Consider the following 57,671-nt stretch of genomic DNA (forward strand, 5'->3'; position numbering starts at 1 on the left):
AGCGCATGAACAACCTGCTGCTGCGCCTGCGGGACAAGGGCAACACGGTGCTCGTCGTGGAGCACAAGCCGGAGACGATCGTGATCGCCGACCACGTCGTCGACCTCGGGCCGGGTGCCGGTACGGCGGGCGGTTCGGTCTGTTTCGAGGGCACCGTGGAGGGGCTGCGGACCAGCGACACCGTCACCGGACGCCACTTCGACGACCGGGCAGGGTTCAAGGACACGGTCCGCAAGGCGACCGGCGCGCTGGAGATCCGCGGTGCCTCCACGCACAACCTCCAGGGCGTCGACGTCGACATCCCGCTGGGCGTGCTGACCGTGATCACCGGCGTCGCGGGATCCGGCAAGAGCTCGCTCGTGCACGGGTCGATCCCGGCCGGGGAAGGGGTCGTGTCCGTCGACCAGGGCGCCATCCGCGGCTCCAGGCGCAGCAACCCGGCGACGTACACCGGACTGCTCGAACCGATCCGCAAGGCGTTCGCGAAGGCCAACGGCGTGAAGCCGGCGCTGTTCAGCGCCAACTCCGAGGGCGCCTGTCCCACCTGCAACGGTGCCGGGGTCGTGTACACCGACCTGGCGATGATGGCCGGGGTCGCCACGACCTGCGAGGAGTGCGAGGGGAAGCGGTTCCAGGCCTCGGTGCTGGAGTACCACCTCGGCGGGCGGGACATCAGCGAGGTGCTCGCGATGCCGGTGACGGAGGCCTTGGAGTTCTTCGCCGCGGGTGAGGCGGCCACGCCCGCCGCGCACCGGATCCTGGAACGCCTCTCGGACGTCGGGCTCGGCTATCTCACCCTCGGCCAGCCGCTCACCACGCTGTCCGGCGGTGAGCGGCAGCGGCTGAAACTGGCGACCCACATGGGGGACAAGGGCGGCGTGTACGTCCTCGACGAACCGACCACGGGCCTCCACCTCGCCGATGTCGAGCAACTGCTGGGACTGCTGGACCGGTTGGTGGACTCCGGCAAGTCGGTCATCGTCGTCGAGCACCACCAGGCGGTCATGTCGCACGCGGACTGGATCATCGACCTCGGCCCGGGCGCGGGCCACGACGGCGGACGGATCGTCTTCGAGGGCACGCCCGCGGAACTCGTCGCCGCCGGGTCGACGATCACGGCGGAGCATCTGGCGGCGTACGTGGGCGTGTGACACCGCGTTTCCGCTGCGCAGGGAGGGCAGGGCCCCGATCGAGGAGGCCCTGCCCTCCTTCCCTTGCCCCGCCACCCATCCCTGCGCAGCACCGGCCGGAACCGGCCTCTTGACCGCGGGCGCCACCTCCCCGATGCTCGGTTGCGCATGGTGATGCGTGTATCGAATGAAGCAACCCGCAGGTTCATCGGAGGAGTACCCATGGCTCATGAGGTTCGTGCTGTCGTCGCCCTGGCGAAGGGCGCCCCGGTCTCCGTCGAGACGATCGTGGTCCCCGACCCGGGACCCGGCGAGGCGCTGGTGAAGGTCGAGGCGTGCGGTGTCTGCCACACCGATCTCCACTACCGCGAGGGCGGCATCAACGACGACTTCCCCTTCCTGCTGGGGCACGAGGCGGCGGGCCGTGTCGAAGCGGTCGGGGAAGGGGTCACCGGACTCGAGCCGGGTGACTTCGTCATCCTCAACTGGCGCGCGGTCTGCGGCACGTGCCGGGCGTGCGCGAAGGGCAGGCCCTGGTACTGCTTCGCCACCCGCAACGCGACCCAGCGGATGACCCTGCTCGACGGCACCCCGCTCGCGCCCGCCCTCGGTATCGGTGCCTTCGCGGAGAAGACCCTGGTGGCCGCGGGGCAGTGCACCAAGGTGGACCCGGCCGCCCCGGCGACCGCCGCCGGGCTGCTCGGCTGCGGCGTCATGGCGGGCTTCGGCGCGGCCGTGAACACCGGCGCCGTCGGCCGCGGGGACTCCGTCGCCGTCATCGGCTGCGGCGGGGTCGGCATGGCCGCCGTCGCGGGGGCGGGGCTCGCCGGCGCGACCAAGGTCATCGCCGTCGACGTGGACCCGCGCAAGCTGGAGCGGGCCACCGGGATGGGTGCCACGCACACCGTCGACTCGCGCGAGGCCGATCCGGTCGAGGCGATCCGCGAACTGACCGGCGGCTTCGGCGCCGATGTCGTCATCGAGGCGGTGGGCCGCCCCGAGACGTACAAGCAGGCCTTCTACGCCCGCGACCTGGCCGGCACCGTCGTCCTGGTGGGGGTGCCGACCCCGGAGATGAAACTGGAGCTGCCGCTGCTGGACGTCTTCGGGCGCGGTGGCGCGCTGAAATCCAGCTGGTACGGCGACTGTCTGCCCTCGCGCGACTTTCCGGCCCTCGTCGAGCTGTACCTGAGCGGACGCTTCGATCTGGACGCCTTCGTCTCCGAGACCATCGGCCTCGGGGACGTGGAGAAGGCGTTCGAGAAGATGCACCGCGGTGAGGTCCTGCGTTCCGTCGTGGTGCTGTGACAGCGGACGCAGTCTGTTGATCCCTGCGCATTCAGTTGCGTCACCGGCAACGCTGACCATGAGATGTGTCCGTCCTCTGGACGCCTTGACAAGCGTTTATGGGCGCCCTCAAACTGGCGTTGCGTTCACCGCAATCCGTTTCGCTATACGCACCGAGGTGTCATGATGATTCCCGCGTGCCGTCTCGTGGATCTCCCCCGAGGCGAGGCCTACCGGCTCGACATCGACCCGCCGGTCTCGGTGTTCCACACCGACGACGGCGAGGTCTTCGCCATCGACGACACCTGCACCCATCAGGACGCCTCGCTCGCCGACGGCTGGCTGGAGGGCTGTGAGGTGGAATGCCCGCTGCACGCCTCGAAGTTCGACCTACGGACGGGCACCGTAGACGCCCCGCCGGCCAAGCGCCCGGTCCGCACGCACGCGGTCCAGGTCGAGGACGGCATGATCTACGTCCAGTTGTCCACGGACGCGCCCAACCTGCCGCCCTGCGTGGCGGCCCGGCTCGCCGGGGAACCCGCGTGAGGACGGTGGCCGTGGTCGGCGCCTCGCTGGCCGGTCTCTCGGCGGCGCGCTCGCTGCGCAGACAGGGCTACGACGGACGGCTCGTCGTCATCGGCGACGAGCTCCACCGCCCGTACGACAGGCCCCCGTTGTCCAAGGAGTTCCTGGCCGGCTCCCTGGGCGAGACCGACCTCGCCCTGGAGTCGGACGAGGAGGATCTGCGGGTCGAGTGGCTGCTCGGCGTCCGCGCCGTCGGCCTCGACGGCCCACAGCGCGCCGTACGGCTCGCCGACGGCAGCGAGGTCCGGGCGGACGGCGTCGTCATCGCGACCGGCGCCGCCGCCCGGACTCTGCCCGGCACCGACGGCCTCGCCGGGGTGCACACCCTGCGCACCCTGGACGACGCCCGCGCCCTGCGTGACGAACTGGCCCTGGGGGGACGGCTGGTGGTGATCGGCGGCGGCTTCGTCGGCGCCGAGGTCGCCTCCACGGCGTACGCCCTCGGGCTCGACGTGACCGTCGTCGAGGCGGCCCCGACCCCCCTGGCCGGACCGCTCGGCGAGACCATGGGCCAGATCGTCTCGGCGCTCCACGCGGACCACGGCGTACGGCTGTTGTGCGGTGTCGGAGTCAAGGGACTGAGCGGTGAGAGCCGCGTCGACGCCGTCCTCCTGGAGGACGGCCGCAGCATCCCCGCCGACATCGTGGTCGTCGGCGTCGGCGCCCGCCCGTGCGTCGAGTGGCTCGCGGGATCGGGCATCGGGCTCGCCGACGGAGTCACCTGCGGCGTCGACGGCCGGACCAGCCTGGCCGGGGTCGTCGCGGTCGGCGACTGCGCCTCCTGGTACGACCCGCGCGCGGGCCTGCACCGCCGTGTCGAGCACTGGACCGGCGCACGGGAGCGGCCCGACGCGGCCGTGACCGCGCTGCTGGCGGGCGGCGCGGTGGAACCGGGTGTGCCGAGGCCGCCGTACTTCTGGTCGGACCAGTACGGCGTGAAGATCCAGTTCGTCGGTCACGCGGCCGGTGCCGACAGCGTGACGATCGAGGAGGGCGCCCGGGACGACCGCAACGTCCTGGCCGTCTACCGGCGTTCCGGGCATCCGGTCGCCGTGCTCGGGATGAACCAGCCGCGCCTGTTCATGCGCTGGCGCAAGCAGCTCGCCGCCGCGGCCTGACACCGCTGCCGCTCCGCCCAGAACGCCGACCGTTCTTCCCGGCGTGCATCACCGGTACACGACGGCGTGCTTCACCGGTTCCCGACGTTCCCCGAGGAGTGCCCTGTGACCTCGACCAGCCTGCCGGACAGCCTGATCGCCACCCTTCCCGGCGCTTCCTATACGGATGCCGGGGTGTTCGCCCTGGAGCAGGAGCGCATCTTCGAGGCGATGTGGTTCTGTGCTGTGCGGGCTTCGGATCTGCCCAAGCCCGGTTCCTTCAGGACGGTGGAGGTGGGGCGGGAGAGCATTCTGATCGCGCGTGCGCGGGACAACTCGGTCCGGGCGTACTTCAATGTGTGCCGGCATCGCGGGGCGAAGTTGTGCACCGAGGAGTCCGGTGAGGTGAAGCGGGCGTTCCAGTGTCCGTATCACGCGTGGACGTACGACCTGACGGGCAAGCTGGTCGCGGCTCCGAACCTGACGAAGATGCCGGACGTGGGCCGTACCGAGTACGGGCTGGCGAGCGTGGCCGTGCGTGAATGGCTGGGCTATGTCTGGGTGTGCCTCGCGGAGAACCCGCCGCCCTTCGACGAGGTCGTCCAGGACGTGATCACGCGTCTGGGGGACACCGAGTCGATCGAGCACTACGACCTCGACAACCTCCAGGTCGGTCGGCGGATCGTCTATGACGTGAAGGCGAACTGGAAGCTGATCGTCGAGAACTTCATGGAGTGCTATCACTGCGCGACGATCCATCCCGAACTGACGGAGGTGCTGCCGGAGTTCGCGGACGGGTATGCGGCGCAGTACTACGTGGGGCATGGTGCCGAGTTCGGTGAGGACGTCCGGGGTTTCACGGTCGACGGTTCGGAGGGTCTGGACCGTATCCCTGGGGTTTCCGACGACCAGGACCGCCGTTATTACGCGATCACGGTGCGGCCGCAGGTGTTCGTGAACCTGGTGCCCGACCATGTGATCTTCCACCGGATGTTTCCGGTCGCGGCGGACCGTACGGTCGTGGAGTGCGACTGGCTGTATCTCCCGCAGGTCGTGGAGAGCGGGAAGGATGTCAGCCGGTCGGTGGAGCTGTTCGACCGGGTCAACCGGCAGGACTTCGACGCGTGCGAGCGCACCCAGCCCGGGATGAGCTCACGCCTGTATGCCAAGGGCGGGGTGCTGGTCCCCAGCGAGCACCACATCGGCGAGTTCCACCACTGGGTCCAGACCCGGCTGGGGGCTCAGCCCAGGTAACCCATGCGGTGGCTGATCTCGGCGGCGCCCTTGACCAGCACCGGCGCGAGCTCGTGCAGGCGCTCCTCGGACAGCCGGTACGCGGGCCCTGAGGCGCTGAGCGCCGCGATGACCTCCCCGTCCCGGTCGCGCACCGGCGCGGCCATGGCGTGCAGGCCCAACTCCAGCTCCTCCAGCGCCCAGGCGTAGCCACGCTCGCGGGCCTCCGCGAGGTTCTTCTCGAGCTTCGTCTTCGCGGTGATGGTGCGCGAGGTGACCTTCTTCAGGCCGGTCTCGGTCAGCAGCGCGGTGCGGTCCTTGACGGGCATGTGCGCCAGCAGGATCTTGCCGCTGGAAGTGGCGTGCAACGGGGTCAGCTGGCCGACCCAGTTCTGCGCGGTGACGGCGCCTGGGCCCCGCACCTGGTAGAGGTTGACCGCGTAGCGTTCCTGCATCACGGCGAGGTTCACGGTCTCGCCGAGCTCGTCGGCCAGGTCCTCGCAGACCGGGCGGCTCTGCTGGGTGATGTCGATGCGCCCGGTGACCGCGCCGGCCAGGCGCACGATGCCGAAACCGAGACGGTACTTGCCGCGCTCGCCCGCCTGTTCCACCAGACCGCGTGCCTCCAGCGCTCCGAGCAGCCGGAACGCCGTGGACTTGTGAACGTCGATCTCGGCGGCCACCTCACTGACCCCTGCCTCGCCGCGCCGGGCGAGGATCTCCAGTACGTGAATGGCCCGGTCGACGGACTGCACCCCGCCGCTCGACGACCCTGTCGTTTCGTTATCCGGGTTGTAGTTGCTCACAACGCAACTATACGCACGGTAAACAACAGGGGCGCGAAAGTGTTTCGGAGACCCGGTGCATGTGTCGTGCAAGTTGCGTGGCTCGCAACCTGGTGCGTATGGCGCTACTCGTACTAGCATGCGCGCATATCTACGGCGCGAGCGAGACGAGGCACCATGGCTCCTCAGCAGCAGTACGACTTCGTCGTCGTCGGTGGTGGATCGGCCGGCAGCGCACTGGCCAACCGGCTCTCCGCCGACCCGGGCAACCGGGTGCTGGTCCTGGAGGCCGGCCGGCCCGACTACCCGTGGGACGTCTTCATCCACATGCCCGCGGCGCTGACCTACCCGATCGGCAGCCGCTTCTACGACTGGAAGTACGAGTCCGAGCCCGAGCCCCACATGGGCGGCCGACGCGTCTACCACGCCCGCGGCAAGGTACTGGGCGGCTCCAGCAGCATCAACGGCATGATCTTCCAGCGCGGCAACCCCCTGGACTACGAGCGCTGGGCCGCCGATCCCGGCATGGAGAGCTGGGACTACGCGCACTGTCTGCCGTACTTCAAGCGCATGGAGAACTGTCTCGCCGCCGACCCCGACGACGAGTTCCGCGGCCACGACGGCCCCCTCGTCCTGGAACGCGGCCCGGCCACCAACCCGCTCTTCACCGCCTTCCAGAAGGCCACCGAGGAAGCCGGGTACGCGCCCACCGACGACGTCAACGGCTACCGGCAGGAGGGCTTCGCCAAATTCGACCGCAACGTCCACCGCGGTCGCCGGCTCTCGGCCTCCAAGGCCTATCTGAAGCCCGCCCGCAAGCGGCCCAACCTCACGGTCAGGACCCGCGCCCTCGTCACCCGCGTTCTGTTCGAGGGCAAGCGGGCCGTCGGTGTCGAGTACCGGCGCGGCAAGGGCGCGCTCCAGCAGGTCCGCGCCAAGGAGGTCATCCTCTGCGGCGGCGCCATCAACTCCCCGCAGTTGCTGCAGCTTTCCGGCGTCGGCAACGCCGAGGAACTGCGCGCGCTCGGCATCGACGTCGTGCACGACCTGCCGGGCGTCGGCGAGAACATGCAGGACCACCTGGAGGTGTACATCCAGTACGCCTGCAAGCAACCCGTCTCCATGCAGCCGTATCTCGCCAAGTGGCGGGCCCCCTTCATCGGCCTGCAGTGGCTCTTCCGCAAGGGTCCCGCCGCCACCAACCACTTCGAGGCGGGCGGCTTCGCCCGCAGCAACGACGACGTGGACTACCCCAACCTGATGTTCCACTTCCTGCCCATCGCGGTCCGCTACGACGGCTCGGTGCCCGCCGGCGGACACGGCTACCAGGTGCACGTGGGGCCCATGTACTCCGACGCCATCGGCTCGGTGAAGATCAGGAGCAAGGATCCGCAGGAGCATCCGGCGCTGCGCTTCAACTACCTCTCCACCGAGCAGGACCGGCGTGAGTGGGTCGAGGCGGTCCGGGTCGCGCGCAGGCTCCTCAACCAGCCCGCCCTGGCCCCCTACAACGACGGGGAGGTCTCACCGGGCCCCTCCGTCGAGACCGACGAGGAGATCCTCGCCTGGGTCGCCAAGGACGGCGAGACCGCCCTGCACCCGTCCTGCACCTGCAAGATGGGCACCGACGAGATGGCCGTCGTCGACCCTGCCAGCATGCGCGTGCACGGCGTGGAGGGGCTCCGGGTCGTCGACGCGTCGGTGATGCCTTACGTCACCAACGGCAACATCTACGCGCCGGTGATGATGATCGCGGAGAAGGCGGCCGACCTGATCCTCGGCAAGGAGCCGCTCGCGCCCTCCAAGGCCGCGTACTACCGGCACCGTGACGCCCACACGCAGGCGGGATAGGCCTTTGGGCGCCGAAGGTCTGCGCGCGCTGCTGGGCAGCGTCCGATACGAGGTGCTGCCGGCGAAGGCCACCGAGGACAAGGTCCTCGCCCATGTCCCGCGCGACGTCGTCGTCACCGTGACGGCGTCGCCCGTCAAGGGCCTGGAACCGACGCTCGACCTGGCCGGCCGGCTCGCGGGGCACGGCTACCGGGTCGTCCCGCACGTGCCCGCGCGGCTGCTGCGGGACGACGTGCACCTCAAGGACGTCGTCGACCGGCTCCGGGAGGCGGGCGTCGACGACGTCTTCGTGCCCGCGGGAGACGCCGATCCGCCGGCCGGGGTCTACGACGGCGCTCTGCCGGTGCTGCGCAGGCTCGGTGAACTGGGCGACCCCTTCGCCCGCGTCGGCATCACCGGCTACCCCGAGAGCCATCCGCTCATCCACGACGACCTCACCGTGCAGGCGATGTGGGACAAGCGGGCGCACGCCACGTACATCGTCAGCAACCTCTGCTTCGATCCGCGGGTGCTCGCCGACTGGGTCGTCAGGATCCGTGGCCGGGGCGTCGCGCTGCCCCTTCACCTGGGTGTCGCGGGGCCCGTGCAGCGGGCGAAGCTGCTCTCCATGGCGACGAAGATCGGGGTGGGGGAGTCGACCCGTTTCCTGACCCGGCATCCCGCCTGGTTCCTACGCTTCGCGGCCCCCGGCGGCTACGCACCCGAGCGGCTGCTCGACCGCACTGCCCGGCAACTCACCGTGCCCGCGGCGGGAGTTGCCGGACTGCATCTGTTCACCTTCAACCAGATCGCCGAGACCGAGCGGTGGCGCCGTGCCCTGCTCGACCGATTGAATCGGTAACGCAGAGTTTTCACCCGCCGAACCTCAACCCCTTGACGTGGGTTCCTGCATTCTCCAGAGTGTTCCACCACAAGCAATGCGATGCGCGATGCGCAACGAAAACGCTCGAAGGGCTCCCGAAGTGGCTGACCTGTACGTGGACGGTGAATGGCGGGAGCCGCTGGCCGGAGGCCGTCGGGAGATCCGATGTCCCGCCGACGGCACGCTCTCCGCGACCGTGTCCGAAGGGACCCGCCCCGACACCGAGGCGGCCGTCGCAGCCGCCCGCCGGGCCTTCGACGAGGGACCCTGGCCCCGCACCCCCGAGCGTGAGCGCGGCGCACTGCTGCTGCGCACCGCCGACCTGATCGAGCGCGACGCCAAGGAGTTCGCCCGCGCCGAATCGCTGGACACCGGCAAGCGGCTGGTGGAGAGCGAGTACGACATCGCCGACATCGTCTCCTGCTTCCGCTACTACGGCGGGCTCGGCGGCACCGACGCAGGACGGGTGATCGACACCGGCCGGGACGACGCCGTGAGCCGCGTCGTCCACGAGCCGATCGGCGTCTGCGGACTGATCACCCCGTGGAACTACCCACTGCTCCAGGCGAGTTGGAAGGTCGCTCCGGCCCTTCTCGCCGGCAACACGATCGTCCTCAAGCCCAGTGAGCTCACCCCCTCCACCTCGATCCTGCTGATGAGGGCTCTGGCGGAGGCCGGACTGCCGGCCGGCGTCGCCAACCTCGTCCTCGGGGCCGGCCCCGAGGTGGGCGCGCCGCTCTCCGAGGATCCCCGCGTCGACATGGTCTCCTTCACCGGCGGCCTGGAGACCGGCAAGCGGATCATGGCGACGGCCGCCGCGACCGTGAAGAAGGTCGCGCTGGAACTCGGCGGCAAGAACCCCAACGTCGTCTTCGCCGACGCCGACTTCGAGACGGCCGTGGACTTCGCGCTCACGGCCGTCTTCCTGCACTCCGGGCAGGTCTGCTCGGCCGGCGCCCGGCTGATCGTCGAGGACTCCCTGCACGACCGGCTCGTCGACGAGATCGTCCGGCGGGCCCGGCAGATCCGCCTCGGCGGCCCCTTCGACCCCGAGGCCGAGACGGGGGCCCTGATCTCCGCGCAGCACCTCGCGAAGGTCGAGGCGTACGTCGCGGTCGGGGTGGCGGAGGGCGCCGTACTGCGCTGCGGCGGCGAGCGGCCCACCGATCCGGCCCTCGCGAGCGGCCACTACTACCCGCCCACCGTGCTCGACGAGTGCCGCCAGGACATGCGGGTGGTGCACGAGGAGTCCTTCGGGCCCGTGCTCACCGTGGAGCGGTTCACCGACGAGGACGACGCCGTCCGTATCGCCAACGACACCGAGTACGGACTCGCGGGCGCCGTGTGGACGCAGGACGCCGGGAAGGCCCAGCGGGTCGCCCGCCGGCTGCGGCACGGCACGGTGTGGATCAACGACTACCACCCCTATGTGCCGCAGGCCGAGTGGGGTGGCTTCGGGCACTCCGGTGTGGGCCGGGAACTGGGACCGACCGGCCTCGACGAGTATCGCGAGGCCAAGCACATCTGGCAGAACATCCAACCCCGGCCGCAACACTGGTTCCGCGGCTGAACGCCGAGAAGAGGTCGACCATGACCCCCACCAAGACCGAGGTGCCGCCGCGCAGCGGCGCACCCGAGGACGCGGCGCCCACGCCGGTCATATCCGTGCGCGGGCTGTGGAAGGTGTTCGGACCGAAGGCGGAGCAGGTACCGGACTCCGAGGAACTGTGCGGGCTCACCCGCCGCGAGCTCATGGACCGCACCGGCTGCACCGCCGCCGTACGCGACGTGAGCTTCGAGGTCGCGCCCGGCGAGGTCTTCGTCGTCATGGGACTGTCCGGCTCCGGCAAGTCCACCCTGGTGCGCTGTCTGACCCGGCTGATCGAACCCACCGCCGGTGAGATCGTCTTCGAGGGCGAGGACATCCGCGACGCCGACGAGAAGCGGCTGCGCGAACTGCGGCGCAACAAGTTCTCCATGGTCTTCCAGCACTTCGGACTGCTGCCCCATCGCCGCGTCGTCGACAACGTGGCGTTCGGGCTCGAGATCCGCGGCATGGGCCGGGCCGAGCGCACCAGGCGGGCGCTGGAGGTCGTCGAACTCGTCGGGCTCTCGGGGTACGAGAACTCCTACCCCGACCAGCTCTCCGGCGGCATGCAGCAACGCGTGGGCCTGGCAAGGGCGTTGGCCGGTGACCCGGAGGTCCTCCTCTTCGACGAACCGTTCTCCGCGCTCGACCCGCTGATCCGACGCGACATGCAGAACGAGGTCATCCGGCTGCACCACGAGGTCGGCAAGACGATGGTGTTCATCACCCACGACCTCTCCGAGGCACTCAAGCTCGGCGACCGCATCCTCATCATGCGCGACGGCAAGATGGTCCAGTGCGGCACCGGCGACGAACTCGTCGGCGCCCCCGCCGACGACTACGTACGCGACTTCGTCAAGGACGTGCCGCGCGGCGACGTCCTGACCCTGCGCTGGATCATGCGCCCGGCCACCCCCGAAGACCACCTGGACGGACCCGAGTTGGGCCCCGACGTCGTGGTGAAGGAGGCCACCCGGGCGGTGCTCGCAGCCGAGAAGCCCGTCAAGGTCGTCGAGAACGGCGAGCTGCTCGGCATCGTCGGCGACGAGGAGATCCTCGCGGTCGTCGCCGGGCAGGAGGGCGACGCGTGATGACCGTCGCCGTGGAGAAACCCGAGGAGACAAAGGCCGTAGAACCGCCGTTGCCCGCCAAGGGTGCGCGCAAGGTCAGCCGGACCATGGTGATCGGCGCGATCCTGGTCGTCTGGCTGGTGCTGTTCGCCGTGCTGCGCGGAAAGCAGACCCTGTCCCTGGCGGCCGCCGACCTCACCGATCTGCACCGGTGGATCAACGACTTCAACGACTCCGTCGGCGCCAACCGGAACTCCAACCCGCTCTTCCTGTACTTCTTCAACGAGATCCGGCTGGTCATCGACAACCTGGTGACCTTCGTGCAGGACCTGATCTCCCAGCCGTCCGGGACCCGCCCGGTCCCGCAGATCGGCTGGCTCGGCGTCGTCGGCCTCGCCGGCTACGTCGCCTGGGCCGTGGGCAACTGGCGGGTCGCGCTGCTGGCTGTGGCCGGGTTCACCTTCTTCGGGCTGCAGGGGCTGTGGCAGGAGAGCATGGACACCCTCTCCCTCACCCTCTCCGCGGTGTTCGTGGCCATGCTGTTCGCGATCCCGCTCGGGGTGTGGGCCGGACTGTCGGACCGCTTCAACCGGATCATGACGCCCTTCCTGGACTTCATGCAGACGATGCCGACCTTCGTCTACCTGGCACCGCTGACCCTGTTCTTCGAGATCGGCGGGGCCTCCGCCACGATCGCCACCGTGATCTACGCGGCCCCGCCGACGATCCGCATCACCGCGCACGGCATCCGCAACGTGTCGAAGACGACCGTCGAGGCGGCCGACTCACTGGGCGCCACCCGCCGCCAGTCGCTGCTGAAGGTCCTGCTGCCCATGTCCAAGCGGACCGTGGTGATGGGCGTCAACCAGACCATCATGGCCGCCCTGGCCATGGTGACCATCGCGGCGCTGATCAACGCGCCCGGCCTCGGCGCGACCGTCATCCAGGCGCTGCAGACGCTCGACGTCGGCACGGCCTTCAACGCCGGTCTCGCCATCGTGGTCATGGCGATCGTCCTGGACCGGGTCACGACCGCGGCCAGCGTCCGAGAGGAGAACGCACGACGCTCCAAGAACCGCTTCGCGACCTGGCGGCGGCCACTGCTGGGAGCGGGCGCCGCGGTGACCGCGGTCCTGATCTACCTGTCGCGCACCTACCTGTGGGCGGCCGACTTCCCCGGCGACGGCACCATCGGCAGCCACATAGCCAGGGCCGCGGACACCGTGACCAACTGGGCGCAGGACAACCTCTCGGGCCTGACCAACGGCTTCCGTGACGTCATCACCAACGGCCTGCTCAACCCGTTCCAGACCCTGGTCACCGACTCCCCGTGGTGGCTCATCGGAGTGGTGCTGGTCGCGCTGACCGTGGTGCTGGGGGGCTGGAGGTCCGGGGTCACCACGGCCGTGTGCGTGGGCCTGCTGGTCGGTACCGGTATGTGGTCGGACGCCATGACGACGCTGGCGTCGACGTTGGTCGCGACCGTGCTGGTGATGATCCTCGGCGTCGTCTTCGGCACGTGGATGGGCCGCAGCATGCTCGTGGACCGGCTGATCCGGCCCACCCTGGACGCGGCCCAGGTCATGCCGCCCTTCGTCTACCTCGTGCCGTTCCTCGCGCTGTTCGGCCCCACACGCTTCACGGCCATCGTCGCCGCGATCGTCTACGGGGCTCCCGTCGCCATGAAGATCATCGCGGACGGGATCCGGGCCGTGCCCGAGACCACAGTGGAGGCGGCCACCGCTGCCGGGTGCAACACCTGGCAGATCATCACCAAGGTTCAGCTGCCGATGTCACGCAGTGCTCTGACGCTCGCGACCAACCAGGGCCTGATCTACGTGCTGTCGATGGTTGTTGTGGGCGGCTTGGTTGGCGCGGGCGCCCTCGGCTACGACGTCGTGGCCGGATTCTCGCAGAGCCAGCTGTACGGGAAGGGCCTGGCCGCGGGTCTGGCCATCGTCCTTCTCGGAGTCATGTTCGACCGGATCACTCAGGCGGCGGCGCGACGCGCGAGCGCATAAGGAGCACTACATCATGGCAAGACACTGGCGAGCCGGCGCGGCCGGCCTGGCCGTCCTCGGCCTCACCCTCACCGCTTGCGGTGGGGCGAAGGTCGGCGACACCTCCTCGGGCTCCGACAGCTCGGGAAGCTCCGGCAAGTGCGGCACGTTCAACCTCGCGGTCAACCCGTGGGTGGGCTACGAGGCGGACGCGGCGGTCGTCGCGTACGTCGCCGAGCACGACCTCAAATGCAAGGTCACCAAGAAGAACCTCAAGGAAGAGATCGCCTGGCAGGGCTTCGGTACCGGCGAGGTCGACGCCGTCCTGGAGAACTGGGGTCACGACGATCTGAAGAAGAAGTACATCACCCAGCAGAAGACGGCGGTGGAGGCCGGCTCGACCGGCAACAAGGGCATCATCGGCTGGTACGTGCCGCCGTGGCTGGCCAAGGCGCACCCGGACATCACCAACTGGAAGAACCTCAACAAGTACGCCGCGAAGTTCAAGACCTCCGAGTCCGGCGGCAAGGGCCAGCTCCTGGACGGCGATCCCTCGTACGTCACCAACGACGAGGCGCTGGTGAAGAACCTGAAGCTGGACTTCAAGGTGGTGTACGCGGGCAGTGAGACCGCGCTGATCCAGGCGTACCGCAACGCGGAGAAGAACAAGCAGTGGGTGATCGGCTACTTCTACGAGCCGCAGTGGTTCCTGTCCGAGGTCCCGCTGAAGAAGGTCTCCCTGCCCGCGTACAAGACGGGCTGCGACGCCGACGCGGCCAAGATCGCCTGCGACTACCCCGTCTACGACCTCGACAAGATAGTCAGCGCGAAGTTCGCCAAGTCGGGCAGCCCGGCCTACGACCTGGTGAAGAAGTTCAACTGGACCAACGACGACCAGAACGTCGTGGCCAAGTACATCGCGGTGGACAAGATGACCCCCGACGCGGCCGCCAAGAAGTGGGTCGAGGCCAACCGCGCCAAGGTTGACGCCTGGATCAAGTAACCCGCTCGTTCACGCCCGGTGGGCGGTGCGCACTTCCGCGCACCGCCCACCGGGCGTTGCCGTTTTCCGGGCCGTTCCACGACGTCACCCGGCCTCTTGACACCCATCCGGGCGACAGGCACATTGAGTTGCGCAACCTGAATCACGTTGCGTAGAAAGCAACTGAGCCGGAGGTGTGGCGATGGCGGGACCCCGGGTGGTCATCATCGGAGCGGGCGTGGTGGGGGCCGCGCTCGCCGACGAGATCTCCGCACGCGGCTGGACCGAGGTGACCGTGGTCGACCAGGGGCCGCTGCCCGCCACCGGGGGCTCGTCCTCGCACGCCCCCGGACTGGTCTTCCAGGCCAACGCCTCCAAGACCATGACCGAGCTGGCCCGCTACACCGTCGAGAAGCTGAGCTCACTCGACGTCGACGGACAGCCCTGCTTCCTCCAGGTCGGCGGCCTGGAGGTGGCGACCACCCCGGAGCGCGTCACGGAACTCCACCGCCGCCAGGGCTGGCTCACCTCCTGGGGCGTCGAGAGCCGTCTGCTGACCGCCGAGGAGTGCGTCGCACAGCACCCGCTCGTCAACCCGGACCGGGTCCTCGCCGGCCTCCTCATCCCCACTGACGGCCTCGCCAAGGCCGTCCTCGCCGTCGAGGCGCAGATCCGCCGGGCCACCGAGCGCGGTGTGACGTTCCTGGCCCGCCACGAGGTCCTGGACGTGCTCCGGGCCGACGGCGAGGTGACGGGCGTCCGCACCGACCACGGCGACCTGGAAGCCGACATCGTGGTGTGCTGCGCCGGCATCTGGGGCCCGAAGATCGCCCGCATGGTCGGCATGAACCTCCCGCTCACCCCGCTCGCCCACCAGCTCGCCTGGACCGGACCGGTCCCCGCGCTCGCGGGCCAGACGGAGGAGGCGGTGCGCCCGATCCTGCGCCACCAGGACGCCGACCTCTACTACCGCGACCGCCACGACACCCTCGGCATCGGCTACTACGGCCACCGCCCCATGCCCGTCACCGCCGACGAGATCCTCTCCGTCGACGAGGCCGACACGATGCCCTCCGTCCTGAAGTTCACCGAGGACGACTTCGCGGACGCCTGGACCGAGACGCAGTCACTGCTCCCCGCCACCCGCGAGGCCAAGATCGAGGAGGGCATCAACGGCCTCTTCTCCTTCACCACCGACGGCCTGCCCCTCCTCGGCGAGTCCCCGGACGTCAAGGGCTTCTGGGTCGCCGAGGCCGTCTGGGTCACCCACTCCGCCGGCGTCGGACGCGCCGTCGCCGAATGGCTGGTCGACGGCCACTGCTCCTCCTTCGACCTGCACGAGTGCGACGTCAACCGTTTCGAGCCGCACCAGCTCGCCCCGGAGTACGTACTGGCCCGCGACTGCCAGAACTTCGTCGAGGTCTACGACATCCTCCACCCGCTCCAGCCCTCCGGTGACCCGCGCCCGATCCGCACCAGCCCCTTCCACACCCGCCAGCAGGAGCTGGGCGCCTTCTTCCTGGAGGCGAACGGCTGGGAGCGTCCGCAGTGGTACGAGTCCAACGCGGGCCTGGTGGAAGGCCGTTCGATCGTCACCCCCAACGACTGGGCCGCGCGGTACTGGTCGCCGATCGTCGGCGCGGAGGCCCAGACCACCCGCGAGACCGTCGCGATGTACGACATGACGGCCCTCAAGCGCCTGGAGGTGAGCGGGCGAGGCGCCGCCGACCTCCTGGAGCGGCTGTGCACCGGCAAGGTCGCCAAGTCCGTCGGCTCGGTGACGTACACGCTGCTCCTCGACCACGACGGCGGCATCCGCAGCGACATCACCGTCGCCCGGCTGGCCCCCGACCTCTTCCAGGTCGGCGCCAACGGCAACCTCGACCTGGACTGGTTCACCCGCCACCTGCCCGCCGACGGCACCGTCCAGGTCCGGGACATCACCCCCGGCACCTGCTGCATCGGCCTGTGGGGACCGCTCGCGCGCGATGTCCTCCAGCCGCTCACCGACGAGGACTTCTCGGCCACGGGCCTGAAGTACTTCCGCGCCAAGCGCGCTTATGTCGGATCCGTCCCGGTCACCGCGATGCGGCTGTCGTACGTCGGCGAACTCGGCTGGGAGCTGTACACCACGGCCGACCAGGGCCTCAAACTCTGGGACACCCTGTGGCGCGCGGCGAAGCCGCTCGGCGGCATCGCGGCCGGACGCGGCGCCTTCAACAGCCTCCGCCTGGAGAAGGGTTACCGCTCCTTCGGCACCGACATGACCTACGAGCACGATCCGTACGAGGCCGGGGTCGGGTTCGCCGTCAAGGCGGACAAGGAGGACTTCGTCGGCAAGGCGGCGCTGGAGCGGCGCAGGGCCGACGTACGGCGGAAGCTGACCTGCCTGACCATCGACGACCCGCGGGCCGTCGTCATGGGCAAGGAGCCGGTCTACGACGGTGACCGCGCCGTCGGCTACGTCACCAGCGCCGCCTTCGGCCACACGATCGGCAAGGGCATCGCGTACGCCTGGCTCCCGGCGGAACTCGCGACGACCGGCCGTGCGCTGCACATCGGCTACTTCGACCAGCGCGTCGAGGCGACCGTCGCCGAAGAGCCCCTGTTCGACCCGACGATGTCCCGCCTCCGCGGCTGAACAGGGAGAGCGAACACCCATGAACGCGCTGAACACCCCCCTCGCGGAACTGGACCCCGAGGTCCACGCGGCCCTCGCCGCCGAACTCCACCGCCAGCAGTCCACCCTGGAGATGATCGCCTCCGAGAACTTCGCGCCCACCGCCGTGATGGAGGCGCAGGGCTCGGTCGCGACCAACAAGTACGCCGAGGGCTACCCCGGCCGCCGCTACTACGGCGGCTGCGAACACGTCGACGTCACCGAGCGGTTGGCCATCGAACGCGTCAAGTCCCTCTTCGGCGCGGGCTTCGCCAACGTCCAGCCGCACTCCGGCGCCCAGGCCAACACGGCGGTCTTCTTCGCCCTGCTGCAGCCCGGCGACACCATCCTCGGCCTGGACCTCGCGCACGGCGGCCACCTCACCCACGGGATGCGCCTCAACTACAGCGGCAAGATGCTGAACGTGGTGCCGTACCACGTGTCGGAGGGCGACAACCTGGTCGATCTGGACGAGGTCGAGCGGCTCGCCAAGGAACACCGCCCCAAGATGATCATCGCGGGCTGGTCGGCCTACCCCAGGCAGCTGGACTTCGCGGCCTTCCGCCGGATCGCCGACGAGGTGGGCGCCCTGCTGATGGTCGACATGGCGCACTTCGCCGGCCTGGTCGCCGCGGGACTGCACCCGAACCCCGTCCCGCACGCCCACGTGGTGACCACCACGACCCACAAGACGCTCGGCGGCCCGCGCGGCGGAGTCGTCCTCACCAACGAGGCCGACCTCGCCAAGAAGATCAACTCGGCGGTGTTCCCCGGCATGCAGGGAGGCCCGCTGGAGCACGTCATCGCGGCGAAGGCGGTGTCCTTCAAGGTCGCCGCGTCCCCCGAGTTCGCCGAGCGCCAGGCCCGTACGCTGGCCGGCGCCCGCATCCTCGCCGAGCGGCTGACCCGCGAGGACGCTTCCGCCGCGGGCGTGAAGGTCCTCACCGGAGGCACGGACGTCCACCTGGTCCTCGTCGACCTGCGGGAGTCCCCGCTCGACGGCCGCCAGGCCGAGGACCTCCTCCACTCGGGCGGCATCACCGTCAACCGCAACGCCGTCCCCTTCGACCCCCGCCCACCGATGGTCACCTCGGGCCTGCGCATCGGCACCCCGGCACTGGCCACGCGCGGCTTCACCGAGGAGGACTTCGCCGAGGTCGCCGACGTGATCGCCCTCGCGCTCCAGCCGGAGCCCGACCTCGCCGCCCTGAGCGCCCGCACGAAGGCCCTGGCGGCGCAGCACCCGCTCTACCCGCACCTCACCGGCGAGGGAGACGCCCGATGAGCAGCCCCCGCACCCCCGGCGCCGAGCTCCCCGAACACCCCGACTGGCTGTGGCGCACCCCCGAGCCGAAGCGCTCGTACGACGTCATCGTCGTGGGCGGCGGCGGACACGGCCTGGCCACCGCCCACTACCTGGCGAAGAACCACGGCATCACCAACGTGGCCGTACTGGAGAAGGGCTGGCTCGCGGGCGGCAACATGGCCCGCAACACCACGATCATCCGCTCCAACTACCTGTGGGACGAGAGCGCCAGTATCTACGAGCACGCCCTCAAGTTGTGGGAGGGCCTGGAGGAGGAGCTGGACTACCCGATCCTCTTCTCCCAGCGGGGCGTCCTGAACCTCGCGCACAGCCTCCAGGACGTCCGCGACAGCGTGCGCCGGGTGGAGGCGAACCGCCTGAACGGCGTGGACGCGGAGTGGCTTGACGCCGAGCAGGTCAGGGAGATCTGCCCGATCGTCAACATCTCACCCGACGTGCGCTATCCGGTCCTCGGCGGCACCTACCAGCCGCGCGCCGGGATCGCCAAGCACGACCACGTGGCCTGGGGCCTGGCCCGCTCGGCGGACGCGGCCGGCGTCGACATCATCCAGAACTGCGAGGTCACGGGCCTCGACGTGGTCGGCGGGCGGGTGGTCGGAGTCCAGACCACCCTCGGTCCCATCGCGGCGGGCAAGGTGGCTCTGTGCTCGGCCGGCCACACCTCGGTCCTCGCCGCCATGGCGGGCATCGAACTCCCGCTCCAGAGCCACCCGTTGCAGGCACTCGTGTCGGAACTCCTGGAGCCGGTCCACCCCACGGTGGTCATGTCCAACGCCGTCCACGTGTACGTCAGCCAGGCGCACAAGGGCGAGCTGGTGATGGGCGCGGGCATCGACTCGTACAACTCCTACACCCAGCGCGGCGCGTTCCACATCATCGAGGAACAGATGGCGGCGGCCCTGGAACTCTTCCCGGTGTTCGCCCGCGCCCACGTCCTGCGCACCTGGGGTGGCATCGTCGATGTCAGCCCCGACGCCTCACCGATCGTCGGCCTCTCCCCGGTCGACAACCTGTACCTCAACTGCGGCTGGGGCACGGGCGGTTTCAAGGCGACCCCGGGCGTCGGCTGGGTCTACGCCCACACGATCGCCCACGACACGCCCCACCCGCTCAACGCCCCCTTCTCGCTCGACCGTTTCACCACCGGCGCGCTCGTCGACGAGCACGGCGCCGCCGCGGTGGCCCACTAGGGATCCTCAAGGGAGCCGAACGACATGCTGCTGATCCCCTGCCCCTGGTGCGGGCCCCGTGACGAGTCCGAGTTCCGCTACGGCGGCCAGGCCCATGTGCCCTACCCGGAGAGCCCCGCGGACCTGAGCGACGAGGAATGGGCCCAATACCTCTTCTTCCGCGCCAACCCGAGGGGCCCGTTCGCCGAACGCTGGAGCCACGCGGCGGGCTGCCGACGCTGGTTCAACGCGGTCCGTGACACGTCGACCAACGAGATCCTGACTGTGTACAGGGCGGGGGAGGGCCGTCCGGAGACGACGGAGGCGCTTCCGGTCACTTCTCAGCCCAGGCCGGCGTATCCAGCCCGTCCGGCGTTTGAGGACGAGGCCCCTTCAGGGCCGATCGGGGGTGCGGGGGCGAAGCCCCCGGAACGGCGCGACATCCGCAAAATCACCTTCACCTTCGACGGCACCGAATACCAGGGCGTACAAGGAGACACCCTCGCCTCCGCCCTCCTCGCCAACGGCATCATCCAGACCGGCACCAGCATCAAACTCGGCCGCCCCCGAGGCATCTTCTCGGCAGGCGTCGAAGAGCCCAACGCCGTCGTCCAGATCGAGGAACCCTTCCCCGAGCCGATGCTCCCGGCCACGACCGTCGAGCTGTACGACGGCCTGGTGGCGAGCAGCCTCCCCGGCCAGGGCCGTCTCGCCACCGAGCCCGACCCCGCCCGCTACGACGCCGTGCACCACCACTGCGACCTGCTGATCGTCGGTGCCGGCCCGGCAGGTCTCGCGGCGGCGGCCGCGGCGGCGGGCAGCGGCGCCCGCGTGATCCTCGCCGACGACCGGCCCGAACTCGGCGGCAGCCTGCGCGGTACCGGCGAACTCCTCGACTGGGCCGACGAGTTGGGAACGCGTCTCGACGCCACCCCCGACGTCCGGGTCCTGCGCCGCACCACCGTCTTCGGCTACTACGACGACAACCACCTCCTCGCCGTCGAGCGCCGCACCAACCACCTCGGCGCCGCGGCCCCGGCCGACGTCTCCCGCGAACGCGTCCACCGCATCCGGGCCCGACGTGTCGTCCTCGCCACCGGCGCCCACGAGCGCTCGCTGGCCTTCGCGGACAACGACCGCCCCGGCGTGATGCTGGCGGCCTCGGCCCGCACCTACCTCCACCGCCACGGAGTCGTGCCCGGCCGGCACGCGGTCGTGCTCACCACCAACGACAGCGCCTACCCGGCCGCGCTGGACCTCGCCGCGGCGGGCGTCCACATCGCGGCCGTCGTCGACACCCGCCCGGAGCCGGGGGAGTGGGCCGATCGGGCCCGGGCAACCGGCATCGAGGTGCTCGCCGGGCACGCCGTCACCGGTACGCAGGGCGAGGCCCGCCTGACCGCCGTGAGCGTCGCCCCGTACGGAGAGACCGTGAGGGAGCGGGAGTTCACCGCCGACCTGCTCCTGGTCTCCGGCGGCTGGAACCCGGTCGCGCACCTGTTCAGCCAGGCGGGCGGCAAGCTGCGGTACGACGACACACTCGGCACCTTCGTCCCCGGCGCCTGCCGTCAGGCCGTCGAGGTCGCGGGCAGCGCCAACGGAGAGTTCGACCAGGCCGCCGTCCTCGCGCAGGGCGCCGCCGCCGGAACCCGCGCGATCGAGGCCGAGGGCTACACCGCCGTGGCACCCCGACTCCCGCAGCCCCCCGCGTCACCGCGCCCCACGCCGCCGATGCAGGTCTTCACCCTCCCCGGCCGCGACGGTGCCCCCCGTTTCGTCGACCTCCAACGCGACGTCACCGTCGACGACCTGACCCGCGCCACCGGCGCCGGAATGCGGTCCGTGGAGCACACCAAGCGCTACACCACCGCCGGTACGGCCAACGACCAGGGCAAGACCTCCGGAGTCCTGGCCAGCGGGGTCGTCGCCGAACTCCTCGGCGTGGACGTCTCGGCGCTCGGCACGACCACCTTCCGGCCCCCCTACACCCCGGTGTCCTTCGCGACCCTCGCCGGCCGTGACCGGGGCGCACTGCACGACCCGATCCGTACAACCGCCCTGCACGAATGGCATGTCGCGCACGGCGCCCGCTTCGAGAACGTCGGCCAGTGGAAGCGCCCCTGGTACTACCCGCGGCCCGGCGAGGACATGGAGGCGGCCGTCCTGCGCGAGTGCGCCGCCGCCCGCGACGGCGTCGCCTTCATGGACGCCTCCACCCTCGGCAAGATCGACGTCCAGGGCCCGGACGCCGCCGTCCTCCTCGACCGGCTCTACACGAACATGATGTCCACCCTGAAGGTCGGCATGATCCGCTACGGCGTGATGAGCCGCCTGGACGGCATGATCTTCGACGACGGCACCGTCATCCGCCTCGCTCAGGACCGCTTCCTGCTCACGACGACCACGGGCAACGCCGCGGCCGTCCTGGACTGGATGGAGGAGTGGCTGCAGACGGAGTGGCCGGACCTCAAGGTCCACTGCACGTCGGTCACCGAGCAGTGGGCGACCGTGGCACTGGTCGGCCCGCAGTCCCGGGCGCTCCTCGGCTCGCTCGCGCCCCGACTGGCCGTGTCCAACGACGACTTCCCGTTCATGGCCTGGCGGGACACGACCGTCGCGGGCATCGACGCCAGGGTCTGCCGGATCAGCTTCTCCGGCGAACTCGCCTACGAGATCAACGTGTCACCGTGGCAGGCCCTCGCCCTCTGGGAGGCGCTGGCCGAGGCGGGCGCCCCGTACGGCATCACCCCGTACGGCACCGAGACCATGCACGTCCTGCGCGCCGAGAAGGGCTACCCGATCATCGGCCAGGACACCGACGGCACCGTCACCCCGCACGACCTCGGCATGAGCTGGGCGGTGTCCAAGAAGAAGCCCGACTTCATCGGCAAACGCTCCTACGCCCGCGCCGACGCCGTCCGCCCCGACCGCAAGCACCTGGTCGGCCTGCTCCCCGAGGACCCGGGCGCCTTCCTCCCCGAGGGCACACAGCTGGTCGCCGACAGCGTGCTGCCCGCGCCGCCCGTCCCGATGCTCGGACACGTCACCTCCAGCTACCGCAGCGCCGCCCTCGGCCGCACCTTCGCGCTGGCCCTGATCAAGGGCGGCCGGGAGCGCATCGGCGAGCGACTGTACGCCCCCGTCGGCGACCGGCTGGTCCCGGTGACCGTCGCAAGCCCCGTCCTCTACGACCCCGAGGGAGCCCGCCGCGATGGCTGACACCGCCCTTACCGCCCCGCTCCGCAGCCCCCTGGCGCACACCGCCGGCCGCCTCGCCGCCGCCACCCGTGCCTCCGGCGGAGCGGTCCGGCTGGCGGAACTCCCCTTCCTGACGCAGATCGACGTGCGCCTGGACCCCAAGGGCGCGGCGGCCGACGCCGTCGGGCTCGCTCTGGGGCTCCAGCTGCCCGTCGAGCCCGACACCGTCGTACGCGCCGGGGAGCTCACCGCCCTGTGGCTAGGTCCCGACGAGTGGCTCGTGGTGGGGCCGCCGGACCGGCGCGACGTGGAGGGCCGTATCCGCGAGGCCTCCGGCGACGAGCCCGTGTCGGTCGTCGACGTGTCGGCGCAGCGCACCACGCTCCTCGTCGCGGGACCCCGCGCCCGCGACCTGCTGGCCCACGGCTGCTCGCTCGATCTGCACCCGCGTGCCTTCGGCGCCGGACGCTGCGCCCAGACCACCCTCGGGCGGACCCAGGTCGTGCTGGTCGCCCGGGACGAACCGGGCGCCGGCTTCTGGGTACTGGTCCGCTCGTCCTTCGCCGGCTACCTCACGGACTGGCTGCTGGACGCGGCCGTGGAGTGGACGTCCTGAAAGGTGGAGTGGACGTCCTGAAAGTTCAGGACGTCCTGAAAGCCCCGGGCGTCAGCCCAGGTGGCCGAGTCGCCTGCTGAGTTCGTCGGCGCCCTCGACCAGCACCGGAGCCAGCTCGTGCATCCGCTCCTCGGTGAGACGGAAGGCGGGCCCCGAGGCGGTCAGGGCGGCGACGACCTCGCCGCTCTGTGAACGCACCGGCGCGGCCATGGCGTTGAGGCCCTCCTCGTACTCCTCCACCGTCATGGCGTAGCCCTGCTCGCGGACCTGGACCAGCTCCGCCTCCAGCTCCTGCCGGGAGGTCACCGTGCGCGCCGTCATCCGGTCGAGCCCTGCCAGGGCGACGAGTTCGTCCCGGCGCTTCTCCGTCAGATGGGCGAGCAGGACCTTGCCGCTCGACGTGCAGTGCATCGGCGTCAGCCGGCCGACCCAGTTCTGTGCCGTGATGGCGGACCGGCCGCGTACCTGGTCGAGGTTGATCACGTGCTGGGACTCCAGCACCGCGATGTTCATCGTCTCGCCCAGGGCGTCGGCGAGGCGCTCGCAGATCCCGCGGCCGTGCTTGGTGACGTCGATGCGCCCCGTGACCGCTCCGGCCAGCCGCACGATGCCGAAGCCGAGACGGTACTTCCCCCGCTCGCCCTCCTGCTCGACCATGCCGTGCGCTTCCAGCGCGCCGAGCAGGCGGAACGCCGTGGACTTGTGGACGTCGATGGCCGCGGCCACCTCGCTGACGCCCGCCTCGCCGCGCTGCGCGAGGATCTCCAGCACGGTGACAGCCCGGTCGACGGACTGCACACCGCCACCGGAGGTACCCGCGGACTCGGTGCCGTTGTTGCTCATGGCGGAACCTTATGCGAAGGGGGCCATACCGGTCAGCGGAAGACGACCGTCCGACGGCCGTTGATCATGACCCGGTTCTGGCTGTGCCACTCCACGGCCCGGGCGAGGACCTGCGCCTCGACGTCCCGCCCCAGGGTCACCAGGGTCTCGGGGCTCTGGGCGTGGCTCACGCGCATGACGTCCTGCTCGATGATGGGCCCCTCGTCGAGGTCCGGGGTGACGTAGTGAGCCGTGGCCCCGACCAGCTTGACGCCGCGCTCGTGCGCCTGCACGTAGGGCCGAGCGCCCTTGAAGCTCGGCAGGAACGAGTGGTGGATGTTGATCGCCCGGCCTTCGAGCTGCTTGCACAGGTCGTTCGACAGGATCTGCATGTACCGGGCGAGGACCACGAGGTCGACGTCCAGCTCGTCGACGAGTTCGAGCAGCCGCGCCTCCGCGTCCGGCTTCGTCTCCGGGGTCACCGGCACATGGTGGAAGGGGATGCCGTAGGTCTCGGCGAGCGGGGCGAAGTCCCGGTGGTTGGAGACGATCCCCGCCACCTCGATGCCGAGCGCGCCGGTGCGCTGCCGGAAGAGGAGGTCGTTCAGGCAGTGGCCGAACTTCGACACCATGATCAGTGTGCGGGTCGGCGTCGACGCGTCGCACAGCTGCCAGGTGATCCGGTACGCCTCCGCGACCGGGGCGAAGCCGGACCGCAGGGCCTCCAGGGACATGGCCGGGTCCGAGACGTCGAAGTGGACGCGCATGAAGAAGCGGTCCTGGAGCCGGTCGTCGAACTGTTGGCTCTCCCGGATGTTCCCCGAGTGCCGGACGAGGAAGCCGGTGACGGCGTGGACGAGGCCGGAACGGTCGGGGCAGGAGAGGGTGAGGACGAACTCGCGGTCGGGTTGCGGTCGAAGAGACACTGAGTCCTCCCGAAGGCTGCGCATTACGCAACAGTATGACTGATACGCAACATGGTCCCGGCTGTGACGGCCCGCGGTCAAGAGCCCGCCCACTCTTGACACTGCCAAGCGCGCGCTGCACTGTGTGTTGCGCTGGTCGATACATGTTGCGCATAAGGCAACCACAGGAGTGTTCTATGACCTCGGCAGCCCTCCCCGAGAGCCTGATCCCGACTCTTCCCGGCGCTTCCTATACGGATGCCGGGGTGTTCGCCCTGGAGCAGGAGCGCATCTTCGAGGCGATGTGGTTCTGTGCTGTGCGGGCTTCGGATCTGCCCAAGCCCGGTTCCTTCAGGACGGTGGAGGTGGGGCGGGAGAGCATTCTGATCGCGCGTGCGCGGGACAACTCGGTCCGGGCGTACTTCAATGTGTGCCGGCATCGCGGGGCGAAGTTGTGCACGGAGGAGTCCGGTGAGGTGAAGCGGGCTTTCCAGTGTCCGTATCACGCGTGGACGTACGACCTGACGGGCAAGCTGGTCGCCGCTCCGAACCTGACGAAGATGCCGGACGTGGGCCGTACCGAGTACGGGCTGGCGGCCGTGGCCGTGCGTGAATGGCTGGGCTATGTGTGGGTGTGCCTCGCGGAGAACCCGCCCTCCTTCGAGGACTCGGTGGTCGCGGACGTGGTGGCCCGGCTGGGCGACGTGGAGTCCGTCGACCGGTACGACATCGCGAGCCTTCAGGTCGGTCGGCGGATCGTCTATGACGTGAAGGCGAACTGGAAGCTGATCGTCGAGAACTTCATGGAGTGCTACCACTGCGCGACGATCCATCCCGAACTGACCGAGGTGCTGCCGGAGTTCGCGGACGGGTACGCGGCGCAGTACTACGTGGGGCATGGTGCCGAGTTCGGTGAGGACGTCCAGGGGTTCACGGTCGACGGCTCGGAGGGCCTGGACCGGATTCCCGGGGTCTCCGACGACCAGGACCGCCGCTATTACGCGATCACGGTGCGGCCGCAGGTGTTCGTGAACCTGGTGCCCGACCATGTGATCTTCCACCGGATGTTTCCGGTCGCGGCGGACCGCACGGTTGTGGAGTGCGACTGGCTGTACCTTCCGCAGGTCGTGGAGAGCGGGAAGGATGTCAGCCGGTCGGTGGAGCTGTTCGACCGGGTCAACCGGCAGGACTTCGACGCGTGCGAGCGCACCCAGCCCGGGATGAGCTCACGCCTGTATGCCAAGGGCGGCGTCCTGGTCCCCAGCGAGCACCACATCGGGGAGTTCCACCACTGGGTCCACACCCGGCTGGGCATGGGATAGAGGCCCGGTGTTGAACACCGGGCCCCTGTCAGGGAGTTACCCAGAAACCGGTGCGACCGTGATCCGGTCGACGTTGGGCGCGTAGGCCGTGGAGTTGGCCAGGGTGACGGTGTTGGTGCCCGCGGTCAGGGTCACCGGGACGGGGAGGTCCCAGTAGTTGTTCCAGCTGTAGTTGTTGCGGAACATGACCGTCCGGGCGGTTCCGTTGACGCTGATCTGGGCCGCGCGGGAGACGACGTTGGTGTTGTAGTTGCCGGACCCAGAGACCTGGTTGTTGGCGTAGCGGACGTTCATGACGTAACGCCCGGCGCTCGCCGCGCTGACCTTGAAGGTGAGCGTGTTGCCCGAGCCGTTGCCGATGTAGCCCACGTACTTGCCGCCGGACGCCCAGGTGTCCGAGGTGACGACGGCGGTTCCGGCGAGGGTGGCGGCCTCGGCCTCGTAGGCGGTCACGCCCGTGGTGTCGGCGCTCGCGGCGACGCGCAGGTCGCGCAGGGTCAGTGTGGTGGAGCCCGAAGTGGCGGCGGTGATGCGGTTGTTGCCCGCCGACAGGTATAGCCGTGAGGTCCTGTCGGTGAGCGCCCCGCTGGTGGAGGCCAGCGTCACCGCGGTGGCGCCGTCCAGGGCGAGCGTGCCGGTGCCGTTGGAGAAGTAGTCGGTGTGGACCGTGTAGTAGCCGTCGGTCGGGGCGTACACGTCGAAGATCGCCGAGTCCGCGGAGTCCAGCGCCAGCGAGCCCGCCCCGGTGATGCCGGACGCGGAGTAGCTGTACGTGGGCGTGCCGGTGACGTCGGTGTAGGCGGCCGGATAGAGGGTCTCCGCGCTGGAGGCGGCGGTGAGATCGATCTTGTCGAGGGTGACCTCGTTCGTGCCCTTGGCCAAAGTCAGCGTGTGCGTGCCCGCCGTCAGGGAGACCGAGGCGCCTGCGGTGGCGCGGTAGACCCAGGACAGCGTCGGACCGTAGGTGATCGTCTGCGCCGCGCCGCCGTCGACGGTGAGGGTCTGCGTCGCCGGGGCGCCGGACTGGTTGCCGTAGAAGACGTTGAGGTTGTACGTGCCCGTGGTCGGGACGTTGACCGTGAAAGCGACCTTGCTGGTCGACTGGTTCAGGTCACCGACGTCCTTGGTGCCCGAGGTGGCGTGGCCGAAGTAGTTGGAGACCGTGCCCTGGGTGTAGGCCGTGCCGCCCGTGATGGCCGCGTTCTCGGCCTCGTACGACGCCGACCAGGGCACGGAGGCCGCGGTGGGCGTGCCGGTGCCGGCCGGGTTGACGGTGATGCGGTAGGCCGCCATCGCGTCGAGGTTGGTCAGCGGGACGGTGATGCTGCCGTCGGCGGCGACCGTGTAGGTGCTGCGGGCCAGCACGCTCGGTGCGGGTGCCCCGCCCTCGTAGCCGCTCCACCTGGTGCGCTCGACGGTGACGTTGACGGTGCTGCCGAAGGCGGACGGTATGTGCTGGATGACGGTGTCGGCCGCGCCGGCGGTCCCGCCGCCAAGCAGCACCTGGGCCTGCTTGCGGCCGGTGTCCAGTGAGGCGATGCCCTGGAGCGTGTCGACCACATTGGGCTGCGGCGGGGTCACCTTGCTGGTCTGTCCGCTGAGGCCCGCGTACCAGCGCATCAGCCACCAGTTGCCGTTCGGGATGTTGGTCTGGGCGACGTTGTCGTCCAGGTTCCCGGCGATGTCCCAGTACGCCAGGTCGGCGTCGACCTTGTTCCGCTCGAACAGGGACATCCACTGGATCATCTGCCCGGGGACCGACAGGTCGCGCTGGTCTGCGTACTCGTCGATGTTGACGGGCCGCTTGCTGATGCCCGCGCTGACCTCCAGGGCCCGGTAGGTGGCGAGGGTGGAGTCGAAACTCGACAGGGAACTGGGCGCCAGCTCGTGCCAGGTGGTGACGTCGGGCACGACGTTGTTGGTCTTCGCCCACGGGTAGAAGTCGGCCATGAGACGGGTGTCGTAGTGCGTCTCGTTGGGGCCGGCGATCCGGGCGTTCGGGATGATCGACCGGATCTTCCTGTAGACGGTCGCCCAGTCGCTCTCGAAGCTGCTCAGCGCGCTCGCGTAGGTGGTGGCGTTCGAACTGCCCAGTCCGCTGTACCAGTTGCCGTCCGGCTCGTTGAACGGCACCCACACGAACGTGCTCGCGTCCGAACGGGCCGCCACCTTGCGGACCATGGTGTCGACCTTGGCCAGGTAGTCGCTCAACCCGGTGTTCTCGTAAGGCCAGTTGGCGTAGACGTCCTGCATGTAGATCAGGTTGTCGCCGCCGCCCGTGCGGGCGTACTGGGACTGCACGACCAGCGCGTCGCCGTTGGGATGCTGGGCACCGTCGGGCGCCTTGGTGGCGATGCTCGTCATGTGCAGCGGCGCGACCACGCTGTCGCCGGGCACACCGTCGTCGCTGAGCCCGTACAGGGCACCGTTCGCGCCGTGCGCGACCGCGCCGGTGGTGGTGCCGAGGTCGACCGTGAACTGCGGGTTGGCGGCCTCGGCGGCACGCGGTATGAGGAAGCCGGCGACCAGTGCGGCGATCGCGGCGGCACCGGTGAGACCGGCGCGACGTCCGGCCTTGCGGCGGTGGAGGGACGGGGTGGAAGAGCGAGGCATGGCTGACCTCCTCCTCCCGCGCCATTGCGGGAGGCTCGTGCGGCTACGGGGTGGGGCTACTTGACGGCGCCGCTGGTGATGCCGGAGACGATGCGGCGCTGCGCGATGACGAAGACGAGCACCATGGGAAGGCTCATCATCACGACGTAGGCGAAGATCAGATGCCAGTTGTTGAGGTACAACTGGGCGCTGGCGACCTGGTAGAGGTTGAGCGGCAGGGTGGCCTGGTCCCCGCTGCCGAGGACGAAGAAGGCGTAGAAGATGTCGCTCCAGGCGAACAGCATCACCATGATCGTCGCGGTGGCGATGACCGGCCTGAGCAGCGGCAGGATGATCTGCCAGAAGACCCGCAGCGGACCTGCGCCGTCCATGCGCGCGGCCTCCTCCAGCTCCTCGGGCAGGGCGCGGATGAACCCGGTCATGAAGAAGATCGACGTGGACAGGTACATCCCGGCGTAGACGCCGATCATGCCGGGCCTGGTGCCGGCCAGCCCGAGCTGGCGCAGCTCCATCACGATGGTGATCACCGCGGGAGGCAGCAGCAGGCCGCTGATGCTCAGCGCGTACAGGGCGTTGACCAGCCGCCCCTTGCGGCGGGCGAACACCCAGGCGGCGCCGGCCCCGAGAAGCAGGACGAGCACGACGGAGGGGGCCACCACCAGCAGGCTGTTCACGAAGCCCTGGACGACCTTGCCCTCGTCGAAGGTCTGCTTGTAGTTCGCGGCGGCCTGGACGTGGTGGGGCAGCGACAGGTTGGGCTTGATGGCCTCGGCCTGCGGCTTGACCGAGGTGACCGCGACCAGCCACAGCGGGATGCCGATGGTGACGACGGCGATCAGCAGCACGGAGACGGGCTGCAGCCAGCGCCAGGGGCGCCGGTGGACGGGCGCCAACGCGCCGATGGTGGTCACTGGTTGTTCTCCCTGCGGCGCAGGCCGACGATGACGGGCACGGCGAGGACGACGACGATGAGGAAGAGCACCAGGCTCATCGCGGAGGCCTGCGCGTAGAGCCCCTGGCCGAAGATGCGGAACATGTAGATGTTGAACACCTCGGTCTCACTGCCCGGGCCGCCCGCGGTGGTGGCCTGGACGATGTCGAAGGTGTTCATGGAGCCGATCAGCGCGGTGGTCACGTTGAACGTCACCGCCGGGGCGAGCAGCGGGAACCTGATCGACCAGAAGGTGCGCCAGCCGCCCGCCCCGTCGATCCGGGCCGCCTCCAGCACGTCACCCGGCATGCTCTTCAGACCCGCCAGGTAGATCAGCATGGCCAGCCCCATCCACTTCCAGCCGTGGATCAGGGTGACGACGACCAGCGTCCACGTGGTCGAGCCGAGCCAGGGCGTGTCGACGGGGTGCCCGGCCAGGGACGACAGCACGCTGTTCAGCGCACCGTCCTGGGCGAGCAGGGCCCGGAAGATGTAGCCCACCGCCAGGGCGGAGATCAGCACCGGCAGGAAGAACACCGCGCGGAAGAAGCGGTTGAAGCGGGTGTCGCGTTCGAGGAGCAGGGCGAGCCCGAGACCGAAGCCGTTCTGGAAGACGGCCACCAGGACCGCGTACTCCAGGGTGATGCGGATGTCCCGGACCATCGACCCGTCGTGCAGGATCGTGGAGAAGTTCGAGAAGCCCACGAAGCCGATCTGGGGGTGGAACGCCGACCAGTTGGTGAACGGGTAGACGAAGTTCAGCAGGTTCGGCAGCAGGAAGAACACACCGAACACGGCGAGCGCGGGCACCGCGAACCACCAGGGCTGGTTGGCCCTGCGACGGGACCGCCCGCGCCGGCCGGGACGCGTGGCCCGGTCCGCTTCCTGCGTGCGCGTGGCGTCCTTGACGCCGAGGGTGGCAGTGTCCGCCACGATTCAACCTCCGGTACGGGACCCCGGGCCCGCCACCGACGGGCGGCCCGGGGAGGGGACTGGCGAGGGGCGTACCGGTCAGAAGCCGGAGACGCCGCGGGCCTTGAGGACCTGCGTGAACTGGTCCTGGGCCGCCTGGGCGACCTGCTTGGGGGTCTTCTTGCCGTAGATCATGTCGGCGAGGGCGAGGTGCATGTCGGGTGCGGTCAGTGCCTTGACCTGGAAGACACCGGCCGCGGTGGCCAGCGCCTCGGACTGCGCGATCGCGGTCTGCGGCAGCCCGGCCGGGTTGGGCACGGACGGCTGGACGGAGACGAGCTTGTTGGCCGCGATGTAGGCCGGGTAGTCCTTGCCGAGCCAGAAGGACAGGAACTGCCGGGCGGCGTTCTGGCGCTTGTCGTCACCGGTGTTGAAGGCGACCACGCCGTTGGTCTGGTCGGGCGAGTACTCGGCCTTGGCGGCGCTGTTGGAGAGGGGGAACCAGCCCAGCTTCGCGTCGATGTCCGCGGTGCTGGAGGTCGCCTGGATCTCGGACTGGAGCGCGGTGACGTTCACGGCCATCGCGGCACTGCCGTCCATGATGGCCTTGCCCTGGTCCACGAAGGTCGCGGTCTTGTAGTTCTTCTGGGCGAGCCCGCCGTCGAGGACCTTCGTCTTGTACTTGGTGATCGCGTCGACGATGGTCTTGTTCGTCCAGGAGTCCTTGTTCTTGTTGAGGTTGTCCCAGAAGCTCTGCGGCAGGTCCGTCATCTGGAGCTGCACCTGCCACTGCAGCGGCCACTTGTCGCCGCCGACCTCGAAGAACGGGGCCACACCCGTCTTCGACTTGATCGTCTTGGCGTCGGCCAGCATGTCGTCGTAGCTGGTCGGCATCGTGGTGATGCCGGCCTTCTTGAAGACCGCCTTGTTGTAGTAGACGCCGAGCACCGCGGGGCTCGTGACGATCGCGGCGTAGCGGTGACCGTCGACCTGGCCGAGGCCCTGCTCCGTCTTGCCGAGCTTGGAGACCCAGTCCTCGTTGTCGAGCTGGAGGAGGTTCTGGGCCGGCTGGATGAACGGCAGGGTGCTGCCCGTGGGCTGCCAGAACATCAGGTCCGGCTTGGTACCCGAGGCGAGCTTGGTCGGCACGTTCGACTCGTACGGGTCGGGGATGACCTCGGTGGTGATCTTGGCGCCGGTGGCCTTCTCGAACGCGTCGATGGCCTGCTTGGGCTCGGAGACGCTGTTCTGGGCGACCCACATCGTGAGCTTCACACCCTTGAGGGAGGCGGTGGCGTCCACCGACCCGGTGGGCGCGGCGCCGGTGCCGCCCGCGGTGCTGTCGCTGCACGCGGTGGCGGTCAGCCCGATGACACAGGCGGTGGCAAGGATGGAGACGGCTCTTCTCATGGCGGGATCCTTGGTCGTACGGAGGGTTGGGTGGTGCGGTACTTCTGTGGGGCGGTACGTGCTGTGGGGCGGTACGTGCTGTGGGGATCAGGGGGCCTGGTGCCGGTCCGGTTCAGGAACCGCGTGGCCCGGCGCTCTCGCGGTGGACGAGGGTGGGTGCGGCCGGCGCGGGCGCGGGTTCCTGCCGGTCGGTGTCGAGCTGGGCCCGCAGCAGCCCGAAGGCGGCGCGGCCCAGACCGTGGAAGTCCATGCGGACCGTGGTGAGGGACGGCGTGAGGAAGGCGGAGTGCGGGGCGTCGTCGAAGCCGATGACGCTGACGTCCTCGGGAACCCGTCGGCCCGCGTGGTGCAGGGCCCGCAGGACACCCAGCGCCAGGTCGTCGTTGCCGCACAGGATCGCGGTGACGTCCGGGTTCTCGGCGAGCTTCTTCCCGGCCTCGTATCCGGCCTGCGCGTCCCAGCCCCTGCCGCACGGCGGGGGAGGGGTCACGCCTGCCGCCTTGAGGGCCTGGCGCCAGCCCTCGGCGCGGGGTGCGGCCGAGCGCCGGGTTCCGGTCGAGGCGGGGATCGCCACATGGTGCACGGTCGGGTGGCCGAGCGCGAGGAGGTGTTCGGTGGTGGCACGGGCCGCCTCCCGGTCGTCGGCCCACACCGCCGGTCGGCCGGGGGTCCGGCCGGGCGGCGGCGCCTCCACCAGCGCCGCGCACGGCACGTGCGCCGGTACACGGTCCAGCACGGCGGCACCGAGCCGGTCGTAGCCGATGACGATCAGGCCGCCACCGGTGTCGGCGGCCGAGGCGACCGTACGGTCCAGGTCGTCCTCGGGGGTCACCACCCGCACACCGAGCGCGTAACCGGCGGAGCGGGACGCCTCCTCCAGACCCTGCAGGGTGGCCGCGTAGCCGTGGAGGACGGTGTTCGAGGTAAGGACCGTGACCGCTCGGGTCACCCCGCTGGCCAGGGCGAACGCGGTGGCGTTGCGCCTGAACCCCAGGGCACGGACAGCCGCTTCGACGCGTCCGCGGGTCTCCTCCTTCACGTTCGGACGGCCGTTGATGACCCTCGAAACGGTCTGGTAGGAGACGCCTGCCGCCTGGGCGACATCGCGGATGCTGGCGGGTCTGTGCTGCCCCGGGGAGGGGGCGGTCTGGCCGCCGAAGCTTGTGTGACCGGTCACAACCATGCGAGGATTGTGAGCGGTCACATCGCGGGCGTCAAGAGACCGTAACCGGGGATTTACCTTTCAAACACAGCCGCCGACGAGGCCAACCCTCGCCCGCCGAGCGGGAATTCCCAGCTCAGCGCTCACGAGACCGTCGCAGTACCGAACCATCCCGGAAGGGGAAATTGCGTTGACCGCAGTCGTCGGAACACTCGAGAGATCCCGTCTCTGGTCGCACCCGGAACTCGGGCTGCACGCCGTCCTGGACGCCACGGGCTCGGTCCGGCTGGGGGCGTCCGACCAGGACTGGGCGGGCCTGGTACCCGTCGTGGAGATCACCGCCACCGGTCACGGACGCCTGTGGTCCGGGGAGCGCTTCATCGAGACCGCGATCGGTGACCGCCTCACCTACCGCGACCACGAGAGCGTCCGCGAGGGAAACCGGGAGCGTACGACGATCCGGCTGGCGGATCCGGAGACCGGTCTGGTCGCCGAGGTCACCCTGGAGACCGCTTCCGGTGCCGGTTTCCTGCGCTCGCGGGTACGTCTGGTCAACGAGGGCGGAGCGCCGCTGCGGCTGGAGAGCGTGAGCACCCTGACCCTCGGCGGCATCACCGACGCGGACGGCGGTCTCGACGGACTGACCCTGCACTGGGCGGACAACGACTGGCTCGCCGAATGCCGATGGCACCAGGCGCCGTTCCGCGACCAGGTCGTCCCGCTGAGCCGGTTCGCGCACGGTCACGAGGGGCGCGGCTGCTTCGAGCGCTACTCGCAGGGGAGCTGGTCCACCGGCCGCCACCTGCCGATCGGCGCGCTCACCGACCACTCCGGCCGCACCTGGCTGTGGCAGATCGAGTCCAGCGCGGGGTGGCGCTTCGAGAGCGGCGAACGCGAAGGCGTCGCCTACACAGCCCTGTTCGGCCCCGACGACGCCCACCACCAGTGGCGGCACACCCTCGCTCCCGGCGAGGACTTCCACACGGTTCCCGCGGTCCTGGTCCGCGGCCGGAGCGGCGGCCTCGACGCGGCCTTCGCCGAACTCACCGACTACCGCAGGCTGATCCGCCGCGAACACCCCGACCTGCGTGCTCTCCCGGTGATCTACAACGACTACATGAACACCCTCATGGGCGACCCGACCACCGAGCGGCTCCTGCCGCTCATCGAGGCGGCGGGCAAGGCCGGTTCCGAGGTCTTTGTCATCGACGCCGGATGGTACGACGACGACGCCCAGGGCTGGTGGGACGCGGTCGGCGCGTGGGAGCCCGCCCAGGGCCGCTTCCCCGGCGGCATCCAGGAAGTGCTGGACGCGATACGGCGCCACGGCATGGTCCCGGGACTGTGGCTGGAGCCCGAAGTCGTGGGCGTGCGCAGCCCGTTGGCCCACACCCTGCCGCCGGAGGCGTTCTTCCGGCGCGGCGGGCTGCGCGTCACGGAACACGGCCGGCACCACCTCGACCTGCGCCACCCCGCAGCCCGGGCCCACCTCGACGCGGTGGTGGACCGGCTGGTCGGAGAGTGGGGCGTCGGGTACCTCAAGCTCGACTACAACATCAACATCGGCCCCGGCACGGAGAACGGCCCGGAGAGCCCCGGCGCCGGACTGCTCGGCCACCACCGCGCCCACCTCGACTGGATGAACGGCCTCCTGGACCGCCACCCCGGCCTGGTCCTGGAGAACTGCGGCTCCGGCGGCCTGCGCATGGACTACGCCCAACTCGCCGTGGCCCAGATCCAGTCCACCAGCGACCAGCAGGACCCGCTGCGCTATCCGCCCATCGCCGCCGCGGCCGCCACCGCCGCGACCCCCGAACAGGCGGCCGTGTGGGCCTACCCCCAGCCCGACCACACCCCCGACCGGATCGCCTTCACCCTCACGACGGCGCTCCTGGGCCGGGTCCACCTCTCCGGCTTCCTCGACCGCATGGACGCCGACCAGTTCGAACTCGTGCGCTCGGCGATCGGCGTCTACAAGGACATCCGGCCGGAGATAGCCGACGCCCACCCCTTCTGGCCGTTGGGCCTGCCGGACTGGGAGGACGCCTGGATCGCCCACGGACTCAAGGGGAGCGCGTCCACTTTCCTCGCGGTGTGGCGCCGGGAGCGCGCCGACGTCCCGGAGAGCCGGACGCTCACGCTGCCTCACCTGCGCGGTGTCCCGCTGCGCCCGGAGGTGCTCCAGCCCACGACGGCCGACGCCACGACGGAGTGGGACCCGGTCGAGGCGAAGCTCACGATCCGTCTTCCGCGCACCGACACGGCCGTACTCCTCAGGCTGAGCGCCTGAGCGCGGCGTTGTGAACACCGAAGGGGGCGGACCCGGCTCCGGCGGGCCGTCCCCTTCAGTACCGCTCACGACCCGACGGTCTTCTTCCGGGCCCGGTACGCCGCCGCCTTGATCTTGTTGCCGCACGATTCCATGCCGCACCACTGCCGGCGCATGCCCCGGGAGCGGTCGATGTAGACACGGGTGCACTCCGGGTTGCCGCACTCCTTGAGCAGGGGGACGTCGGGGCCGCTCAGGAGTTCCACCGCGAGCCGGGCCACCGTGGACAGGGCCTCCTCGGGGTTGGCCTGCGTCCATCGCCCGGCCGGGGTGAGCTGCGGGACCGCGGGCGGTCTGCGGGCCGCGCCGTTGAGCACGGCCAACGCCCCTGTGTCGTACTCCTCGCCGAGACGGCGGGCGGTGACCAGTCGGTAGACGGCTTCCCGCACGGTCGTCGCCCGCTCCACGTCGGCCTCGTCGCTCGGGGAGACCGCGTCGACGATTCCGGACTCCCGATACCATGCGTCCAGCCTGTCCGGCGTCGCGAACATCTCGAAGCGCGCCGAGCGTCGCGCCCTGAGCGTCGCGGCGAAGTCGAGGGCCGGGTTGCCGCACACGAAGACATGGTCGAGGTTCACATCACCATCCTGACAGGTGACGGACCGGACCGGCAAGGCTCGGTGCCGCAGCTCAGAGGCCCAGGTCCAGGGCCAGGCAGGAAAAGGTCGTCCACTGGCTCTCCGGGGCGTGGGCGTTTCTCGTCGGAGCGCTCGCGGTCACGGACTTCTCCACGACCATGTCCTCGTACCTGATGCGTTCCGGTAGGGCGCCGAACCGGGCGTGGCGGGCGGCGGCTGTGCTGTCCGTGGGGTTTTCCATGGTCGACCTCCGTGGTGAGGGTCCGTGGGTGTTACGGGTCCGGTCGGTGACGTCGGAGCCGTCGGTCAGAAGTGGTCCACGTCGACGACGGCCTGGGCGAAGGCCGTGGGCGCCTCCTGGGGCACGTTGTGCCCGATGCCCGCCAGGGTGCGGTGGTCGTATGCGCCGGTGAACCGGTCCCGGTACGAGGAGCCGTTGCCCGGAGCGGTGAAGGGGTCGCGTTCCGGGTCGAGGGTGATGGTGGGCACCGTGATGACCGGCCGGGCGGCGAGACGCTTCTCGATGCCGTCGTAGCGCCGCTCGCCGTCGGCGAGGCCCAGCCGCCAGCGGTAGTTGTGGATGACGATGTCCGCGTAGTCGGGGTTCTCGAAAGCCGTCGCCGCGCGGTCGAAGGTGGCGTCGTCGAAATCCCAGGTGGGGGAGACGGTCTCCCAGACGAGCCTGGTCAGTTCGCGGCGGTGGGCGCTGTCCTCCATCGCTTTGCGGCCCCGCTCCGTGGCGAAGTAGTACTGGTACCACCAGGTGTGCTCGGCCTGCGCCGGCAGCGGGTCGAGGTTGGCCGCGAGGTTGGTGACGAGGTATCCGCTCACCGACACGAGGGCCTTGCAGCGCTCGGGCCACAGAGCGGCGATGATGTCGGCGGTCCGCGAGCCCCAGTCGAATCCCGCCAGGACGGCCTTCTCGATCCTGAGGGCGTCCATCAGGGCGACGATGTCGAGGGCGACCGCCGACTGCTGGGCGTTGCGGACCGTGCGGTCGGACAGGAACCGCGTCGTGCCGTGCCCGCGCAGATACGGAACGATCACGCGGTAGCCCTGCGCCGCGAGCAGCGGGGCGACGTCGACGAAGCTGTGGATGTCGTACGGCCAGCCGTGCAGGCAGATCACCACGGGGCCGTGGGCGGGGCCCGACTCGGCGTAGCCGACGTCGAGCACGCCCGCTCCGACCTGCTTCAGCCGTGGGAAGGAAGTGCGCGCACCGAGGCCTGTGGTGTTCCCACTCGTCGTGGCGGCCGAGGCGGTCGGCAGGCCCGGCAGACCGGCCAGGGAGACGGCTGCCGCGCCGGTGCCCAGGGTCTTGCTGAAGGTGCGCCTGTCGATCATGTGAACCCCTCCGCGTGGCTTGGTGTGAGCTGACTGTCGCATGCGCATGCGTCACCGGTCAAGGTAGTGACGACTGCAGGCTCAAGCTGTCCCTGAGGTGTGCAGGGATGCATAAGTCACCGCATTGATTGGTGATGAGGCGCGATGGTGCGAACCGCGCAGTAGCGGCGGAAACGGGATGGTGTCTCGCCGGGCCCTGGGTCAGGGGGAGGCTCCCGTGGGCGGCGGCGAGTTGGCGTGATCCCGGTCATGACCGCGTCGGGTTCCGGCAAAGGCGCAGACAAGATTCGCCCTCGCGGACCGCCGCACGCGGCTCAATGACCATCTGTCAACGCGCCGTTCACTCAGCTGCCGCCGAGGCGCGCCAGGGTGCGGTCGTCGTCAGCCAGGGAGGGCACCATGACCGCACAGCCAGGTCCGGGTACATCGGACGAGTCGGCGCAGTCTTCCGAGGGGGTCAGCCGTCGCCACGCGATCGGCCTGCTCGGTACCGCGGGGGCGGGAGCGGCCGTCACCCCGCTGCTCGCGGCGGGTACGGCACAGGCCGCCCCGGCCCTGCATCTCACCGCCGACTCCTCGGGCGCGCCCCCGGTCCAGGGACTGCACCTGACCTTCGGTGCGGACCCGCGCACCCAGATGACGGTCTCGTGGCTCACCGACCGGCCGGTGACCAGGCCACAGGTGCGCTACGGCACCCTGGAACACGGCTTCGGCTCCAGCGCCGAGGGCCGGACCGTCACCTACGTGGACGGCACGTCCGGCCGTACCGTGTACGTCCACCACGCCGCCCTGGAACGGCTGCGCCCCGGTACCGAGTACATCTACCTCGCCACGCACGAGGGGGCCACGCCCGACAGCGGTACGTTCCGCACGGCACCGCGCGGACGGCAGCCGTTCACGTTCACCAGCTTCGGCGACCAGTCCGCCCCGCAGGTCACCTGGGCGGCCAACGGCACCCCGGCGCTGGACGCGAACTCCACCCCCGCGACCAAGGACATCGTCACCGGTGTCGAGCAGGTCGCCCCCCTGTTCCACCTGCTCAACGGCGACCTGTGCTACGCCAACCTCGACGTCGACCGGGTGCGCGCCTGGAACAACTTCTTCACCAACAACACGCGTTCGGCCCGCTTCCGCCCCTGGATGCCGGCGGCCGGAAACCACGAGATCGAGAAGGCCAACGGCCCGCTCGGACTCGGCGCCTACCAGACCTACTTCGCCCTCCCGTCCACCGAGACGGACCCCGAACTCGCCGGCCTCTGGTACGCGTTCACCGTCGGCTCGGTCCGGGTGATCGTGCTCCAGAACGACGACAACTGCCTCCAGGACGGCGGCGACGTCTACATCAGCGGCTACTCGGGCGGCCGCCAACTCGCGTTCCTGGAAAGAGAACTGAAGGCGGCACGGTCCTCCCGTGACGTCGACTGGGTCGTGGTCGCCATGCACCAGGTCATGATCAGTTCCTCGGACGCCAACGGCGCCGACCTGGGGCTGCGCCAGAAGTACGGCCCCCTGTTCGACCGGTACGGCGTGGACCTGGTGCTCTGCGGTCACGAACACAACTACGAGCGCTCGCTCGCCGTCCGCGGAGTCGTCACCGGCAGCGAGACCCTGACCCCGAACCCGGCCTCCCAGGCCACCGACTCCATCGACACCGGCCTCGGCACCGTGCACATGATCCTCGGCGGCGGAGGCGTCTCGGGCACCACGAACCAGAACTTCTTCAAGGACGGCAGCGCCAAGGTGATCACCTCGGTGTCGGCGACCGCCGGCGCCAACGGCAAGCGCACCGCCACCTACACCAAGGAGCAGGCGGTGTGGACGGGAGTCAGGGACCTCGACCACCCCTACGGCTTCGCCGCCTTCACCGTCGACCCCGGCCGGCACGCCGGTGACACCACCCGTATGCACGTCACCTACTACAACGTGAACAAGCCGGGCGGCGACCTGTCGGTCTTCGAACAGTTCACGCTGCACCGCCGCCGCTCCGACGGCGGCCGCACCCGGTAGCGGCCGCCACGGCATGCGCGTGCGCACAACCAGGGTGCACAACCAGGGCGGACATGCCCCCGACCGGCCGCTCCGGCTAAAATCCGAGCCGTCGGACAGGGGAGACATCAATGACGCCAGTGGGTGGACAGGGCGGTAGCCCTGGCGCGCCGCGTGCCGTGGATGTGGCTCAGCGGGCCGGCGTCTCGCAGAAGACGGTCTCCCGGGTCTTCAACGGTGAGCGGTACGTGTCCGCCGATGTGCGGGGGCGGGTGCTCGAAGCCGCGGAGGCGCTCGGGTACCGGCTGAACAGCGCGGCCCGGGCCCTGGCCTCGGGACGTACCCGCTCGATCGGCGTGGTCACGCTCGGCACCGCCCTGTACGGACCGGCCTCCCTGCTCATCGGCGTCGAACGGGCCGCCCGGGACGCGGGGTACGCGCTCCGGGTCGTCAACACACTGGAGGGCGATCCCGCGGGTGTCGCCGGGGCCGTGGAGTCGCTCCTCGAACAGGGCGTCGACGGCATCGTCGTGTCCGAACCGATCGACGAGGGATCGGTGTCGCTCAGCCCTGACGTCCCGGTCCTGGTGCTCGGGGCGCCGCCCGGTTTCGGCGGTCCGCGGGCCGTGGCCGCGGGCGTCGGCGCCGAGTCGCTGGCACGGGTGGCCACCGAACACCTGCTGGACCTCGGGCATGTGACGGTCCATCATCTGGCCGGTCCGCAAAGGTGGTTCGCCGCCCGGGACCGTCTGCAGGGCTGGCGGGCGGCGCTCGCGGAACGCGACAGGAGGCAGCCGTCCGTCATCGAGGGCGACTGGTCGGCCTCGTCCGGCTACGCGGCCGGTCACGAACTCGCTGCCGCCGGTGACGTCACCGCCGTGTTCGCCGCCAACGACGACATGGCCATCGGCCTGGTCCGCGCACTGCTGGAAGCGGGCCTGCGGGTGCCGGAGGACGTGAGTGTCGTCGGGTTCGACGACACCCCCGTCTCCGCGTACGTCACCCCGCCGCTGACCACCGTGCGTCAGCCGTTCGACGCCGTGGCCCGCGAGGGGCTCCGGCTCCTGGTGCAGGCCATCGAGAAGCCGGACGCGGAGCCGGCACCGGCGAGCGAGCCACCGGTCGAACTCGTCGTACGCGCCTCGACGGCACCTCCGCCGAACCCGGGTTCCCGGATGGGCGGACGGCGTCCGGCCACCACAGACTGAGCAACGGGCACCGGCGGCGCCTCGTGGCGCCGCCGGTGGACATCACCTCACCGCACCTCCCGCGCGTACGGCGCCACGGCGATCCGGTCGATCAGCGGTGCGTACCGGGAGCGGAGCAGTACGCCGGGGAAGGTGTCCGAGGCGTAGGTGGTGCCGTCGAAGTTGGGCAGTTCCTCGGAGCGGAACGCGATGGTGTTCCGGCCCTTCTTCAGGGTGACCGGCACGGTCAGCTCCCAGAAGTTGTTCTGGTGGAAGGTGTGCGGGAAGCCGACGCGCTGGGTCCCGCCGCCGTTGACGCTGATGTCCGCGTGGCGGGCCAGCGGGTCCGGGTTGTAGTGGGTGGCTTCGGACTGCTCGGGGTTGGAGTAGCGCACGCGCAGCGCGTACAGGCCCGCCTTGTCCGCGGTGACCGTGAACGTGGCGGTGTTGCCGTTGCCCGGGTCACCGCCGACGCCGGTGATCGCCGTTCCGTCGGTGGCGAGGGACAGCGGGGTGAGCGTGGCCGAGCCGGCGAGTACGGCGTCCTGAGCCTCGTAGACACGCGTCTTGAGCGCGCCCTCGGTCGGGGTGACCGTGAGGCGGTCGACGAGCGTGGGTACCGAACCACCCGTCACCGTCACCTTGTTGACGCCACCGGACAGGGAGACCGCGACACTGTTGCGGCCCTTCGCGGCCAGGCGCAGCACCTCGTGCTCGTTGACGGAGAGCCTCGCGCCGGCACCCCCGAGGGCGTCGACGTTCAGGGTGGCCTCGCGGTCGGCGGGGGAGTAGACCCAGAACGTGGCGGTCTGGCCCTTGGCGACCCGGGCCGCGCCCGAGCCGGTGGCCGCCTTCTTCGGCAGGCTGTAGACGGCCTGTGCTCCGCCCTTCAGCCAGGCCAGTTCGCCCTCGTACACCTGGGTGCCGGCCGAAGCCGTGGGAAGGGTGAGAGTGAGGCGGTCGACGATGGCGTCACCCTTCGTGGCGCGCTTGCCGTCGAGACTCCTGGCGGCGAGCGTCAGGGTGTGCTTGCCCTTGGTGAGCTTCACCTTGGTGTCGGTGTGGTCCCACACCACCCACTTGTAGCCGAGCGGCAGGTACAGCTGACGCTCGCTGTCGGCCGCGCCGTCCACGCGCAGGAAGACGTTGGTGGGTCCCTGTTCCTTCACCTTGTCGAAGGTGTTGAGGGAGTTGGCGAAGACGCTCAGGTCGTAGGTGCCGTCCTTGGGCACGTCCACCGTGAAGTCGAGCGTGACGTCCGAACCGGTGCGCAGGCCGCCGACGTCGTAGCCGCCGGAGGTGTAGAACTTCGACACGTCCGAAGTGGAGCCCTCGGGGCCGTTCTTGGAGTAGCCCGAGCCCGTGTGCGCGGCGTCCTCCGCCTCGTACGACCCCTGCCAGCTCACCGGCGGCGACTGCGTGCTCTTCGCCTTCCCGGCCGGGCTGAGGACGATCTCGTACGCCGAGGACTCCTTCAGCCCGGGCAGCGCGCCGTCACCGAAGTCGACGGTGACCGTGCCGTCCTGAGCGACCTTCAGGTTCTGCTCGCTCAGCAGCTTGGGGCCGGAGTTGTCGCCGACCTGTCCGCTCCACTCGATCTCCCGTACCCATGCGTGCACTTGGCCCCCGAAGACCTTCTTCGGGATGTCCGCGAAGGTGATGTGGCCCTTTCCGGTGGAGCCGCCGAAGAGCAGCCGGGCCTGCTTCTTCTTCGCGTCGAGCGTGGCCACGCCCTGCATGCTGTAGTTCTGGCCGGGGAACGGCGGGGTCACCGCCACGGTGTGCCCGCTCATCGAGGCGTACGAATTGAGCAGCCACCACTGGCCGTTGCCGCGGTTGGACTGCACCGCGGAGTCGGAGAGGTTGCCGTCGATGTTCCAGTACGCGATGTCCGCGTCGACCTTGGACTCCTCGATCGCGGAGACCCACTGGATCATCTGGCCGGGCACGGAGGTGTGGTAGTTGAAGGCGTACTCGTTGATGTTGACGGGGAGTTGGGTGCCCTCGCGAGAGGTGCCCTTGAACAACTCCTTCTCCCACACCCGGTACTTGGCGACGCTCTCGCGCACGGCCTCCGGGTGGCTCAGCTCGTGCCAGGTGATGACGTCGGGCAGAGTGCCCGCTGCCAGGGTGTGGGTGAGGAAGCCCTTCACCTGGTCGTACAGGACGCTGGTGTTGGGGCCGGCGATCCGGGCATCGGGCATCCTGCCCTTGATGAGCCTGTACGCGGAGTCCCAGGCGGCGAAGTAGTCGTCCGGGTCGTTCAGCCAGCTGACCTTGTCGTAACTCCAGTCGCCGGTGCCGAACATGTTGCCCTCGGGCTCGTTGAAGGGCACGAAGACGATGTTGTCCTGGTATTGCTTCGGCAGCTTCAGGACCTGGTCGACCTGCTTGCCGATCTTCTCCTCGTAGAGCTTGAGCTTCTCCTGCGGGGTGCTGCCGGGCCACTCGTACGGGAAGCCGCGGTGGATGTCGGTCATGTAGATGTACACATCGCCGTCGGTGGAGTCGGCCAGCGGCTTCACCACGTCCAGCGCGTCGGCACCGGGATGCTGCGGACCGTCCTGGGCCTTGGTGGAGACCGTGCGCAGGCCCATGCCCTCGATGAGGTTGTTGGTGGGGACGTCCGGTCCGTACACGCCGTAGAGGGTGCCGGAGGCGCCGCCGTGGAACGCGCCGGTGTCCGAGCCGAGATCGACGGTGAGCGCGCCCTCGCGGACCACCGTGACGGTGGCCTGCACCGCGCGCCCGGCCGCAGTCCCGGCCACCGTGAAGGTCCCCGGCCCGGCGTACTTCTCGGGCGGTACGGCGTCCCAGACGATGGGGGTGTCGCGGTCGTAGCCGTCGGAGAAGGAGGAGCGGACGGTGGCCGGGAGGGACGGGGCGGTTCCGTCGGTCGTACGGACGTCGAAGGACGTCGCCGAGAGTGCCTGGAGGGTCGGCACGGGTCCGGACAGACCGGCCACCTGCTCGGCGCTGAGCGCCGCGTGCCACACGGCGAAGTCGTCGATCGCGCCCTTGAGCAGCGGGTCAGGGTACAGGGACTTGCCTATGTAGCCGGCGGCGGTCGCCGAACCGTCCAGCAGGTCCTTGGCCTTGATACCGGTCGCGGCGGAGGAGACCGCCACGCCGTCGAGGTAGGTGGTCAGCCGGCCGGCGGCCGTGTCGAGGGTGACGGTGACCGTCCGCCACTGGCCGGCCGGGAGCGGGGCGTACCCGGAGACCTGTGCCTCGGCGCCCCCTCCACCGGTGGTCACGGCCGTGCGCAGGACCCCGCCGTTGGACGGGGTGGTGAAGAGGTACTTGGAGGTGTCGGTGCCCAGGTCGAAGATCCGCTGCCAGGCCGACGCGTCGTCGCCCCATCGCACCCGGGCGGAGACCGTCAGGTCGCTGGAGTCGCCGACCACTTCGCGCGGTAGGCGGACATAGGCGCCGTCCGAGGTGGGGGCCCCGCCGGGCAGGGCCAGCGCCTTGCCGCCGTCCGCGCCCGCCACGGCCTGGGCGGTGGAGCCGTTCACCAGGCTCGCCGTCAGGCCGTTGCCGGAACTGTCGGTGATCTTCCCGGAGGCGAGGTCGTCCTGGTCGAAGGTGTAGCGGGCGACGGGCCCGGGCGTCTCGGCCGCGTGTGCGGGGACGGCGGGTGCGGCCAGCAGGCCCGCGCCGAGGGCCAGCGCCATGGCGGCCGGGGCGCGGCGGCGCGGGGATCTGTCAGCGGATGGCATGGAAGCGTCCTCATCGTCGAGTTGCGGGTTCCGGTCGGCACACCTCAGCCGCCGTCGCACCGGCGGGAACCGGTGCGGAGCGAGCGCGTGTCAGGGGAAAGGCGCGTGTCGGACGGCCGGTGTGGCGGCTCTGTGGCAGGGGAACGGGCGAGTGGCCTGTGTGGGGGTTGTGTCGAACCGGTTCGGCGAAGCTAGCATCGGAGTAACCGGCCAGCAATCCCCTCGACACGGGATTTCACCTTCCCTCCATGCCGGGTCGGGGGATACGTTCCGGGTGTCGGCGGGGGTCCGGGTCGTTCTTCGTTCACTTCACGCGAACCGGTTCGACAATCGGTCGTCACGTCCCAAGGAGCCGCAGTGAACATCGGTGAGATCGCCCGGCGGGCCGGTGTCTCGCGTAGCACCGTGTCCTACGCGCTGAGCGGCAAGCGCCCGGTGTCGGACGACACCCGCAGGAAGATCCAGCAGGTCGTCGACGAACTGGGCTACCAGCCCAGTGCCAGTGCCCGCGCCCTGGCCAACGGAAGGACCAGCACGTTCGGCCTGGTCTTCCCGCCGGCCGGCAGCCACTACACCGGGATGCAGCTGGACTTCATCGGCAGTGTGGTGGAGGCCGCCGCGGCCCACGACTACGACGTGCTGCTCTCCCCGAGCGGTGTCGACAGCGACCGTTCCTTCCAGCGTCTGCTGGGGGAGCGGCGGGTGGACGGCGCGATCCTGATGGAGATCAGGCTGGAGGACGACCGGGTCGATCACCTGGACGCGCTCGGCTTCCCCTCCGTGGCCATCGGCCGTACCGCCCGTGCGGAGGAAGGCTGGTACGTCGCCCTGGACCACACCGCGCTGGCGGCGGCCTGTGTCCACCATCTCGCGGACCTCGGCCACCGCCGGGTCGCCTTCGTCAACCGGCCCGAGCAACTCCTGAGGACCGGGTACGAGTCGGCACACCGTGGCCTGGAGGGCTTCACGAAGGCGGCGGCCGAGCGCGGACTGACGGTCCGGACGTACTGCTGCGGGGACGACGCCGCCTCGGGTCAGACCTGTGTGGAACGGATCCTGCACGACGACCCGGCCACCACGGCCCTGGTCACCCTGAACGAGGCCGCACTGGGTGGCCTCCACCGGGGCCTCGCCCAGGCGGGCCGCCATGTCCCGCGGGACTTCTCCGTCACCGGGATCGTGGCCAACCGCTGGGCGGAGACGGTGACCCCGCAGGTCACCGCGGCGGGCGTACCGGCGGCCGAGATGGGCCGGCTCGCCGTCGAACTGCTGGTGGAGAGGCTCGGCCACCCCGACGCGCCGCCCCGGCACCATCTCCTCGTCCCGCCGATCTCGCTACGGGCCAGCACCGGGCCCGCGGTGCCCATTCGGGCCGCCCCGACGGCCTGATCGCACTTCACAACCTCGGAGCGGCCGGTGAGACCGCTCACGCCAGGGAGACCTCGACCGGCAGCCTCTTGATGCCGTTGACGAAGTTCGAGCGCACCCTGGGCACCTCACCGGTCAGCCGGATGCCGGCGAGGCGCGGGATCAGCTCCTCGAACATGATCCGGATCTCGGTGCGGGCCAGGAGGTTGCCCAGGCACAGGTGCGGGCTGCCCTTGCCGAAGGTGACGTGGTCGTTGTGCTGCCGGGCCACGTCGAGGTCGTAGGGGTTGCCGAAGACCGCCTCGTCGCGGTTGCCGGAGGCGTACCACATGACGACCTTGTCGCCCTCCCTGATCCGCTTGCCGCCGAGTTCGACGTCCCGGGTCGCGGTGCGCCGGAAGTGGTAGACGGGGGAGGCCCAGCGCAGGAACTCCTCGACCGCCGTGGGGATCAGGGACGGGTCGTCCTTCAGGCGGGCCAGTTGCTCGGGGTGCTGGAGGAGGGCCAGCATGGAGTGGGTGATGGTGTGGCGGGTGGTCTCGTTGCCGGCCACGACCAGCAGCAGGAAGTAGTTGTCGAAGTCCTGCGCGGAGAGCGGGACGCCGTCCCGCGGGGTGGTGTTGACCAGCCTGGACACCAGGTCGGTACGGTCCCCGCCGCGCCGCTGCCTGGCCAACTCCCTCCCGTACTCGAAGACTTCGAGGGAGGCGGGTGAGCGGAACGGCAGGTCGCGGTACTTCTCGCTCTCCGCGCTGTGCAGCAGCACGTCCGCGTAGTCGGGGTCGGTGTTGCCGATGATGCGGTTGCCCCAGTCGATGAGCTGCTGGTTGTCCTCGGGAGGGACGTCGAGGAGACGGGCCAGCACGTTGATGGGGAAGTCCGCCGAGACCTCCTTGACGAAGTCGAAGGTCCCCTTGGCCAGGGCCGCGTCCAGGGTTCTGGCGGTCAGGCCGCGCAGGAAGTCGGTGTAGCTGTTGATGACCCCCGCGCCGAACTGGCGCTGGATCACGCTGCGCAGGGCGCGGTGGCGGACGCCGTCCAGCTCCAGGATCGAGGCGCGTTTCCTGATCTGGTCCTCGTCGACCTCCTCCAGGTTCACGAATCTCGTGGAGGTGAAGGTCTCCGCGTCCCGGTCGACGCGCGCGATGTCGGCGTGCCGGGTCACCGCCCAGAAGCCGGAGTTGGGCGCCTGTTCGGGCTGCCAGTGCACCGGGTCCTCGTGGCGCAGGGTGTGGAACATCCGCCACGGGGTGACGCCGTCGGTGAAGTTGTCGAGGTTCGCGAGGTCGACGTCCGCGAGGGGCATCGGCTCGGTGGCGGGGGCTGTCGTCGTCATCGGGGAGCCCTTCACAGGTGGTATGCGTACTCGGTGAACTCCCAGTCGGTGACGTGCCGTTGGAAGCGTTCGACCTCGTTGCGCTTGTAGGAGAGGTAGGAGGTGGTGAAGCCCTTGCCGAGCAGTTCGGCCAGTTCGGTGTCGGCCTCCAGCGCGTCGAGCGCGGCGGGCAGGTCCATGGGCAGGACCGCGGAGCGCGCGGTGTCGTAGCCGTAGCCCTCCAGCGGCGCCGGCGGTTCCTCGCCGGCCTGGACGCCGAGCAGGGCGGCGGCGAGGGTCCCGGCGACGATCAGATACGGGTTGGCGCTCGCGTCGCCGAGCCGCAGTTCCAGACGGGCCCCGGAGCCGCGCTCGGGCGGAATGCGCACCATGGCGCTGCGGTTGTCGAGGCCCCAGTCGATTAGCCAGGGCGCGAGGGTGTCGGGGCCGAAGCGTTTGTACGAGTTGACCGTCGGGTTGGCGAGAGCGGCGAGCGCGGGGGCGTGGGCCAGGATCCCGGCGACGGCGTGCCGGGCGGTGGCCGACAGGCCGTGGGCGCCGGCCGGGTCGTCGAAGGCGTTGCCGGCGCCCTCGTCCTGGGGTGACTGCATGGAGAGGTGGAGATGGAAGCCGGAGCCGCCCGCGTCGCCGAAGGGCTTGGCCATGAAGGTGGCCAGGTTGCCCTCCTTGCGGGCCAGTTCCTTCACGGCGGCCTTGAAGCGGAAGGCGCGGTCGGCGGCGTCCAGGGCCTCGGAGTGGGTCAGGTTGATCTCGTACTGACCGCCGTCGAACTCGTGGTTCCCGGTGACCACGCCGAGGCCCAGGTCGCGCAGCAACCGCAGCGTGCGCAGCAGGTGGTTGCCGGGATCCGCGCGCAGTCCGGCCGTGTAGACGGCGCCGGGCACCTCCGGGGCGCGGCGCCAGCCGGTCGGGGCCCCCGGTGAGGGTTCCAGCAGGAAGTACTCCAGCTCGGGGCCCACGACGGGGTGCAGTCCTTGAGTCGCGCACCGGGCGAGAACGGCGCGCAGCAGGTCGCGCGGCGACTCGGCGACCGGAGCCGTCGTCGCCGGGTCGGTGACCTCGCCCAGACAGACGGCGACCCCGGGTTCCCAGGGCAGGGCGGCGAGGGTCGACAGGTCGGGACGTACGCACACGTCGGGCAGTCCCGCGTCGAGACCGCCCGCGACCGGGACCACGTCACCCTGCGGGGAGGTGTGGTAGACGGCCCGGCAGAAGGCCAGACCGTGCTCGCAGGCCGAGGGCAGGTGGTCCACCAGGACGTCCCGGGCCCGGTCCGTGCCGATGAGGTCGGGATAGATCACCCGGACCACGTCGATGCCGTCGGCGGTGAGCCGCTCGATGTGTCGGCGGATGTCCGGCGTGTCGTGAGCGCTCACCGATGCCTCCTTGGGTGGCTGGAGCAGCCTCGGGAATTCATTTGAACCCGAACGTTAGGGAGGGGAACGCTCTCCCGCAAGAGGTGGGTCCGCTTAATTTATCCAGCTGGATAGGTATTGACCAGGGAGTGGCGCCTGTCTACCTTGTTTGAAGCCAAACGAGTTGGGGATGTGGTCTCCGCACCCCTTTGGCCGGGGCCCGGCCGTGGGCGGCCGGGCCCCACTTCGCCCCTTCGCTCCCGCTCCCCCAGGAGGACCGGCCATGAAGGTCGTCGTCGACATGAACAAGTGCCAGGACCACGGCCAGTGCGTCTTCGCGGCCCCCGATGTCTTCTCGATGGACGACGGCGGACATCTGCTCTACGTCGCCGACCCGGACCGATCGCTGCGCGAGGAGGTCGAGGAGGCCTCGGACGTCTGCCCCCTCCAGGCGATCCGGATCGAGGACTGACATGGGCGCCGGCATCGTCGTCGCGGGCGCCTCCATGGGCGGCCTTCGCGCGGCCGAGCACCTGCGCGCCGCGGGCTGGAGCGGCCCGATCACGGTCATCGGCGACGAGCCGCACATGCCGTACAACCGGCCTCCGCTGTCCAAGGAGGTCCTCGCGGGCAAGGCCCCCTTCGCGTCGCTCGCCTTCACCCCCAGGGCGGCCGCGGCCGACGTCGAGTGGCGGCTCGGCACGAAGGCCGTCGCGGCCCGCCTCGACGAGAGGACCGTCTCGCTCGACGACGGCTCGCACCTCGCGTACGACGGTCTCGTCGTCGCCACCGGCATGCGCCCCCGCCGCCTGCGCTGCCCGGGCCCGCAGGCGGGCCGACACACGGTCCGCACGATCGACGACGCCCGGGCACTGCGGGCCGAACTGACCCGGCCGGGCGCCCGCGTGGTCGTGGTCGGCGCCGGGTTCATCGGCTGCGAGGTCGCCGCCACCGCCGTAGGACTCGGGGTCCGCGAGGTGACCGTCGTCGACCCGCTGCCGTTGCCGATGGTCGGCCCGCTGGGCGAGCTGCTCGGCCGGGCGCTGCTCGAGCGGCACCGGGAACGCGGGGTGCGTTTCGCGCTCGGCGCCGGCGTCGCCGGGTTCGAGGGCGACGAGCGCGTGACCGGAGTCGTCCTGAGCGACGGCACCGTGCTGCCCGCCGACGTGGTGGTGGAGGCGGTCGGCTCCGTCGCCAACGTCGAGTGGCTGGAGGGAAACGGGCTCGATCTCGCCGACGGCGTGCTCACGGACGGGCGGCTGCGGGTCGGGGGACGGCCGGACGTGGTCGCGGTCGGTGACGTGGCCCGTTTCCCCAACGCCCGCTACGACGGCGTGCCCCGCCGGGTCGAGCACTGGTCCGTCCCCGCGGACACCGCCAAACACGCCGCGAAGACCCTCCTCGGCATCGATTCCCCGTCCTTCGCCCCGCTGCCCACCTTCTGGAGCGACCAGCACGACTTCCGGCTGCAGTCCTTCGGCGCCCCGGTGCTCGGCAAGGACGACGTACGGATCCTGGACGGCGACCCGGACGGCGACGTCCTGGTCGGCCACCACACCGGCGGCCGCCTCGTCGGCGTCGTGGCACTCGGCTCCCGCGCAGCCGCGACCGCCGCCGCCCGCTACCGCGCCCAACTGCTGAAACAGCCCGCCCTCACCGCCCAAGGAACCCCGTCATGACCGCTGTCCGTGGTTACCTCCACCCCAAGACGGCGACCGGCGCCTCGTCGCTGATCCCCTCACCGCCCTGGCGCTACTCCGGCGACCTGCTCACCGTCGAGTACCGCACGGACCCCTCCCGGGTGCGTGAACTGCTCCCCGAGCCACTGGAGTTGGCCGACGAGGACCCGGGTGCCGTCGCCCTGATCTGGGCCGACTGGCAGTCCTGCTCGGCATCGGGCCAGGAACTGCTCGACCCCGTGCTGGCCCAGTACAAGGAGGCCTTCGCGGTCGTCCGGTGCACGTACCGGGGTGAGATGTACTCGCGGTGCGTGTACATCTGGGTCGACAAGGACTTCGCGATCGCGCGGGGGCTGCACCAGGGCTATCCGAAGAAGCTCGGGTCCATCCACCAGACCCGCCCGCACCCGCACGGACCCGCCCCGCGCATCGAGGCAGGCGCCCGCTTCGGCGCGACGCTCGCCGCCGCGGACCGGCGGCTGGCGCAGGCCGTGGTGACCCTGCGGGAGCCGTCCCCGGGCAACGGGTTCGTCAACGCCCATCCCATGGCCCATCACCGGTGGCTGCCCTCCATCGAGAAGGGCAAGGGCCTCGCGCTCGACGAGCTGGTCGAGACCGGCGCCGCCGCCTTCGAGGGCGGACAACCGTGGGTCGGCGAGGCCGAGTTGGAGCTGTTCGAGGCGCCGACCGAGGAGCTGGCCCGACTGGAGATCCGCGAGCCGATCGCCGCGTACTACCGGCAGGTCGGCGTCGTCTGGGACGGCGGTCGCCTGCTGGAGTCCGGAACCTCCGGAGCCGAGTAACCCCCGTACACCGCGCAGCACTTGGAGACCCGACATGACCGAACACACCCTCGAGGTGGCCGGGGTCGCCGTCGACACCCGGCACTGGATCGGCGGCGAGCGCGTCGCCTCCGCCGACACCTTCACCGACTTCTCGCCCATCGACGGCAACGCCCTCGGCGAGATAGCCCGCGGCGGCCCCACCGAGGCCCTGGCCGCCGTGGCCGCAGCGAAAGCCGCCTTCCCCGGCTGGGCCGCCACCTCCCGCGCCGAGCGAGCCCGCCTCCTGCACGCCATCGCCGACGGCGTCGAGAAGCGGATCGAAGAGCTCGCGATCGTCGAGACCACCGACAACGGGGCGCTGTTGCGCTCGCACCGCCGGGGCGTCATGCCGCGCGTGGCCCACAACTTCCGTTTCGTCGCCGACTGGTTGCTGACGCTGGACCACGAGGACTTCGAGACCCGCGGCCACACCAACCACGTCTCCTGGGACCCGGCCGGCCCCAGCGTGCTGATCACGCCGTGGAACGCCCCGTTGATGCTGTCCACCTGGAAGGTCGCCCCGGCCCTCGCGGCCGGGAACACCGTGGTCCTCAAGCCCGCCGAGTGGTCCCCCCTCACCGCCTCCCTCCTCGCCGACATCGCCACCGAGGCCGGACTGCCCGCCGGCGTCCTGAACGTCGTCCAGGGCTACGGCGCCGAGATCGGCGACGCCCTGACCTCGCACCCGGACGTACGCCGGATCAGCTTCACCGGCTCGGTGCCCACAGCCCGGCGGATCGCCGCCTCGGCCGCCGCCAACCTCACGCCGCTGAGCCTCGAACTCGGCGGCAAGTCAGCGCTGTTGGTGTTCGCGGACGCCGACCTCGACCTGGCGGTCGACCTCGCGGTGGAGCAGTACGACAACGCCGGGCAGGTGTGCCTGGCCGCGACCCGCCTCCTCGTCGAGGAGTCCGTCGCCGAGGAGTTCACCCGACGGTTCGTCGAGAAGGCCGGGGCTTTGCAGCAGGGGGACCCCCGCGACGAGGCCACCGACATCGGCCCCACCATCCACCCCCGCCAGCTGGAGAAGATCGACGGCTTCGTGCGGCGGGCGCTCGCGGCGGGAGCCCGCGCGGTCATCGGCGGACACCCGGGGGAGGGCCAGTACTACGCGCCGACCCTGCTCACCGATGTCGCCCAGGACTCGGAGATCGTGCAGGAGGAGGTCTTCGGGCCGGTCCTGACCCTGCAGACCTTCACCGGCGAGGACGAGGCCGTACGGCTCGCCGACGACACCCGCTTCGGACTCGCCGCCACCGTCGCGACGAGTGACCGGGAGCGGGCGGAGCGCGTCACCGCACGGCTCGTCGCGGGGACGGTCTGGGTCAACTGCTTCTTCGTCCGCGATCTGCGGGCCCCCTTCGGCGGCTCGCGGCTGTCGGGCGTCGGACGCGAGGGCGGCACCTGGAGCTTCGACTTCTACTGCGACCTCAAGAACACCGTCACCGCGCCGAACGGATGGCAGAACCATGGGTGAGATCGTCGGGGCGGGACTCCTCGCACACGTCCCCACCATCGTGCTCCCCGAGGTGGAGCGCCTGGAGCTCAACGGCGGCAAGGAGATCACCCTCGTCACCGGGCTGCGGGAGCTGCGTCGTGACGTCTTCGACTCCGACGACTACGACACCGTCGTCGTCCTCGACTCGCACTGGGCCACCACCGTGGAGTTCGTGATCGCCGCCCAGCAGCGCAGGGCCGGCCTCTTCACCTCCGAGGAACTGCCGCGCGGGATGTGCCGGATGCCGTACGACTTCCCCGGAGATCCCGAACTCGCCTTCAACATCGAGAAGTTCGCGGACAAGCACGGCACCTGGATCACCGCGATCGAGGACGAGTACCTGCCGATCTACTACGCCACCGTCAACCTCTGGAAGTTCCTGGGGGAGGGGCTGCCCGACAAACGGTGGGTGACCATCGGTGTCTGCCAGACCGGGGACATGGAGGACCACCTGCGCCTCGGGCGGGCCCTCGCCGACGGCATCGCCGCAACTCCCGGCCGCCGCGTCCTGCTCATCGCCTCCGGCGCCCTCTCGCACACCTTCTGGCCGCTGCGCGAGCTGCGCGACCACGAGGCGAGCGACCCCGTGCACATCCGTACCCCCGAGGCCCGCGAAGCCGACCTCGAGCGGATCGCCTGGTTCAAGGAGGGCCGTCACGACCGGGTCCTGGACACCATGGACGCGTTCTGGAACGTCAGGCCCGAGGCGAAGTTCTTCCACTACCTGATGATGGCCGGCGCCCTCGGCGAACGCGCCTGCACCGCCGCGGCCCGCCAGTACGGCGAGTACGAGAACTCCGTCGGCACCGGCCAGGTCCATCTGTGGTTCGACCGCCCGGCCGACGGCTGGACCGGCACCGGCCCGTCCACTCCGCGCACCGCCCACAGCCGTAGCTAGGAGCCCCTGCCATGCCCGAATACCGCCGCATCCTGCTGGACGGCGCGGCCGTCCAGGTCACCGTCGACGGCGACGAGTTGGTCGCCGGTGACGGCCGTCGCGTCAAGACCGACGAGGCCCGGCACCTGCCCCCGGTGGTGCCGTCCAAGGTGATCGCCGTCCACCTCAACCACCGCAGCCGCGTCGACGAGTTCCGGATCGACCTCCCGGACACCCCGACCTACTTCCACAAACCGACCTCCGCGCTCAACTCCCACCAGGGCGCGGTCGTCCGCCCCGAGGGCTGTAAGTGGCTCAACTACGAGGGCGAGGTGGGCATCGTCATCGGGAGGACCGCGCGGAACATCTCCCCCGCCGAGGCGGGGGAGTTCATCGCCGGCTACACGATCGCCAACGACTACGGACTGCACGACTTCCGCGACACCGACGCCGGTTCCATGCTCCGCGTGAAGGGTTCCGACACCCTGTGCCCGCTCGGACCGGGGCTCGTCACCGACTGGGACTTCCACGGCAGGAGCCTGCGCACGTACGTCAACGGGCAGGTCGTGCAGGACGGTTCGACCGACGAGATGAAGTGGGACATGCACTACCTCGTCGCCGACATCGCCCGCACCATCACCCTGTACCCCGGTGACGTGCTGCTCTCCGGAACCCCCGCCAACTCCCGCCCCGTACAGCCCGGTGACGTCGTCGAGGTCGAGGTCGAGGGCCTGGGCCGCCTCACCAACCACATCGTCACCGGCCCCACCGCCATTCGCACCGACGTCGGCGCCCAGCCCACCGAGTCCGAGGAGGTGCTGTCCACCGCGCTGGGCGGCGACTGGGAGTTCCGTGGCATCCGCGCGCCCAGGCGCTGACACTCCCGTCCGCGGCCGGCGGGGTCTCCTGGTGCCGGGCCCGTTCCGGGGGACCCGGGCGGGAGTCGCTTCGAGCGGGACGGCCGGTGCCTGCGCACGGGAGGTCGGCAGTTCGCGGTGGCCGACGGCTTGCTCGGGCACGGCTTGCTCGGGCAGGGCTTCGAAGAGGCGACTCGGCCGACGCGGCCCACGGCCCCCGCCCGTCGGTTCCGGTGCCCCCGAACTCGGTCCTCGGAACAGGCCCGTTCGACCGTCGCGCGGACCGTCGCGGCGGTCGGCCGACGGGCCCTGTCGTGACCCTGGCCAGGTAATGTCGCCGACATGACCGAATCCGCGGGCGCCCCCGAGAGCCGACGGTCGCGCAAGCGTGTGCACTACGGCGAGGGGCGCGAGGCCCTGCTGAACGCCGCGGTGCGGGTGGTGGCCCGGGGCGGGCTGCGTCGGCTCACCTACCGGGCGGTCGCGGAGGAGGCGGGGGTCACCCACGGGCTGGTGGTCCACCATTTCGGTTCACGGGACGCCCTGATCGAGGCGACCCTCGCCCACACCATCCGCACCTCGCTGAACACCAGTGCGCTGGAACCCGGCACCGGCAGCGTCGCCGACTTCTCCTCGGGTGTGTCCGAGATGGTCACGGCGGATCCGGACGTCCAGGCGTTCCAGTACGAGCTGCTGCTCGAATCGCGCCGCAGGCCGGAGCTGCTCCCGCAGATCAGGGCCCTGTACGACGAGTACTTCGACGCCACCCGGCGCGAGCTGAACCGTATGCTGCCCGCCGGTGCCGACCGGGCGCTGGCCCGGCTGGTCTTCGCCGCGCTGGACGGTCTGGTCCTGCACCAGCTCGTCCTCGGGGAACCCGAGGTCACCGACGCCGCCATCGAGGAACTGCGCACCCTGCTGAGGCTGCTCGACGCCACAGCCACAGCCACAGCCGCAGCCACTGACGCCACCGCCACCGCCACCGATGGCAGTGGCCCGCCCGACCCGGGCGCATGACTCGCTGACCAGCGCGAACAGGAGTCCCGGGCGCGATGTCCGGGGCTTCGTCGCGTCATGACCGCCTGCCCTGAGCGAGGCTGCCCGGCGGGAATCCCCGGTGCACCCCTTGCCAAACGGATAGTTCCGACCCACCATGAGGCAACTCGTTTGGCTCGAAACAACTTCCCGCCCCTTCCCGCTCCCGGCAGGTGATTCGAGTGGACAGCAAGACAGCGGTCAGTACGGAGGCCGCTTCCGATCCATCCGCGGCAGGCAGGCTCAAGCCGAACTCGCTCGGCGTCCTGGGCATCCTCTTCTTCGTCCTTTCCGCCCAGGCCCCGCTGACCGGCATCGCCGGCGCCGTCCCCATCGCCGTCGCCATCGGCAACGGCGCGGGCACCCCCGCCGCGTACCTCGTGGCCGGCGCCGTCGTGCTGTTGTTCTCCGTCGGGTTCGTCGCCATGGGCCGCCATGTCGTGGACGCGGGCGCCTTCTACACGTACATCGGCAAGGGCCTCGGCCGCCCGGCGGGCACCGGCAGCGCGGGTGTGGCCCTCTTCGCCTACTGCGCGATCCAGGCCGCCATGTACGGCATCTACGGCGCCACGGTGAGCGGCCTGGTCGAGCACTACACCGGGACCCACGTGGCGTGGTGGGTCTGGACCCTGGTCACGATGGCCGTCGTCCAGGTCCTCGGCGCCTCGGGCATCGAGATGGGTGCCAGGATCCTCGCCGTCTTCGTGCTGGCGGAGTTCAGCATCCTCATCGTCTTCGCTCTCGTGACCCTCTTCGAGGGCGGCGGACCCGAGGGGCTGGGCTTCACGGACAGCTTCTCCCCGTCCGCCGCGCTCCAGGGCGCTCCGGGCGTCGCGCTCATGTTCGCCATCGCGTCGATGTTCGGCTTCGAGGCCACCGCCATCTACGGCGAGGAGGCCCGCGAACCCCGCAAGACCGTCCCGCGAGCCACCTACCTGTCCGTCGCGGTGGTCACCGGCTTCTTCGCCTTCACCTCGTGGATGCTGGTCTCCGCGCACGGCGCCTCCCAGGTCTCCGCCGAGGCGGGCAAGGCCCTGGAGAGCGGTGACGCCACCGCCTTCGTCTTCGCGCCGATCGCCGACCGGTTCGGCGGCTGGGCCGACGACGTCCTGCCGATCCTGCTGGCCACCTCCCTCTTCGCCGGCATCCTCGCCTTCCACAACTCCGCCAACCGCTACCTGTTCTCCCTCGGCCGCGAACGGCTCCTCCCGCACGCGCTCACCGCCCTCAACCGCCGGCACTCGCCCTGGGCGGCCGGCATCGTGCAGACCGGTGTGGCGGTGCTGCTGGTGGTGCCCTTCGCGGTCCTCGGCAAGGACCCGGTGCTCACCCTGTTCTCCTGGTTCAGCGGTGTCGCGGTGCTGGCGATCATGCTGCTGTACTTCCTGACCTCGGTCTCCGTGGTCGTCTTCTTCCGGCGTACGGGCGCCGACACCCGCCCGTGGAACACGCTGATCGCCCCCGTGCTGGGAGCGCTGGGTATCGCCGGTGCCCTCTGGCTCATCGTCGAGAACTTCACGACCCTCATCGGCGGCGACCGGACCACCGCGATCTGGCTCCAGCTCACCGTCCCCGCGGTCCTCGTCCTCGGTCTCGTGGTCGCACGTGTGACCAAGAGTGCGGCGACCAAGGGCGCGGCGACCAAGGGTGCGGCGACGAAGGGCGCGGTGGCCAAGGGGGCCGCGACGAAGGGCAGTTGACGCCCGCCGACGGGTGTGGCCCGGGCGGGTGCCGGGCCACACCTCGGACCATCTTGTTTGATCTCAAATAAAATTGGAGGCCTTCCATGCCGGATGTCACTCACGAGGAGTGGCTGCGCCGCGCCAAGTCCCTGGGCCTGTCCGGCGCCCATCACATCGACGGTGCCGACGAACCCGGCGGGGGAGCCCTCTTCGCACTCGTCTCGCCCCGTGACGGCCAGGTGCTGACCGACGTCGCCGACGGCGGCACGGCGGAGGTGGACGCAGCCGTCACCGCCGCCCGGAGGGCCTTCGACTCGGGCCCGTGGCCGCGCCTCGCCCCCGCCGAGCGCGGCAGGCTGCTGCTGCGCATCGCCGACCTGCTCGAAGAGCGGCGCGGGGAACTCGCGTTGACGGTGAGCCTGGAGATGGGCAAACCCATCACCGACGCCTACGACATCGAACTGCGCGCCATCATCGGCACCTTCCGCTGGTACGGCC

Annotated in this window: 44 protein-coding genes (2 of these 44 only partly in view); 30 read left to right on the forward strand and 14 right to left on the reverse strand. The window is 70.2% G+C overall.

Annotated elements, in window-relative coordinates; all coding sequences use genetic code 11:
* The 5 genes from ACFYRX_RS26720 to ACFYRX_RS26740 all read left to right on the forward strand — a co-directional run.
* Positions 1-1,151, forward strand: partial view of an ATP-binding cassette domain-containing protein gene (locus tag ACFYRX_RS26720; RefSeq protein WP_389104506.1) — the final stretch only. The gene continues 1,228 nt to the left of window position 1, outside the view; only the last 1,151 of its 2,379 coding nucleotides appear in the window; its start codon lies beyond the left edge, outside the window; the stop codon is at positions 1,149-1,151.
* 201 nt (positions 1,152-1,352) lie between these two features.
* Positions 1,353-2,438, forward strand: coding sequence for an S-(hydroxymethyl)mycothiol dehydrogenase (locus ACFYRX_RS26725; RefSeq protein ID WP_389104507.1), 1,086 nt, complete (start codon positions 1,353-1,355; stop codon positions 2,436-2,438).
* 162 nt (positions 2,439-2,600) lie between these two features.
* Positions 2,601-2,963 (forward strand): bifunctional 3-phenylpropionate/cinnamic acid dioxygenase ferredoxin subunit, encoded by a 363-nt coding sequence (locus tag ACFYRX_RS26730; protein ID WP_389104510.1) that lies wholly within the window; start codon positions 2,601-2,603, stop codon positions 2,961-2,963.
* Positions 2,960-4,120, forward strand: a complete 1,161-nt coding sequence (locus tag ACFYRX_RS26735) for an NAD(P)/FAD-dependent oxidoreductase (RefSeq protein ID WP_389104513.1) — start codon at positions 2,960-2,962, stop codon at positions 4,118-4,120. Before ACFYRX_RS26730 ends, ACFYRX_RS26735 begins: the two co-directional genes overlap by 4 nt.
* A 105-nt stretch (positions 4,121-4,225) precedes the next feature.
* Positions 4,226-5,353, forward strand: coding sequence for an aromatic ring-hydroxylating dioxygenase subunit alpha (locus tag ACFYRX_RS26740; protein ID WP_389104515.1), 1,128 nt, complete (start codon positions 4,226-4,228; stop codon positions 5,351-5,353).
* Here the strand turns inward: ACFYRX_RS26740 and ACFYRX_RS26745 are convergent.
* Positions 5,341-6,087: an IclR family transcriptional regulator gene (locus ACFYRX_RS26745; protein ID WP_389104657.1), complete on the reverse strand. Its 747-nt coding sequence runs from the start codon at positions 6,085-6,087 to the stop codon at positions 5,341-5,343. The genes ACFYRX_RS26740 and ACFYRX_RS26745 overlap by 13 nt on opposite strands.
* 207 nt (positions 6,088-6,294) lie before the next feature.
* On the opposite strand from ACFYRX_RS26745, the gene betA reads away from it, so the two are divergent.
* The 11 genes from betA (at position 6,295) to ACFYRX_RS26800 (ending at position 23,439) form a co-directional block, all read left to right on the forward strand.
* On the forward strand, positions 6,295-7,968 hold the full coding sequence (betA, locus tag ACFYRX_RS26750) for a choline dehydrogenase (protein WP_389104518.1): 1,674 nt from the start codon (positions 6,295-6,297) through the stop codon (positions 7,966-7,968).
* Between the two features lie 4 nt (positions 7,969-7,972).
* Positions 7,973-8,809, forward strand: a complete 837-nt coding sequence (locus ACFYRX_RS26755; RefSeq protein WP_389104521.1) for a 5,10-methylenetetrahydrofolate reductase — start codon at positions 7,973-7,975, stop codon at positions 8,807-8,809.
* 121 nt (positions 8,810-8,930) lie between these two features.
* Positions 8,931-10,400 carry an aldehyde dehydrogenase family protein gene (locus ACFYRX_RS26760; protein ID WP_389104523.1) on the forward strand — a complete coding sequence of 490 codons (1,470 nt, stop codon included), beginning with the start codon at positions 8,931-8,933 and terminating at the stop codon, positions 10,398-10,400.
* Between the two features lie 20 nt (positions 10,401-10,420).
* Positions 10,421-11,509, forward strand: a complete 1,089-nt coding sequence (locus ACFYRX_RS26765) for a glycine betaine/L-proline ABC transporter ATP-binding protein (RefSeq protein ID WP_389104525.1) — start codon at positions 10,421-10,423, stop codon at positions 11,507-11,509.
* The gene (locus ACFYRX_RS26770; RefSeq protein ID WP_389104528.1) at positions 11,509-13,509 is read left to right on the forward strand and encodes an ABC transporter permease; all 2,001 of its coding nucleotides are present in this window, start codon (positions 11,509-11,511) and stop codon (positions 13,507-13,509) included. Before ACFYRX_RS26765 ends, ACFYRX_RS26770 begins: the two co-directional genes overlap by 1 nt.
* 13 nt (positions 13,510-13,522) lie before the next feature.
* A complete protein-coding gene (locus ACFYRX_RS26775; protein ID WP_389104530.1) occupies positions 13,523-14,491 on the forward strand; it encodes an ABC transporter substrate-binding protein in 969 nt (322 codons plus the stop codon).
* A 181-nt stretch (positions 14,492-14,672) separates the two neighbouring features.
* Positions 14,673-17,111: an FAD-dependent oxidoreductase gene (locus ACFYRX_RS26780; protein WP_389104533.1), complete on the forward strand. Its 2,439-nt coding sequence runs from the start codon at positions 14,673-14,675 to the stop codon at positions 17,109-17,111.
* A gap of 19 nt (positions 17,112-17,130) precedes the next feature.
* Positions 17,131-18,414, forward strand: coding sequence for a serine hydroxymethyltransferase (gene glyA / locus ACFYRX_RS26785; protein ID WP_389104536.1), 1,284 nt, complete (start codon positions 17,131-17,133; stop codon positions 18,412-18,414).
* A complete protein-coding gene (locus tag ACFYRX_RS26790) occupies positions 18,411-19,646 on the forward strand; it encodes a sarcosine oxidase subunit beta family protein (RefSeq protein ID WP_389104539.1) in 1,236 nt (411 codons plus the stop codon). The genes glyA and ACFYRX_RS26790 overlap by 4 nt, the downstream gene beginning before the upstream one ends.
* Positions 19,647-19,670: 24 nt before the next feature.
* Positions 19,671-22,844, forward strand: coding sequence for a sarcosine oxidase subunit delta family protein (locus tag ACFYRX_RS26795; RefSeq protein WP_389104542.1), 3,174 nt, complete (start codon positions 19,671-19,673; stop codon positions 22,842-22,844).
* Positions 22,837-23,439, forward strand: a complete 603-nt coding sequence (locus ACFYRX_RS26800) for a sarcosine oxidase subunit gamma (RefSeq protein WP_389104545.1) — start codon at positions 22,837-22,839, stop codon at positions 23,437-23,439. The genes ACFYRX_RS26795 and ACFYRX_RS26800 overlap by 8 nt, the downstream gene beginning before the upstream one ends.
* A 51-nt stretch (positions 23,440-23,490) precedes the next feature.
* Here ACFYRX_RS26800 and ACFYRX_RS26805 read toward each other — a convergent pair whose 3' ends face one another.
* Positions 23,491-24,282, reverse strand: coding sequence for an IclR family transcriptional regulator (locus ACFYRX_RS26805; protein ID WP_389104548.1), 792 nt, complete (start codon positions 24,280-24,282; stop codon positions 23,491-23,493).
* Positions 24,283-24,314: 32 nt separating this feature from the next.
* On the reverse strand, positions 24,315-25,187 hold the full coding sequence (purU, locus tag ACFYRX_RS26810) for a formyltetrahydrofolate deformylase (RefSeq protein ID WP_389104551.1): 873 nt from the start codon (positions 25,185-25,187) through the stop codon (positions 24,315-24,317).
* A 176-nt stretch (positions 25,188-25,363) separates the two neighbouring features.
* Between purU and ACFYRX_RS26815 the strand changes: the two genes are divergently transcribed.
* Entirely contained in the window at positions 25,364-26,488 is a 1,125-nt protein-coding gene (locus ACFYRX_RS26815) for an aromatic ring-hydroxylating dioxygenase subunit alpha (RefSeq protein WP_389104554.1), read from the forward strand.
* Positions 26,489-26,524: 36 nt separating this feature from the next.
* Here ACFYRX_RS26815 and ACFYRX_RS26820 read toward each other — a convergent pair whose 3' ends face one another.
* From ACFYRX_RS26820 to ACFYRX_RS26840, 5 genes are all read right to left on the reverse strand, one after another.
* On the reverse strand, positions 26,525-29,101 hold the full coding sequence (locus ACFYRX_RS26820) for a CBM35 domain-containing protein (RefSeq protein ID WP_389104557.1): 2,577 nt from the start codon (positions 29,099-29,101) through the stop codon (positions 26,525-26,527).
* A gap of 56 nt (positions 29,102-29,157) precedes the next feature.
* Positions 29,158-30,012: a carbohydrate ABC transporter permease gene (locus ACFYRX_RS26825; RefSeq protein WP_389104560.1), complete on the reverse strand. Its 855-nt coding sequence runs from the start codon at positions 30,010-30,012 to the stop codon at positions 29,158-29,160.
* On the reverse strand, positions 30,009-30,965 hold the full coding sequence (locus ACFYRX_RS26830) for a carbohydrate ABC transporter permease (RefSeq protein ID WP_389104563.1): 957 nt from the start codon (positions 30,963-30,965) through the stop codon (positions 30,009-30,011). Before ACFYRX_RS26830 ends, ACFYRX_RS26825 begins: the two co-directional genes overlap by 4 nt.
* Before the next feature lie 78 nt (positions 30,966-31,043).
* Positions 31,044-32,354 carry an ABC transporter substrate-binding protein gene (locus ACFYRX_RS26835; protein WP_389104566.1) on the reverse strand — a complete coding sequence of 437 codons (1,311 nt, stop codon included), beginning with the start codon at positions 32,352-32,354 and terminating at the stop codon, positions 31,044-31,046.
* Between the two features lie 112 nt (positions 32,355-32,466).
* The gene (locus ACFYRX_RS26840; protein WP_389104569.1) at positions 32,467-33,537 is read right to left on the reverse strand and encodes a LacI family DNA-binding transcriptional regulator; all 1,071 of its coding nucleotides are present in this window, start codon (positions 33,535-33,537) and stop codon (positions 32,467-32,469) included.
* 169 nt (positions 33,538-33,706) lie between these two features.
* Between ACFYRX_RS26840 and ACFYRX_RS26845 the strand changes: the two genes are divergently transcribed.
* A complete protein-coding gene (locus ACFYRX_RS26845) occupies positions 33,707-35,806 on the forward strand; it encodes an alpha-galactosidase (protein WP_389104571.1) in 2,100 nt (699 codons plus the stop codon).
* A gap of 65 nt (positions 35,807-35,871) precedes the next feature.
* Here the strand turns inward: ACFYRX_RS26845 and ACFYRX_RS26850 are convergent, their stop codons facing one another.
* The 3 genes from ACFYRX_RS26850 to ACFYRX_RS26860 form a co-directional block, all read right to left on the reverse strand.
* Positions 35,872-36,423 (reverse strand): CGNR zinc finger domain-containing protein, encoded by a 552-nt coding sequence (locus ACFYRX_RS26850; protein WP_389104573.1) that lies wholly within the window; start codon positions 36,421-36,423, stop codon positions 35,872-35,874.
* 52 nt (positions 36,424-36,475) lie between these two features.
* The gene (locus ACFYRX_RS26855; RefSeq protein ID WP_389104575.1) at positions 36,476-36,664 is read right to left on the reverse strand and encodes a hypothetical protein; all 189 of its coding nucleotides are present in this window, start codon (positions 36,662-36,664) and stop codon (positions 36,476-36,478) included.
* Between the two features lie 65 nt (positions 36,665-36,729).
* Positions 36,730-37,767 (reverse strand): alpha/beta fold hydrolase, encoded by a 1,038-nt coding sequence (locus ACFYRX_RS26860; protein WP_389104577.1) that lies wholly within the window; start codon positions 37,765-37,767, stop codon positions 36,730-36,732.
* A 399-nt stretch (positions 37,768-38,166) separates the two neighbouring features.
* Here ACFYRX_RS26860 and ACFYRX_RS26865 point away from each other — a divergent pair, with 399 nt between their 5' ends.
* Positions 38,167-39,774 carry a purple acid phosphatase family protein gene (locus ACFYRX_RS26865; protein WP_389104580.1) on the forward strand — a complete coding sequence of 536 codons (1,608 nt, stop codon included), beginning with the start codon at positions 38,167-38,169 and terminating at the stop codon, positions 39,772-39,774.
* A gap of 110 nt (positions 39,775-39,884) precedes the next feature.
* Entirely contained in the window at positions 39,885-40,961 is a 1,077-nt protein-coding gene (locus ACFYRX_RS26870; protein WP_389104583.1) for a LacI family DNA-binding transcriptional regulator, read from the forward strand.
* Positions 40,962-41,008: 47 nt separating this feature from the next.
* Here the strand turns inward: ACFYRX_RS26870 and ACFYRX_RS26875 are convergent, their stop codons facing one another.
* Positions 41,009-44,617: a LamG-like jellyroll fold domain-containing protein gene (locus ACFYRX_RS26875; protein WP_389104659.1), complete on the reverse strand. Its 3,609-nt coding sequence runs from the start codon at positions 44,615-44,617 to the stop codon at positions 41,009-41,011.
* Positions 44,618-45,019: 402 nt separating this feature from the next.
* On the opposite strand from ACFYRX_RS26875, the gene ACFYRX_RS26880 reads away from it, so the two are divergent.
* The gene (locus tag ACFYRX_RS26880; protein ID WP_389104586.1) at positions 45,020-46,051 is read left to right on the forward strand and encodes a LacI family DNA-binding transcriptional regulator; all 1,032 of its coding nucleotides are present in this window, start codon (positions 45,020-45,022) and stop codon (positions 46,049-46,051) included.
* 37 nt (positions 46,052-46,088) lie between these two features.
* On the opposite strand, the gene ACFYRX_RS26885 is transcribed toward ACFYRX_RS26880, so the two are convergent.
* Together ACFYRX_RS26885 and ACFYRX_RS26890 are read right to left on the reverse strand one after the other, a co-directional pair.
* On the reverse strand, positions 46,089-47,366 hold the full coding sequence (locus tag ACFYRX_RS26885; RefSeq protein WP_389104588.1) for a cytochrome P450: 1,278 nt from the start codon (positions 47,364-47,366) through the stop codon (positions 46,089-46,091).
* Between the two features lie 11 nt (positions 47,367-47,377).
* The gene (locus tag ACFYRX_RS26890; RefSeq protein ID WP_389104592.1) at positions 47,378-48,742 is read right to left on the reverse strand and encodes a glutamine synthetase family protein; all 1,365 of its coding nucleotides are present in this window, start codon (positions 48,740-48,742) and stop codon (positions 47,378-47,380) included.
* Positions 48,743-49,004: 262 nt separating this feature from the next.
* Here ACFYRX_RS26890 and ACFYRX_RS26895 point away from each other — a divergent pair, with 262 nt between their 5' ends.
* The 9 genes from ACFYRX_RS26895 to ACFYRX_RS26935 all read left to right on the forward strand — a co-directional run.
* Positions 49,005-49,193: a ferredoxin gene (locus tag ACFYRX_RS26895; RefSeq protein WP_389104594.1), complete on the forward strand. Its 189-nt coding sequence runs from the start codon at positions 49,005-49,007 to the stop codon at positions 49,191-49,193.
* A 1-nt stretch (position 49,194) separates the two neighbouring features.
* A complete protein-coding gene (locus ACFYRX_RS26900) occupies positions 49,195-50,400 on the forward strand; it encodes an NAD(P)/FAD-dependent oxidoreductase (RefSeq protein ID WP_389104596.1) in 1,206 nt (401 codons plus the stop codon).
* Complete coding sequence (locus ACFYRX_RS26905) at positions 50,397-51,203, forward strand: acetoacetate decarboxylase family protein (RefSeq protein WP_389104599.1); 807 nt, start codon at positions 50,397-50,399, stop codon at positions 51,201-51,203. The genes ACFYRX_RS26900 and ACFYRX_RS26905 overlap by 4 nt, the downstream gene beginning before the upstream one ends.
* Positions 51,204-51,237: 34 nt before the next feature.
* Positions 51,238-52,701 (forward strand): aldehyde dehydrogenase, encoded by a 1,464-nt coding sequence (locus tag ACFYRX_RS26910; RefSeq protein ID WP_389104602.1) that lies wholly within the window; start codon positions 51,238-51,240, stop codon positions 52,699-52,701.
* Positions 52,694-53,620, forward strand: a complete 927-nt coding sequence (locus ACFYRX_RS26915) for a 3,4-dihydroxyphenylacetate 2,3-dioxygenase (RefSeq protein WP_389104605.1) — start codon at positions 52,694-52,696, stop codon at positions 53,618-53,620. The genes ACFYRX_RS26910 and ACFYRX_RS26915 overlap by 8 nt, the downstream gene beginning before the upstream one ends.
* Positions 53,621-53,631: 11 nt before the next feature.
* Positions 53,632-54,477 carry a fumarylacetoacetate hydrolase family protein gene (locus ACFYRX_RS26920; RefSeq protein WP_389104608.1) on the forward strand — a complete coding sequence of 282 codons (846 nt, stop codon included), beginning with the start codon at positions 53,632-53,634 and terminating at the stop codon, positions 54,475-54,477.
* A gap of 321 nt (positions 54,478-54,798) precedes the next feature.
* The gene (locus tag ACFYRX_RS26925) at positions 54,799-55,473 is read left to right on the forward strand and encodes a TetR/AcrR family transcriptional regulator (protein ID WP_389104611.1); all 675 of its coding nucleotides are present in this window, start codon (positions 54,799-54,801) and stop codon (positions 55,471-55,473) included.
* A 200-nt stretch (positions 55,474-55,673) separates the two neighbouring features.
* Positions 55,674-57,191 (forward strand): APC family permease, encoded by a 1,518-nt coding sequence (locus ACFYRX_RS26930; protein ID WP_389104613.1) that lies wholly within the window; start codon positions 55,674-55,676, stop codon positions 57,189-57,191.
* Between the two features lie 86 nt (positions 57,192-57,277).
* On the forward strand, positions 57,278-57,671 hold the 5' portion of the coding sequence (locus tag ACFYRX_RS26935; RefSeq protein ID WP_389104616.1) for an aldehyde dehydrogenase. The gene runs 1,097 nt beyond the window's last position; 394 of the gene's 1,491 nt are visible here — the first part of the coding sequence; the start codon lies at positions 57,278-57,280; the stop codon falls past the right edge of the window.

The organism is Streptomyces sp. NPDC005374, from assembly GCF_042872225.1.
Lineage (GTDB): Bacteria > Actinomycetota > Actinomycetes > Streptomycetales > Streptomycetaceae > Streptomyces.

Excerpts from the sequence above, each read along its gene's own strand:
- ACFYRX_RS26725 (WP_389104507.1), top strand. The coding sequence starts at position 1,353 with ATGGCTCATGAGGTTCGTGCTGTCGTCGCCCTGGCGAAGGGCGCCCCG.
- ACFYRX_RS26730 (WP_389104510.1), top strand. The coding sequence starts at position 2,601 with ATGATGATTCCCGCGTGCCGTCTCGTGGATCTCCCCCGAGGCGAGGCC.
- betA (WP_389104518.1), top strand. The coding sequence starts at position 6,295 with ATGGCTCCTCAGCAGCAGTACGACTTCGTCGTCGTCGGTGGTGGATCG.
- ACFYRX_RS26765 (WP_389104525.1), top strand. The coding sequence starts at position 10,421 with ATGACCCCCACCAAGACCGAGGTGCCGCCGCGCAGCGGCGCACCCGAG.
- ACFYRX_RS26770 (WP_389104528.1), top strand. The coding sequence starts at position 11,509 with ATGACCGTCGCCGTGGAGAAACCCGAGGAGACAAAGGCCGTAGAACCG.
- ACFYRX_RS26775 (WP_389104530.1), top strand. The coding sequence starts at position 13,523 with ATGGCAAGACACTGGCGAGCCGGCGCGGCCGGCCTGGCCGTCCTCGGC.
- ACFYRX_RS26780 (WP_389104533.1), top strand. The coding sequence starts at position 14,673 with ATGGCGGGACCCCGGGTGGTCATCATCGGAGCGGGCGTGGTGGGGGCC.
- glyA (WP_389104536.1), top strand. The coding sequence starts at position 17,131 with ATGAACGCGCTGAACACCCCCCTCGCGGAACTGGACCCCGAGGTCCAC.
- ACFYRX_RS26790 (WP_389104539.1), top strand. The coding sequence starts at position 18,411 with ATGAGCAGCCCCCGCACCCCCGGCGCCGAGCTCCCCGAACACCCCGAC.
- ACFYRX_RS26795 (WP_389104542.1), top strand. The coding sequence starts at position 19,671 with ATGCTGCTGATCCCCTGCCCCTGGTGCGGGCCCCGTGACGAGTCCGAG.
- ACFYRX_RS26800 (WP_389104545.1), top strand. The coding sequence starts at position 22,837 with ATGGCTGACACCGCCCTTACCGCCCCGCTCCGCAGCCCCCTGGCGCAC.
- ACFYRX_RS26805 (WP_389104548.1), bottom strand. The coding sequence starts at position 24,282 with ATGAGCAACAACGGCACCGAGTCCGCGGGTACCTCCGGTGGCGGTGTG.
- ACFYRX_RS26815 (WP_389104554.1), top strand. The coding sequence starts at position 25,364 with ATGACCTCGGCAGCCCTCCCCGAGAGCCTGATCCCGACTCTTCCCGGC.
- ACFYRX_RS26820 (WP_389104557.1), bottom strand. The coding sequence starts at position 29,101 with ATGCCTCGCTCTTCCACCCCGTCCCTCCACCGCCGCAAGGCCGGACGT.
- ACFYRX_RS26835 (WP_389104566.1), bottom strand. The coding sequence starts at position 32,354 with ATGAGAAGAGCCGTCTCCATCCTTGCCACCGCCTGTGTCATCGGGCTG.
- ACFYRX_RS26840 (WP_389104569.1), bottom strand. The coding sequence starts at position 33,537 with ATGGTTGTGACCGGTCACACAAGCTTCGGCGGCCAGACCGCCCCCTCC.
- ACFYRX_RS26855 (WP_389104575.1), bottom strand. The coding sequence starts at position 36,664 with ATGGAAAACCCCACGGACAGCACAGCCGCCGCCCGCCACGCCCGGTTC.
- ACFYRX_RS26860 (WP_389104577.1), bottom strand. The coding sequence starts at position 37,767 with ATGATCGACAGGCGCACCTTCAGCAAGACCCTGGGCACCGGCGCGGCA.
- ACFYRX_RS26865 (WP_389104580.1), top strand. The coding sequence starts at position 38,167 with ATGACCGCACAGCCAGGTCCGGGTACATCGGACGAGTCGGCGCAGTCT.
- ACFYRX_RS26870 (WP_389104583.1), top strand. The coding sequence starts at position 39,885 with ATGACGCCAGTGGGTGGACAGGGCGGTAGCCCTGGCGCGCCGCGTGCC.
- ACFYRX_RS26875 (WP_389104659.1), bottom strand. The coding sequence starts at position 44,617 with ATGGCGCTGGCCCTCGGCGCGGGCCTGCTGGCCGCACCCGCCGTCCCC.
- ACFYRX_RS26885 (WP_389104588.1), bottom strand. The coding sequence starts at position 47,366 with ATGACGACGACAGCCCCCGCCACCGAGCCGATGCCCCTCGCGGACGTC.
- ACFYRX_RS26895 (WP_389104594.1), top strand. The coding sequence starts at position 49,005 with ATGAAGGTCGTCGTCGACATGAACAAGTGCCAGGACCACGGCCAGTGC.
- ACFYRX_RS26900 (WP_389104596.1), top strand. The coding sequence starts at position 49,195 with ATGGGCGCCGGCATCGTCGTCGCGGGCGCCTCCATGGGCGGCCTTCGC.
- ACFYRX_RS26905 (WP_389104599.1), top strand. The coding sequence starts at position 50,397 with ATGACCGCTGTCCGTGGTTACCTCCACCCCAAGACGGCGACCGGCGCC.
- ACFYRX_RS26910 (WP_389104602.1), top strand. The coding sequence starts at position 51,238 with ATGACCGAACACACCCTCGAGGTGGCCGGGGTCGCCGTCGACACCCGG.
- ACFYRX_RS26915 (WP_389104605.1), top strand. The coding sequence starts at position 52,694 with ATGGGTGAGATCGTCGGGGCGGGACTCCTCGCACACGTCCCCACCATC.
- ACFYRX_RS26920 (WP_389104608.1), top strand. The coding sequence starts at position 53,632 with ATGCCCGAATACCGCCGCATCCTGCTGGACGGCGCGGCCGTCCAGGTC.
- ACFYRX_RS26925 (WP_389104611.1), top strand. The coding sequence starts at position 54,799 with ATGACCGAATCCGCGGGCGCCCCCGAGAGCCGACGGTCGCGCAAGCGT.